General features: G+C 72.4%; 51 protein-coding genes and 3 pseudogenes (1 of these 54 only partly in view). 28 read left to right on the top strand and 26 right to left on the bottom strand.

Annotated elements, in window-relative coordinates:
- On the top strand, positions 1-597 hold the 3' portion of the coding sequence (locus tag ACFU3E_RS17960; RefSeq protein ID WP_384158499.1) for an ABC transporter permease. The gene continues 387 nt to the left of window position 1, outside the view; 597 of the gene's 984 nt are visible here — the last part of the coding sequence; its start codon lies beyond the left edge, outside the window; it ends in the stop codon at positions 595-597.
- 30 nt (positions 598-627) lie between these two features.
- Positions 628-2,325 (top strand): amidohydrolase, encoded by a 1,698-nt coding sequence (locus ACFU3E_RS17955; protein ID WP_384158496.1) that lies wholly within the window; start codon positions 628-630, stop codon positions 2,323-2,325.
- A 7-nt stretch (positions 2,326-2,332) separates the two neighbouring features.
- Here ACFU3E_RS17955 and ACFU3E_RS17950 read toward each other — a convergent pair whose 3' ends face one another.
- From ACFU3E_RS17950 to ACFU3E_RS17940, 3 genes are read right to left on the bottom strand one after another with little or no spacing between them, the layout of a single operon-like run.
- A complete protein-coding gene (locus ACFU3E_RS17950; protein WP_384158493.1) occupies positions 2,333-3,214 on the bottom strand; it encodes a metal ABC transporter permease in 882 nt (293 codons plus the stop codon).
- A complete protein-coding gene (locus ACFU3E_RS17945; protein ID WP_384158490.1) occupies positions 3,211-4,059 on the bottom strand; it encodes a metal ABC transporter ATP-binding protein in 849 nt (282 codons plus the stop codon). The genes ACFU3E_RS17950 and ACFU3E_RS17945 overlap by 4 nt, the downstream gene beginning before the upstream one ends.
- On the bottom strand, positions 4,056-4,976 hold the full coding sequence (locus tag ACFU3E_RS17940; RefSeq protein WP_384158487.1) for a metal ABC transporter solute-binding protein, Zn/Mn family: 921 nt from the start codon (positions 4,974-4,976) through the stop codon (positions 4,056-4,058). The genes ACFU3E_RS17945 and ACFU3E_RS17940 overlap by 4 nt, the downstream gene beginning before the upstream one ends.
- A gap of 185 nt (positions 4,977-5,161) precedes the next feature.
- On the opposite strand from ACFU3E_RS17940, the gene ACFU3E_RS17935 reads away from it, so the two are divergent.
- From ACFU3E_RS17935 to ACFU3E_RS17925, 3 genes are read left to right on the top strand one after another with little or no spacing between them, the layout of a single operon-like run.
- The gene (locus tag ACFU3E_RS17935; RefSeq protein WP_384158484.1) at positions 5,162-5,842 is read left to right on the top strand and encodes a transcriptional regulator; all 681 of its coding nucleotides are present in this window, start codon (positions 5,162-5,164) and stop codon (positions 5,840-5,842) included.
- Positions 5,839-6,837 carry a pyridoxal-phosphate dependent enzyme gene (locus ACFU3E_RS17930; protein WP_384158481.1) on the top strand — a complete coding sequence of 333 codons (999 nt, stop codon included), beginning with the start codon at positions 5,839-5,841 and terminating at the stop codon, positions 6,835-6,837. The genes ACFU3E_RS17935 and ACFU3E_RS17930 overlap by 4 nt, the downstream gene beginning before the upstream one ends.
- Before the next feature lie 43 nt (positions 6,838-6,880).
- Complete coding sequence (locus ACFU3E_RS17925; RefSeq protein ID WP_384158478.1) at positions 6,881-7,240, top strand: cupin domain-containing protein; 360 nt, start codon at positions 6,881-6,883, stop codon at positions 7,238-7,240.
- 31 nt (positions 7,241-7,271) lie between these two features.
- On the opposite strand, the gene ACFU3E_RS17920 is transcribed toward ACFU3E_RS17925, so the two are convergent.
- Complete coding sequence (locus ACFU3E_RS17920) at positions 7,272-8,249, bottom strand: NAD(P)-dependent alcohol dehydrogenase (RefSeq protein WP_384158475.1); 978 nt, start codon at positions 8,247-8,249, stop codon at positions 7,272-7,274.
- A gap of 191 nt (positions 8,250-8,440) precedes the next feature.
- Here ACFU3E_RS17920 and ACFU3E_RS17915 point away from each other — a divergent pair, with 191 nt between their 5' ends.
- Entirely contained in the window at positions 8,441-9,145 is a 705-nt protein-coding gene (locus tag ACFU3E_RS17915; RefSeq protein WP_384158472.1) for an SDR family oxidoreductase, read from the top strand.
- Here ACFU3E_RS17915 and ACFU3E_RS17910 read toward each other — a convergent pair whose 3' ends face one another.
- Both ACFU3E_RS17910 and ACFU3E_RS17905 read right to left on the bottom strand, forming a co-directional pair.
- Entirely contained in the window at positions 9,146-10,504 is a 1,359-nt protein-coding gene (locus ACFU3E_RS17910; protein WP_384158470.1) for a VWA domain-containing protein, read from the bottom strand.
- A pseudogene (locus tag ACFU3E_RS17905) lies at positions 10,501-11,046 on the bottom strand (AAA family ATPase); the annotation flags it as partial. The gene ACFU3E_RS17910 and the pseudogene ACFU3E_RS17905, both read right to left, overlap by 4 nt.
- Positions 11,047-11,048: 2 nt before the next feature.
- Here ACFU3E_RS17905 and ACFU3E_RS17900 point away from each other — a divergent pair.
- A pseudogene (locus ACFU3E_RS17900) lies at positions 11,049-11,210 on the top strand (TetR family transcriptional regulator); the annotation flags it as partial.
- Positions 11,211-11,272: 62 nt separating this feature from the next.
- Here the strand turns inward: ACFU3E_RS17900 and ACFU3E_RS17895 are convergent.
- From ACFU3E_RS17895 to rhaI, 6 genes are all read right to left on the bottom strand, one after another.
- A complete protein-coding gene (locus ACFU3E_RS17895; RefSeq protein WP_384158467.1) occupies positions 11,273-11,920 on the bottom strand; it encodes a lactate utilization protein C in 648 nt (215 codons plus the stop codon).
- Positions 11,917-13,395 carry a LutB/LldF family L-lactate oxidation iron-sulfur protein gene (locus ACFU3E_RS17890; protein ID WP_384158464.1) on the bottom strand — a complete coding sequence of 493 codons (1,479 nt, stop codon included), beginning with the start codon at positions 13,393-13,395 and terminating at the stop codon, positions 11,917-11,919. The genes ACFU3E_RS17895 and ACFU3E_RS17890 overlap by 4 nt, the downstream gene beginning before the upstream one ends.
- A complete protein-coding gene (locus tag ACFU3E_RS17885) occupies positions 13,392-14,147 on the bottom strand; it encodes a (Fe-S)-binding protein (protein WP_384158461.1) in 756 nt (251 codons plus the stop codon). Before ACFU3E_RS17885 ends, ACFU3E_RS17890 begins: the two co-directional genes overlap by 4 nt.
- Before the next feature lie 70 nt (positions 14,148-14,217).
- Positions 14,218-15,666: a rhamnulokinase family protein gene (locus tag ACFU3E_RS17880; RefSeq protein WP_384158458.1), complete on the bottom strand. Its 1,449-nt coding sequence runs from the start codon at positions 15,664-15,666 to the stop codon at positions 14,218-14,220.
- A complete protein-coding gene (locus tag ACFU3E_RS17875; protein WP_384158455.1) occupies positions 15,663-17,702 on the bottom strand; it encodes a bifunctional aldolase/short-chain dehydrogenase in 2,040 nt (679 codons plus the stop codon). Before ACFU3E_RS17875 ends, ACFU3E_RS17880 begins: the two co-directional genes overlap by 4 nt.
- 104 nt (positions 17,703-17,806) lie before the next feature.
- Positions 17,807-18,967 carry an L-rhamnose isomerase gene (gene rhaI, locus ACFU3E_RS17870; protein WP_384158452.1) on the bottom strand — a complete coding sequence of 387 codons (1,161 nt, stop codon included), beginning with the start codon at positions 18,965-18,967 and terminating at the stop codon, positions 17,807-17,809.
- A gap of 261 nt (positions 18,968-19,228) precedes the next feature.
- Between rhaI and ACFU3E_RS17865 the strand changes: the two genes are divergently transcribed.
- The 11 genes from ACFU3E_RS17865 (at position 19,229) to ACFU3E_RS17815 (ending at position 30,951) form a co-directional block, all read left to right on the top strand.
- Complete coding sequence (locus ACFU3E_RS17865; RefSeq protein ID WP_384158449.1) at positions 19,229-20,746, top strand: sugar ABC transporter ATP-binding protein; 1,518 nt, start codon at positions 19,229-19,231, stop codon at positions 20,744-20,746.
- The gene (locus ACFU3E_RS17860) at positions 20,743-21,783 is read left to right on the top strand and encodes an ABC transporter permease (protein ID WP_384158446.1); all 1,041 of its coding nucleotides are present in this window, start codon (positions 20,743-20,745) and stop codon (positions 21,781-21,783) included. Before ACFU3E_RS17865 ends, ACFU3E_RS17860 begins: the two co-directional genes overlap by 4 nt.
- On the top strand, positions 21,776-22,786 hold the full coding sequence (locus tag ACFU3E_RS17855) for an ABC transporter permease (protein ID WP_384158443.1): 1,011 nt from the start codon (positions 21,776-21,778) through the stop codon (positions 22,784-22,786). Before ACFU3E_RS17860 ends, ACFU3E_RS17855 begins: the two co-directional genes overlap by 8 nt.
- A gap of 30 nt (positions 22,787-22,816) precedes the next feature.
- Positions 22,817-23,899, top strand: a complete 1,083-nt coding sequence (gene rhaS / locus ACFU3E_RS17850; protein ID WP_384158440.1) for a rhamnose ABC transporter substrate-binding protein — start codon at positions 22,817-22,819, stop codon at positions 23,897-23,899.
- A gap of 51 nt (positions 23,900-23,950) precedes the next feature.
- Positions 23,951-24,271 carry an L-rhamnose mutarotase gene (locus ACFU3E_RS17845; RefSeq protein ID WP_384158437.1) on the top strand — a complete coding sequence of 107 codons (321 nt, stop codon included), beginning with the start codon at positions 23,951-23,953 and terminating at the stop codon, positions 24,269-24,271.
- Between the two features lie 126 nt (positions 24,272-24,397).
- On the top strand, positions 24,398-25,828 hold the full coding sequence (locus ACFU3E_RS17840; RefSeq protein ID WP_384158434.1) for a BNR repeat-containing protein: 1,431 nt from the start codon (positions 24,398-24,400) through the stop codon (positions 25,826-25,828).
- Positions 25,829-25,911: 83 nt separating this feature from the next.
- Positions 25,912-26,937, top strand: coding sequence for a LacI family DNA-binding transcriptional regulator (locus ACFU3E_RS17835; RefSeq protein WP_384158431.1), 1,026 nt, complete (start codon positions 25,912-25,914; stop codon positions 26,935-26,937).
- Between the two features lie 108 nt (positions 26,938-27,045).
- A complete protein-coding gene (locus tag ACFU3E_RS17830) occupies positions 27,046-28,347 on the top strand; it encodes an alpha/beta fold hydrolase (RefSeq protein ID WP_384158427.1) in 1,302 nt (433 codons plus the stop codon).
- 62 nt (positions 28,348-28,409) lie between these two features.
- Positions 28,410-29,144 carry a PIG-L deacetylase family protein gene (locus ACFU3E_RS17825; protein ID WP_384158425.1) on the top strand — a complete coding sequence of 245 codons (735 nt, stop codon included), beginning with the start codon at positions 28,410-28,412 and terminating at the stop codon, positions 29,142-29,144.
- Positions 29,145-29,166: 22 nt separating this feature from the next.
- Complete coding sequence (gene sigJ, locus ACFU3E_RS17820) at positions 29,167-30,078, top strand: RNA polymerase sigma factor SigJ (RefSeq protein WP_384158422.1); 912 nt, start codon at positions 29,167-29,169, stop codon at positions 30,076-30,078.
- A gap of 42 nt (positions 30,079-30,120) precedes the next feature.
- Positions 30,121-30,951, top strand: a complete 831-nt coding sequence (locus tag ACFU3E_RS17815; RefSeq protein WP_384158419.1) for a pentapeptide repeat-containing protein — start codon at positions 30,121-30,123, stop codon at positions 30,949-30,951.
- Here the strand turns inward: ACFU3E_RS17815 and ACFU3E_RS17810 are convergent.
- Positions 30,913-32,409, bottom strand: a complete 1,497-nt coding sequence (locus ACFU3E_RS17810) for a cytochrome P450 (RefSeq protein ID WP_384158417.1) — start codon at positions 32,407-32,409, stop codon at positions 30,913-30,915. The two genes, ACFU3E_RS17815 and ACFU3E_RS17810, sit on opposite strands and share 39 nt — an antisense overlap.
- A gap of 108 nt (positions 32,410-32,517) precedes the next feature.
- Between ACFU3E_RS17810 and ACFU3E_RS17805 the strand changes: the two genes are divergently transcribed.
- Positions 32,518-33,126: a TetR/AcrR family transcriptional regulator gene (locus ACFU3E_RS17805; protein ID WP_384158414.1), complete on the top strand. Its 609-nt coding sequence runs from the start codon at positions 32,518-32,520 to the stop codon at positions 33,124-33,126.
- 85 nt (positions 33,127-33,211) lie between these two features.
- Complete coding sequence (locus ACFU3E_RS17800) at positions 33,212-33,940, top strand: DUF2470 domain-containing protein (protein ID WP_384158412.1); 729 nt, start codon at positions 33,212-33,214, stop codon at positions 33,938-33,940.
- Here ACFU3E_RS17800 and ACFU3E_RS17795 read toward each other — a convergent pair.
- The 5 genes from ACFU3E_RS17795 to ACFU3E_RS17775 all read right to left on the bottom strand — a co-directional run bounded on the left by ACFU3E_RS17795 (position 33,908) and on the right by ACFU3E_RS17775 (position 38,976).
- On the bottom strand, positions 33,908-35,101 hold the full coding sequence (locus ACFU3E_RS17795) for a lactonase family protein (RefSeq protein ID WP_384158562.1): 1,194 nt from the start codon (positions 35,099-35,101) through the stop codon (positions 33,908-33,910). The two genes, ACFU3E_RS17800 and ACFU3E_RS17795, sit on opposite strands and share 33 nt — an antisense overlap.
- A gap of 115 nt (positions 35,102-35,216) precedes the next feature.
- Positions 35,217-36,344 carry a hypothetical protein gene (locus tag ACFU3E_RS17790; protein ID WP_384158409.1) on the bottom strand — a complete coding sequence of 376 codons (1,128 nt, stop codon included), beginning with the start codon at positions 36,342-36,344 and terminating at the stop codon, positions 35,217-35,219.
- 46 nt (positions 36,345-36,390) lie between these two features.
- Positions 36,391-37,644, bottom strand: coding sequence for an aromatic acid exporter family protein (locus ACFU3E_RS17785; RefSeq protein WP_384158406.1), 1,254 nt, complete (start codon positions 37,642-37,644; stop codon positions 36,391-36,393).
- 87 nt (positions 37,645-37,731) lie between these two features.
- On the bottom strand, positions 37,732-38,226 hold the full coding sequence (locus ACFU3E_RS17780) for an FBP domain-containing protein (protein WP_384158403.1): 495 nt from the start codon (positions 38,224-38,226) through the stop codon (positions 37,732-37,734).
- Positions 38,227-38,328: 102 nt separating this feature from the next.
- The gene (locus tag ACFU3E_RS17775) at positions 38,329-38,976 is read right to left on the bottom strand and encodes a PAS domain S-box protein (RefSeq protein WP_384158400.1); all 648 of its coding nucleotides are present in this window, start codon (positions 38,974-38,976) and stop codon (positions 38,329-38,331) included.
- A 152-nt stretch (positions 38,977-39,128) separates the two neighbouring features.
- Between ACFU3E_RS17775 and ACFU3E_RS17770 the strand changes: the two genes are divergently transcribed.
- From ACFU3E_RS17770 to ACFU3E_RS17755, 4 genes and pseudogenes are all read left to right on the top strand, one after another.
- Positions 39,129-42,317 (top strand): cytochrome P450, encoded by a 3,189-nt coding sequence (locus tag ACFU3E_RS17770; RefSeq protein ID WP_384158397.1) that lies wholly within the window; start codon positions 39,129-39,131, stop codon positions 42,315-42,317.
- 30 nt (positions 42,318-42,347) lie between these two features.
- Positions 42,348-43,310 carry a phosphotransferase family protein gene (locus ACFU3E_RS17765; protein WP_384158393.1) on the top strand — a complete coding sequence of 321 codons (963 nt, stop codon included), beginning with the start codon at positions 42,348-42,350 and terminating at the stop codon, positions 43,308-43,310.
- A gap of 82 nt (positions 43,311-43,392) precedes the next feature.
- Positions 43,393-43,560, top strand: a pseudogene (locus ACFU3E_RS17760) (sugar kinase); the annotation flags it as partial.
- Positions 43,561-43,621: 61 nt separating this feature from the next.
- Positions 43,622-43,915: a hypothetical protein gene (locus ACFU3E_RS17755; protein WP_384158390.1), complete on the top strand. Its 294-nt coding sequence runs from the start codon at positions 43,622-43,624 to the stop codon at positions 43,913-43,915.
- Between the two features lie 87 nt (positions 43,916-44,002).
- Here ACFU3E_RS17755 and ACFU3E_RS17750 read toward each other — a convergent pair whose 3' ends face one another.
- The 4 genes from ACFU3E_RS17750 to ACFU3E_RS17735 form a co-directional block, all read right to left on the bottom strand.
- Positions 44,003-45,031: an SDR family oxidoreductase gene (locus ACFU3E_RS17750; protein ID WP_384158387.1), complete on the bottom strand. Its 1,029-nt coding sequence runs from the start codon at positions 45,029-45,031 to the stop codon at positions 44,003-44,005.
- A 209-nt stretch (positions 45,032-45,240) separates the two neighbouring features.
- Complete coding sequence (locus ACFU3E_RS17745) at positions 45,241-46,539, bottom strand: aromatic acid exporter family protein (RefSeq protein WP_384158559.1); 1,299 nt, start codon at positions 46,537-46,539, stop codon at positions 45,241-45,243.
- A gap of 49 nt (positions 46,540-46,588) precedes the next feature.
- Positions 46,589-47,254, bottom strand: coding sequence for an HAD family hydrolase (locus ACFU3E_RS17740; RefSeq protein WP_384158384.1), 666 nt, complete (start codon positions 47,252-47,254; stop codon positions 46,589-46,591).
- A gap of 39 nt (positions 47,255-47,293) precedes the next feature.
- Positions 47,294-48,334 (bottom strand): PHP domain-containing protein, encoded by a 1,041-nt coding sequence (locus tag ACFU3E_RS17735; protein ID WP_384158381.1) that lies wholly within the window; start codon positions 48,332-48,334, stop codon positions 47,294-47,296.
- Positions 48,335-48,456: 122 nt separating this feature from the next.
- Here ACFU3E_RS17735 and ACFU3E_RS17730 point away from each other — a divergent pair, with 122 nt between their 5' ends.
- A complete protein-coding gene (locus tag ACFU3E_RS17730) occupies positions 48,457-49,266 on the top strand; it encodes an SDR family oxidoreductase (protein ID WP_384158378.1) in 810 nt (269 codons plus the stop codon).
- A gap of 66 nt (positions 49,267-49,332) precedes the next feature.
- Positions 49,333-49,569, top strand: a complete 237-nt coding sequence (locus ACFU3E_RS17725) for a hypothetical protein (RefSeq protein WP_384158375.1) — start codon at positions 49,333-49,335, stop codon at positions 49,567-49,569.
- A gap of 29 nt (positions 49,570-49,598) precedes the next feature.
- Here the strand turns inward: ACFU3E_RS17725 and ACFU3E_RS17720 are convergent, their stop codons facing one another.
- The 4 genes from ACFU3E_RS17720 to ACFU3E_RS17705 form a co-directional block, all read right to left on the bottom strand.
- The gene (locus ACFU3E_RS17720) at positions 49,599-50,144 is read right to left on the bottom strand and encodes a VanZ family protein (RefSeq protein ID WP_384158372.1); all 546 of its coding nucleotides are present in this window, start codon (positions 50,142-50,144) and stop codon (positions 49,599-49,601) included.
- 306 nt (positions 50,145-50,450) lie between these two features.
- Positions 50,451-51,113, bottom strand: a complete 663-nt coding sequence (locus ACFU3E_RS17715; protein WP_384158369.1) for a DUF4230 domain-containing protein — start codon at positions 51,111-51,113, stop codon at positions 50,451-50,453.
- 105 nt (positions 51,114-51,218) lie between these two features.
- Complete coding sequence (locus tag ACFU3E_RS17710) at positions 51,219-51,596, bottom strand: anti-sigma factor antagonist (RefSeq protein WP_384158366.1); 378 nt, start codon at positions 51,594-51,596, stop codon at positions 51,219-51,221.
- Between the two features lie 205 nt (positions 51,597-51,801).
- Complete coding sequence (locus ACFU3E_RS17705) at positions 51,802-52,239, bottom strand: MarR family transcriptional regulator (RefSeq protein WP_361932965.1); 438 nt, start codon at positions 52,237-52,239, stop codon at positions 51,802-51,804.
- Between the two features lie 103 nt (positions 52,240-52,342).
- Here ACFU3E_RS17705 and ACFU3E_RS17700 point away from each other — a divergent pair, with 103 nt between their 5' ends.
- The gene (locus ACFU3E_RS17700; RefSeq protein ID WP_384158362.1) at positions 52,343-53,797 is read left to right on the top strand and encodes an aldehyde dehydrogenase family protein; all 1,455 of its coding nucleotides are present in this window, start codon (positions 52,343-52,345) and stop codon (positions 53,795-53,797) included.
- A gap of 23 nt (positions 53,798-53,820) precedes the next feature.
- Positions 53,821-54,927 carry an NAD(P)-dependent alcohol dehydrogenase gene (locus ACFU3E_RS17695; RefSeq protein ID WP_384158359.1) on the top strand — a complete coding sequence of 369 codons (1,107 nt, stop codon included), beginning with the start codon at positions 53,821-53,823 and terminating at the stop codon, positions 54,925-54,927.
- Positions 54,928-55,559 lie beyond the last annotated feature (632 nt).

The following is a 55,559-nucleotide window of genomic DNA, read 5'->3' as shown; positions in this document are numbered from 1 at the left end:
CTCTCCGCGTTCATCGTCACCCTCGGCATGCTGACCGCCGTACGCGGTCTGGCACAGCAGTTGTTCCCGTTGCCGCTGAGCGGCTTCGGCTCCGGGTTCGCCTGGATCGGAGGGGCCCGCATAGCGGGGATCGCCGCACCGGTCGTGATCGCGGGGCTCGTGCTGACCGCGGGCGCCCTGTTCCTGGCGGTCACGCCCGCCGGACGGCACGTCTTCGCCATCGGCGTCAACCGGGAGGCCGCCCACCTCTCCGGCATCCACGTCCGCCGCACCCCGTTCGCGCTGTTCGTCGCCACCGGCGTCGCCGCCGCCCTGGCCGGGGCCATCAAGGCGTCGGTGCTGGACAGCGTGGTGGCCGGCACCTCCGGCGCCGGGTTCGAACTGACCGTGCTCACCGCGGTGCTGCTCGGCGGTGTCGCTCTCACCGGCGGCTCCGGCTCCATCCTCGGCGTCCTGCTGGGCGTGCTCTTCCTCGGCGGCCTGCAGAACGGCCTGACCCTGCTGAACGTGCCGACGTTCTGGCAGCAGATGGCCCAGGGCACCGCGCTGGTGGCCGGCGCGGCCCTGGCCTACTTCGCACCCCGCACCGGGCGCTGACCCGCCCTCCTCCCCGAAATGAGGTCATCCGTGAGCGACACCGCTCCCACCCTCGTCCTGACCGGTGGTCAGGTCCTCACCGTCGACGCCGGGTTCACCGTCGCCGAGGGCGTGGCCGTGCGCGGCAGGGACATCCTGGCCGTCGGCAGCGACGCGGAGATGCGCGCCCTGGCCGGGCCCGGCACCCGGATCGTCGAGCTGGGCGGCCGGACCGTGCTGCCCGGCATCAACGACTCACATCTGCACGGGGCCGCCTACGGCATGACGAAGCCTCCCTTCGCCATCGACGTCGGCCACCCGGCGGTGGGTTCCATCGCCGACATCGCCGCGGCGGTGGGCCGGGCAGCCGGGGAGGCACCCGCCGGTGCGTGGATCATCGGCCTGGGCTGGGACCCCGGCTACCTCGCCGAGTGCCTGGCCGACCCGGGCCGCTTCCCGCACCGGCGGGATCTGGACGCGGTCGCCCCGGACCACCCGGTCTGCCTGACCGACTTCTCCTCGCACATGGTGTGGGCCAACTCCGAGGCCCTGCGCCGCTGCGGCGTCGACGCGGACACCCCGGCCCCGCCCGGCGGTGTCATCGACCACGACCCCGACGGCCGGCCCACCGGCATCCTGCGGGAGGCCGCCGGGCGGCTCGTCCAGGCCGCACTCCCCGCCCCCACCCCCGCCCAGCGCCGTCAGGCCATCCAGGGCGTGATCCGCGAACTGCACTCCCGGGGCATCACCAGCTACACCGAGCCGGGCCTCGGCCCCGGCGGCGCCGACACCCTCTTCGGCGGCCTGAGCACCGACAACTGGACCGCCTACGCCGAACTCGCCGCGAGCGGTGACCTCCAGGCCCGGGTCAGCGTCCTGCTCCTGCCCGCGCCCATGGGCGGCTCGGCCGACGACGTCCGCGAGGGCCTGGCCCAGCTGCGCCGTCCAGAGTCGGCCGACCCCCGGCTGCTGCGGGCCATCGGCGTCAAGATCTTCGCCGACGGTGTGCCGCCCAACCGCACGGCGTGGATGAGCGAGCCGTACCCGGAGGGCGGCCACGGCGCCCTGTGCGTGCACGGCGATTCGCCCGCGCTCCAGGTGCACGAGCTGCGCGAGATGATCCGGCTCGCCCACGAGGCCGGCTTCCAGCTCGGCGTGCACGTCACCGGCGACCGGGCCATCGACCTCGTGGTGGACGCCTTCGTCGCCGCGAACACGGCCGTACCCCGCCCCGACGCCCGCCACTACGTCATCCACGGCGACTTCATCAGCCCCGGCAGCCTGGCGAGGCTCGCCGCGCACGGCTACGGCGTCAACATGAACCCCGCCATCAAGTGGACCATCTCCGACCTGATGGACGAGGTCGTGGGCCCCGAACGCTCCGCCTACCAGTGGCCGGTGCGCTCCGCGCTGGACGCCGGGGTACGGGTCTGCGCCAGTTCCGACGCTCCCATCACCGAGCCCGACTGGCGCCAGGGCGTGGCCTCGATGATGCTGCGCGAGTCCAAGGCCAGCGGCCGCCCCAGCGGCCCCGAGCAGTGCGTACCCCTCGCCGACGCCCTGCGCGCCTACACGGCCACCCCGGCCTGGCAGGACTTCGCCGACGACTGGAAGGGCACCGTCGAACCGGGCAGGGCGGCCGACCTGTGCGTCCTGGACCGGCCGCTGCTGGACCTCGACCCGCACGAGATCACGGACGTGCGGGTGGACCTCACGGTCTTCGACGGGCGGGTGGTCTTCGAACGGTGAGGCACGGTCAGGCCGCCCGCGGTGCCGTCCGCCGCAGATCCCACCGCCGGTTCCGGTACCGGCCGGCCAGCCGGCACACCGCGTAGATCGTGAACGAGATCGTCGTGACGTAGGGGCTGATGGGGATGCTGCTGCCCAGGGCGAGCAGGATGCCGCCCTCGATCGAGGCCACGGCGAACACGACGCTCAGAAGGGGCAGCAGCACCGGCGACGCGGCGACACGGGCGGCCGCCGCGGCCGGCGTGACGACCAGGGAGAGCACCAGCAGCGCGCCGACGATCTGCACCGACAGGGCGACCGCGAGCCCGAGCACCAGCATGAACGCCAAGGACAGCCCCCGGACCGGCACCCCGCGGGCCTCCGCCACGTCCGGGTCGGTGCTGGCGAAGGCGAGCGGACGCCACATGACCGCGAGGGCCACCAGCACCAGCGCGGACGTACCGAGCAGCCACGACATCTGCGGGGTGTCCACGGCGACGATCTGCCCGGTCAGCAGCCCGAACTTGTTGGCCGCCCGGCCCTTGTACAGGGCGAGGAAGAGCACGCCGAGTCCCAGGCCGAACGGCATGATGATGCCGATCACCGAGTTGCGGTCCCGGGCCCGCGTCCCCAGCACACCGATGGCGCCGGCCGCGAGAAGCGAACCGGCGATCGAGCCCGCCACGATGTTCGCCCCCAGCAGCAGAGCGGCCGAGGCGCCCGCGAAGGACAGCTCGCTGATGCCGTGCACCGCGAACGGCAGGTCCCGCATCAGCACGAACACCCCGGCCAGCCCGCCCACGAGCCCGAGTGCCACACCGGCGATGAGGGAGTTGCGGACCAGGGACAGGAGCGCGCCGTAGTCGGTGAAGTCGAAGATCTGGTGCCAGATCCCGTCGGCGAGCGTCATGCGCGCACTCCGTCCGTCTCGTCAACCCGCTCGGGATGGTGCGGCGGGGCGGCCGTCTCGTCGGGTGCTCCGGCGACCATCACCCGGCCCCGCACGCGGACCACATCGACCCGCGTGCCGTAGAGCCGGGACAGCGATTCGGAGGTCAGCACCTCGTCGGGGGTGCCGATCCGGTGGCCGCCGCGGGCCAGGTACAGCACCCGGTCGACCAGGCCGAGCACCGGGTTGATCTCGTGCGTCACGAACACCACCGCCGTGCCGTGGGAGCGGCGCCGGGCGTCGATCATCTCGGTGACGGCCCGCTGGTGGTGGAGATCGAGCGACAGCAGCGGCTCGTCGCACAGCAGGATGCGCGGATCGGTCGCGAGAGCCTGCCCGATGCGCACGCGCTGCCGTTCGCCGCCGGACAGCATCCCGAGCGGGACGTCGGCGTAGGCCGTGGCCCCGACCGACTCGAGGATCTCGTCCACCCGGCGGCGGATCCCGGCTTCGCGCAGCCGTGGGCCGAATCGGTGCCCGTCGATGCCGAAGCGCACCAGGTCCCGGGCGCGCAGCATGGCCTGCGCGGACAGCGCCGCCTGCTGCGGTACGTAGCCGATGTGCCGGGCGGCCTCGCGCGCCGGCCGGCCGAGGACCGTCAGCGTCCCGGCGGACAGCGGCCGGCGGCCCAGCAGCGCCCGCACGAAACTGGTCTTGCCGGCCCCGTTCGGGCCCAGCACGGCCAGGAACTCCCCGGGCGCCACGTCGAGGTCGAGTCCACTCCACACCTCGCGGTCGCCGTAGGACAGGGCCGCTTCGCGCAGGCTGACGGCTGGTGCCGCGTCCGGCCGGGGTGCCGGGGTCACGTGGCCAGCGCGCCCGCGAGCGCGTCCACGTTGGCGGTCATCCAGCCGAGGTAGTCCTTGCCCTTCGGCAGGGTCTCGGTGACGGGCACGACGGGGATGCCGGCGGCCTTGGCCGCCGCTTCGGCCTTCTCCGTCTGCGGGCCGGAGGTCTGCTCGTTGTAGACGAGTGCCTCGACCTTCCTGCCGCTGAACAGCGCCAGGTTCTCCTGGAGGACGCGCGGGGAGACGTCGTCGCCCTCCTCGATGGCCTCGCTGAACGCCGGGGGCGTCTTGTCGACCAGGCCGCTCGCCTCGGTCATGTACAGCGGCACGGGCTCGGTGATCGCCACTCCCTCGCCGCCGTGCTCCTTCTTGATCCGCGCCTCTTTCGCCTCCAGCGGCGCGAGCTTCGCCTTGAAGGCGGCGGCGTTCTTCCTGAAGGCGGCCGCGTGACCCGGGTCGGCCTGCGCGAGGGCCGCGGATATCCGGTCGGCGAGCTTGGCGACGGTGGGGAAGTCGTACCAGACATGCTCGTTGAGCTCCCCGCCCTCGGGCGCGGCCTTGCCGGACACCTCGACCGCGTTGATCACCGCGGCGGAGTCGTCGTGTCCGCTCTTCAGCATGCGGTCGACGAAGTCGTCGTAGCCACCGCCGTTCTCGACGACGACCTTCGCCCTGGACAGGGCCAGCTGGTTCTGCGGGGCGGCCTCGTAGGAGTGCGGGTCCTGGTCGGGGTCGCTGATGAGCGAGGTGACGTCGACTCTGTCGCCGCCCACCCGCCGGACGATGTCGCCGTAGACGTTCGTGGAGGCCACCACCGCCACACGGTCCGACGTGTTCGTGCCGTCGGCGGAGTCCGGCGAGCTGCCGCAGCCCGCGAGCAGGGCCAGTGACGCGCTGGTCAGCAGCGCCAGGCGGCGGGACGTGGACAGGGACATGGTTCCTCCAGGACGGATGCACGGGGGTACTGGCAGCCGCCACGCTAGATGGGAATGAATGTCAAGTGCGGGTTCCGGCCGAAGTCATGTGAAAACCATTGCCAAGTGTTGAGGATGTCCTGGACTGACTATCCAAGAGCTGGACATGTGGTCTAAAGTGAAGGGGTGAAGTGAGAGGAGACGGGATGGCACCAGAGCTGGACGCCGAACGGAACGCGATCCTCGCCGCGCTGACGCCGGTCGTCGACGGGATCGCCGCGACCTTCGGACCGGTCTGTGAGGTCGTGCTGCACGACTACCGGAACCCGGAGAAGTCGGTGGTCGCCGTGGCCGGTTCCGTGACCGGGCGCTCGGTGGGCGGGGCGATGAGCGAGATCGGCATGCGCGTCCTCGCGGGCGGTGACGGGGCCGCCGACGAACTCAACTACGTCACCCGCACCCGGAACGGCACGCTGGTGAAGTCCTCCACGATGGTGCTCCGGGACTCCGAAGGAGCCGTCTTCGGCGCCCTCTGCGTCAACGTCGACGTCGGCGCCGTCGACCAGGTGCACCGGCTGCTCGGCGCGCTGGCCGGGTCCGGCGCCGCCGCGGTGGAGCTGCCGACCACCACCTTCGGCAACGACATCGACTCCGTGGTCGACGCCCTCGTCGACGCCCACCAGTCGAAACAGCGGGGGAGCTGGGCGGAACTGGACCGCGCGGAACGCCTGGAGCTGTTCGGCGGACTGGACACCCGTGGCGTCTTCGCCGTACGCGGAGCCGTCGAGCAGGTCGCCGCCCGGCTCGGCATCTCCCGCGCCTCCGCCTACAACTACCTGTCCCGTGCCAGGGCCGCCCACGACACTGCCAACGGAGGATCCGCGTGACGACCACCACCCCGCCGGTCACCCTCGACGACGTCCGGGACGCCGCAGCCCGCCTCGAGGGCGTCGCCCACCGCACGCCCGTGCTGCGCTCCCGCACGCTCGACGCGCTCGTCGGCGCCGAGGTCCACCTCAAGTGCGAGAACTTCCAGCGTGTGGGTGCCTTCAAGTTCCGCGGCGCCTACAACGCCGCCTCCCGGCTCACCCCTGAGCAGCTGTCCCGCGGCATCGCCGCCTACTCCTCCGGCAACCACGCGCAGGCCGTCGCCCTGGCCGCGCGTGAGCTCGGCACCACCGCGGTGATCGTCATGCCCGAGGACGCCCCGCCGTCGAAGCGGGCGGCCACCGCCGGCTACGGCGCCGAGATCGTCACGTACGACCGCTACACCGGCGACCGCGTCGCCATCGCCGAGGCCCTGGCCGCCGAGCGGGGCCTGACGGTCATCCCGCCCTACGAGCACCCGCACGTCATCGCGGGGCAGGGCACGGCCGCTCTCGAACTCCTCGAGGAAGCGGGGGAACTGGGGGCTCTGCTGACGCCGGTCGGCGGCGGCGGGCTCATGGCCGGCAGCGCCACGGCGGCCAAGGGCCTGCACCCGGGCATCCGGATGATCGGTGTCGAGCCGGAGGCCGGGGACGACACCAGGCGCTCCCTGGCGGCGGGGCGGCGCGTCAGCATCCCCGTCCCGCACACGATCGCCGACGGCCAGGCCCTGCACACGCCCGGCGAGCTGACCTTCTCGATGAACCGCGCACTCCTCGACGACGTCGTCCTGGTCTCCGACGGCGAGATCCGGGACGCGATGCGGTTCGCCTTCGAACGCCTGAAGATCGTCATCGAGCCCAGCGGCGCCACTCCGCTGGCCGCCCTGCTCACCGGCCGCGCGGGCCCTCTCCCGGGGCGCGTCGGCGTGATCATCTCCGGCGGCAACATCGACGCCGAGCGCTTCGCGGGGCTCTGCGGCCCCGCCGCCCCCGGAATGGCGTCGCCCGCTTGACGGACGGACGATGGAAGGACATCCCTCACCGAGGAGGAGCGTCATGCTTGAAGTGAAGACGCTCGACAAGCCGGACGAGCGGCGCGACTACCCCCGGGGCCACATGGAAGCCGTCCACATGACGGGACTGGACTTCGCCGTGGCGGCGTTCGAACCCGGCTGGCGCTGGTCCGAGTCCGTGGCTCCGATCGCCGGTACCGACAGTTGCCGGATCCACCACAACGGCTACGTCGTATCGGGCCGTATGCACCTCCGCATGGACGACGGCGCGGAAAGCGAGGTGGGGCCCGGTGACGTGTTCGTCTGCTCGCCCGGGCACGACGCCTGGGTCGTGGGCGACGAGCCGTGCGTGGTGTACGACTTCGCGGGCGGCATGGCCAAGGAGTACGCCAAGAAGGACTAGCTTGATCTTTGACCTGCGCGCCGGTGGCGCGTCACACGGTGACGACCACCTTCGCCCGCGCGTGTTCCACCTCCAGGTACCGGATCGCCTCGGCCGCCTCGTCGAGCGGATACGTCCGCTCGACGACCGGGGAGATCTTCCCGGCCTCGGCCAGTTCCCGCAGCGCCGCCAGGTTCGCCTTGTTCTGCCGTGCTGAGATCTCCAGCAGCCGCTGGCCCCGTGCGAAGGGCGCCACGACCTGCCGCTTGAGGAAGAGTCCCATCGGTCCCACGACGCTGCCGCCCTCGTACACGCCTCCGCCGGACAGGGCGAGGACCCCGGTGGGGGAGAGGACGCGCCGGAGCGCCCCGAGCGGGTGGTTGCCGACCAGGTCCAGTACGACGTCGTACCGCCGCCCGCCCCGGGTGAAGTCCTCCCGCGTGTAGTCGATGACGTGGTCCGCGCCGAGTGAGCGGACCAGGTCCGCGTTCCGCGTGCTGCACACGGCCGTCACCTCCGCGCCGTACGCCTTGCCGAGCTGCACGGCGAACGTGCCCACTCCGCCCGACGCCCCGTTCACCAGGACCGCCTGGCCCGGCCGCACCCGGGCGACGTCCCGCAGGCCGATGAGGGCGGTGTTCCCCGCCAGAGGCATGGCCGCGGCCTCCTCGAAGGTGAGGTTGGCGGGCTTGGGGCCCACCTCGGCGTCCCGCGCGCAGACGTACTCGGCGAAGGTGCCGTCGGCCTCCCCGTACACCTCGTCCCCGGGCTCGAGTCCCGTGACGCCGGCGCCCAGCGCCTCGACCCGGCCCGCGAAGTCCCGGCCCCGCACCGGCGTCCTGGGCCGGCGCAGCCCCATCGTGCCGCGGCCGATCAGCGGGTCACCGCGCATGAAGTGCCAGTCGTAGGCGTTGACCGAGGCCGCGTGCACCCGCACCAGCACCTCACCGGCGCCCGGCGCCGGTCTGTCGACGTCCCTGAACTCCAGCGTGTCCGCCGAGCCGTACCGGTCCTGCACCACTGCCTTCATGGGACCCCCCTCCGCTCACGGCGAGCGTAGGGAACCCTCCTCGCCCGGGGCATCGGGGACGAACCCTGATTCATCCCGGGTTCGCGTGTCCCGGAACGGCCCTCTCCTTGCCCATGGAAACCGATCGGTTTACACTTCCCGTCATGAGAAACCGATCGGTTTCCATGATGAGAAACGTGAAGGAGACTCCCATGACCGCCATCGAAGGTTCCGTCGCCCTGGTCACCGGCGGCAGCCGGGGCATCGGCCGCGCCCTGGTCGCGGCCCTGTACGAGCGGGGCGCGACGAAGGTGTACGCCACCGCCCGCGACCCGCGCACCGTGACGCACCCCGACGCCGTGCCGCTCGCCCTGGAGGTGACCGACCCCGCGTCCGTCGCCGCGGCCGCCGAGCAGGCGCAGGACGTCACCCTGCTGATCAACAACGCCGGTACCTCGGTGAACGCGAGCTTCCTCGACTCACCCGTCGAGGACGTGCGCCGCGAGTTCGAGACGAACTTCTACGGGCCGCTCCTGGTGACCCGGGCCTTCGTCCCCGTCATCGAGCGCAACGGCGGCGGCCACATCCTCAACGTCCACTCCGTACTGTCCTGGATCGGCCTCGCCGGCTCCTACAGTGCGTCCAAAGCCGCCTTCTGGTCGCAGACCAACTCGCTGCGCCTCGATCTGAAGCCGCGCGGCATCGACGTCACCGGCCTCCATGTCGGCTACGTGGACACGGACATGACCGCCGGAGTCGACGCCCCCAAGTCCACGGCCGAGAGTGTCGCGGCCCAGGCCCTCGACGGCATCACGTCCGGTGCCTACGAGGTCCTGGCCGACGACATCACGCGGCAGGTCAAGGCCGGGCTGGCGGCCGACCCGGCCGCCCTCTACCCGCAGCTCACCGCCGCCTGATCACACCGGCAGCAGCCGCGCCACCAGTGCGCTCAACTGCCGGGCGTTGCGGCACTCGTGCATCTCGACCAGCTCGGCGTAGGCGGGCGCGACGGAGTCGCCCGTGCCCCAGCGGGAGCGCTGCTCGGGGTTCAGCCAGTGGACCCGGCGCGCCCGTGCTGCGATCTGCCGTACGGCCCGCAGGTTCGGGTCGCTCCGGTTCGTACAGGCGTCACCGAGGACGAACACGGTCGTGCGCGAACCGACCGCGTCCGCGTGGCGCTCCGCGAACTCGCCCAGCGCCATGCCGTAGTCGCTGCCGCCGTGATGGCCCGTGACCGCCGCCTCCGTCTGGATGCGGGAGCCCAGCCCTTCCGGGTCGGCCCTGCCGTGCTCCAGCAGCCCGGTCACCTCGTCGATCCGGTTGACGAAGGCGAACACGCGCACCTTGCTGAACTGGTCGTGCACCGCCTGCACCAGCAGCATCGTGAAGTCCGAGAAGCCGGAGACCGACCCCGACACATCGCACAGCAGCACCAGTTCGGGGCGGGCGGGACGCCGCCTGCGCAGCACCGGCTTCATCGGCACTCCGCCCGTCGACAGCGAACCGCGCAGGGTCCGCCGCAGATCGATCGTGCCCCGGGAGGTGCGCCGGCGCCGGGCCGCCAGCCGGGTCGCGAGCTTGCGGGCCAGTGGCTGAACCGTCCTGCGCAGCTCGGCCAGCCGGTCCTTCCCGGCGAACAGGAAGTCGACCCGGTCGGCGGTCGGGGCCACCGCCCGCCGGGCGATCTCGTCCCGGTCGCGCCGCTCGGCGACCCGCCGCCGCGCCTCCGCGGCCACCAGGGCGCGGAAGGTGTCGATGCGCCGCCGGATCTCGTCCTCCAGCAGCCGGTCCGTGAATCCCGCACTCCCGTCCCGCCCCCGGACGTCGTCGCGCACCCGGGCCAGCAACGTCTGCGGCCGCAGCCGTTCGAGCGCCTGGTACGACGACCAGCCGTCCGACTCCGGCGAGGAACCGTAGCCACCGAAACCGTCGACCGCCTCGGCCGCCAGCCGGCCCAGCATCCCCTGGTCGTCGGCCGCCAGGGCGTCGGCCAGCCGGTCCCGCAGGTCCTCCCGCCCCGCCGCCCGCTGCTCCGGGCCGCCGGCTCCGCGCGGGAAGTAGAGGTCGAAGACCGGGTCGAACACCTGCCGTTGCCCGGGCCCGTGCAGCAGCGTCGCCGCGAGCCCCTCGCGCAGCAGTTCCCGGTCCGCGAGGCCGAGTTCCCCGACCGCCCGCGCCGCGTCGACGCTCTCGCCGGTACCGATCCGCACGCCGTGCGCGCGCAGGGCCCCGACCAGGGACGTCAGCCGCTCGGTGACGCCCGCCGGCGTCGTCACAGGGTGTCCAGGTCGAGCTTGGCGGACGCCTTGAGGACGTCGTCCTGGTGCTTGAGGAGCACTCCGAGCGTGGCCCGCACGACCGTCTCGTCCAGCGAGCCGGCGCCGAGTGCGAGCAGGGTGTGCGCCCAGGCGACGGTCTCGGCGACCGACGGCACCTTGCGCAGGTCCATCGCCCGCAGCGCGCCCACGACCCGGACGACCGAGCGTGCCAGCGCCTCGTCGAGGCCCGGCACCTTCAGCCGTACGATCCTGCGCTCCAGCTCCTCCTCCGGGAACCCGATGTGGAGGAAGAGGCAGCGGCGGCGCAGCGCCTCGGACAGCTCCCGGCTCGCGTTGGAGGTGAGGACGACGAAGGGGCGGCGCGCCGCCGTGATGGTGCCGAGCTCGGGGACGGTCACCTGGAAGTCGCTGAGCACCTCCAGCAGCAGGCCCTCCACCTCGACGTCGGCCTTGTCCGTCTCGTCGATCAGCAGCACCTTCGGGTCGTCACCCCGGATGGCGGTCAGCAGGGGCCGCGTGAGCAGGAACTCCTCGCTGAAGTCGCGAGGGCGTCTCCCTCGGTGTCGAGACGCTGTGCCGGAGCGCCGGGGTCTCGAAGCGGTCCATGTACCAGCTCTTCGCGAGCAAGGGCGAGGTCCTCGCGGCGAGCCTGAACCGGCGGCTCCCGGTGTACGAGGAGCGGCTGGCGCCCGGCCCGCGGGAGGCGGTGCCCTGCGCGTCGACGGCGGTTACGTCGAGATCCTGCCCTGAGCCGACGATCGCCCGTCAGACGCCGCCCACCAGGATCACCTCCAGCGTGCGCGGACCGTGCACCCCCTCGACCCGGTCCAGCTCGATGTCACTGGTCGCCGACGGCCCGGAGATGAACGTCAACGGGCGCGCCGGGTCGAGGCGTTCGAGTCCCTGAGGCACGGAGGAGACCACCTGGTCCGGCACCCGTACGACGCAGATGTGGTGGTCGGGGACGAGGGTGATGCGGCGACGGCCCTGGTCGGGTGAGCCGTCCAGCACGATGGTGCCGGTCTCGGCGATCGCGACCGCACAGGCAGTCACCACACTGTCCACCAGGTCGAGTTCACCCGGAGTGCTCTCGGCCCGGTCCGCCACCCGTGGGACACCGGTCGCCGCCAGCCACCCCTCGTCCAGCCCGGGCGGCACCAGCACCGAAGCCGCACCGCGCTGCTCCAGCAGCCCCGCGATCAGGCCGGCCAGCCCGCCGCTGTCCGTGCGGTGCACGATCGCCCGGTAGTCCGCCAGGTTCCCGGCGAGCAGTTCCACCGTCTCCGGGACACTCCGCTCCCCGTGCTCGCGCACATAGTCACGCGGCACCGCCTGCTCGTACGGCGCGTCGTCCCGTGGTACGTCCGTCAGTGCGCGCCGCACCCGCCCCAGGATCCGTTCCCTGCTGTTCACTCGTCCCCGTCCTTCCCGCCGCGCGTGCGCTGCCACCAGTCCCGGAACGGCTCGGCGGGCACCGGCGGCAGGTCCCGGGTCCCGCTCCAGGCCCGGCCGGGCCCGGGCAGCGTACGGGGATGGAAGCGGCGCGTCCGCGAGGCGGCGCGCTGGCCGGTGCGCAGCGCGCCCGGGTGCGTGAACGCCCAGCGGGCCGCGCGCATCGCCGCCCGCTCGGCGGCATGCCCCTTCGCGGGCCGCAGCACCACCTTGTTGCCCTCCCGCGTGACCTCGCCGCCTTCCACGACGCGCTCCCGCAGATGCACCAGCACCTCGGGGATGTCGATGGCGACCGGGCACACCTCGTAACACGCCCCGCACAGCGACGATGCGTACGGCAGTGACGCGTCGATCTCGCTGCCTGTGCCCCGCAGTTGGGGACTGAGGATCGCGCCGATCGGCCCCGGGTACACCGAGCCGTAGGCGTGGCCGCCGGCCCGCTCGTACACCGGGCACACGTTGAGGCAGGCCGAGCAGCGGATGCAGCGCAGCGCCTGCCGGCCGACCTCGTCGGCGAGGGTGTCGGTGCGGCCGTTGTCCAGCAGCACCAGGTGGAAGGTGCCCGGGCCGTCCTGGTCGGTCGTGCCGGTCCACGTCGACGTGTAGGGGTTCATGCGCTCGGCCGTGGAGGAGCGGGGGAGGGTCTGCAGGAACACCTCCAGGTCCCGCCACGTCGGCACGATCTTCTCGATGCCGACGACCGAGATCAGCGTCTCGGGCAGCGTCAGACACATCCGGCCGTTGCCCTCGGACTCCACGACGACCAGGGTCCCCGTCTCGGCGACCATGAAGTTGGCGCCGGAGATGCCGACCTTGGCCCGCAGGAACTTCTCCCGCAGGTGCAGCCGGGCGGCCTCGGCGAGTTCGGCCGGTGTGTCGGTCAGGCCCTCGGGCGCGGGGCGGCCCCACTCGCTCATCTCCCGGGCGAAGATGTCCCGGATCTCGCCCCGGTTGCGGTGGATGGCGGGGACGAGGATGTGCGAGGGCCGGTCCTTGCCCAACTGCACGATCAGCTCGGCGAGATCGGTCTCGTAGGCGTGGATGCCCTCGGCCTCCAGCGCCTCGTTGAGCCCGATCTCCTGCGTGGCCATCGACTTGACCTTGACGACCTCGGACTCGCCGGTCATCTTCACGAGCTGGGTGACGATCTCGTTGGCCTCGTCCGCGTCGGCGGCCCAGTGCACGACGCCCCCCGCGGCCGTGACCGACTGCTCCAACTGCACGAGGTAGCGGTCGAGATGGCGCAGCGTGTGGTCCTTGATCCGCTTGCCCGCCTCGCGCAGCTCGGCCCAGTCGGACACCTCCGTGACGGCGTTGGCCCGCTTGGCGCGGATGGTGTGTGTGGCGTGCCGCAGATTGCCGCGCAGGGTCGCGTTGCCCACGGCCTCCCGTGCGGCCTCCGGAAACGCCGGCATGCCGAGATACGTCCCGCTCATACGGCCGGTTCCTCCTCCGTGCTCGCCAGGATCTCCGCGATGTGCACCGGCCGCATGCCGGTCCGCAGCCGGGCCATCGTCCCGCCGATGTGCATCAGGCAGGAGTTGTCGGCCGCGCACAGCACCTCGGCGCCCGTCGACTCGGCGTTGCGCACCTTGTCGGCTCCCATGGCCGCCGAGACGTCGGCGTTCTTCAGCGCGAAGGTGCCGCCGAAGCCGCAGCACTCGTCCGCCCCCGGCAGTTCGACGAGCTCCAGCCCCTTCACGGCCTGCAGCAGCCGCCGCGGCCGCTCGCCGAGTCCGAGTCCGCGCAGCCCGTGGCAGGTCGGGTGGTAGGTCACCTTGTGCGGGTAGGACGCCCCGACGTCCGTCACGCCCAGTACGTCGACCAGGAACTCCGTGAGCTCGTACGTCTTGGGCACCACCGGCGCCAGCGTGGCCGCGAGGGCGTCGCCACGCCCCTCGGCCCGGGCCCGCTCACCCATCCGCGGATACAGTTCCCGCACCATCGCCCCGCACGACCCGGACGGTGTCACGATCGCGTCGTACTCGCCGAAGACATCGGAGAAATGCCGGGCGAGCGGCTCGGCCTCATGGCGGTATCCGGTGTTGTAGTGGGCCTGCCCGCAGCAGGTCTGCGCCATCGGGAAGTCCACGTCGATGCCCAGCCTGGTCAGCAGTTTCACCACGGCTCGCCCGGTGTCCGGATAGAGCGTGTCGTTGACACAGGTCAGGAACAGGGCGACACGCATCGCGGCTCCTAGTGGTCGATCATCGGATGAGTGCAGCGTAGTGCGGGGACAAGGCGCGGGGGAGGCCCCGTCACTGCCCGGCGAGCCGGGCCTGCGCGGCGTGCCACCGCTCGGTCCCGCCCCGGGGCTCGTACCGGGTGAGCGGCTGCGTGTTCACGAGCAGCCGCCGCATCCCGGCCAGGTCACCGACCAGTCCGTGCGCCCGCGCCTGCACGAGCACGTTCCCCAGCGCAGCGGCCTCGGTGGGCCCGGCCACCACGGGCAGCCCGCAGGCGTCGGCGGTGAGCTGGCACAGCAGGGCGTTGCGCGTGCCGCCCCCGACCACATGCACGACGTCGACCGCGTGCCCGGCGAGCCGCTGGGCGTCCGCGACGGCCTTCCGGTGTGCGAGGGCCAGGGAGTCGAGGATGCAGCGCGTCACCTCGGCCGGCGACGCGGGTACGGGCTGCCCCGAGGACCGGCACGCCTCGGCGATCCGCTCCGGCATCCGTCCCGGCGCGAGGAACGCCGCGTCGCCCGCGTCCACGACCGACCGCAGCGCCTCCACCTTGGACGCCTCCAGCAGCAACGCGCCGAGATCCGGGTCGCCCCAGGTCCGTACGCACTCCTGGAGCAGCCAGAGTCCCATGATGTTCCGCAGGTAGCGGACCGTGCCGTCCAGTCCCAGCTCGTTGGTGAAGTTGGCCGCCCGGCTCTCCTCGGTCAGCACCGGCGCGTCCAGCTCCAGCCCGGCCAGGGACCAGGTGCCGGTGCAGATGTACGCGAACCGCTCACCCGACGCGGGGACGGCGGCGACCGCCGAGGCGGTGTCGTGGGACCCGACGGCCGTCACCGGCACGGGACCGGCGAGCCCGGTCTCCTCCAGCACCTCGCCGCGCAGCAGCCCCGCCGGATCGCCGGGCTGCCTCAGCGGTGCGAACAGGCCCAGGTCGATGCCGAGCCGGGAGGCGATGTCGTACGACCAGTCGCGCGTCCGGGGGTCGATCAGCTGGGTCGTGGACGCGTTGGTCAGCTCCGTGCCCTGCTCGCCGGTCAGCCAGTACGTCAGCAGGTCCGGCACCAGCAACAGCCGCCGGGCCTGGGCGAGCTGGGCCGTGGAACGGGCGGCGGTGAGCTGGTACAGGGTGTTGAACGGCGCGTACTGCAACCCGGTCGCGGCGTACAGCTCACCGGCGGGCACGGACGCCCACACCTTCTCCGCGACACCCTCCGTCCGGGAGTCCCGGTAGTGCACGGGATTGCCGAGCAGCGCCCCGTCCGCATCCAGCAGCCCGTAGTCGACGGCCCAGCTGTCGATGCCGACGGAGTCGACCTGCCCGGCCGCCTTCAGCCCCTCCAGCACGCCCGCGTACAGCCCGAGCACGTCCCAGCGCAGCCCCTCGGGCACCCGCACCGGCCGGTTCGGGAAGCGGTGGGCCTCGCTGAGCTCCAGGGAGTCCGGGCCGACGCGGCCGACCATGACGCGCCCGCTGGACGCGCCGAGGTCGACCGCGGCGTACGACTTCACGACCGCGCTCATCGCAGGAAGGCGGCCGCGACGCCGGCGTCGACCGGGATGTGCAGACCGGTCGTGTGGGTGAGCTCCCCGCCGGTCAGCGCGAACACCGCATTGGCGACATGCTCCGGGAGCACCTCGCGCTTGAGGATGGTCCGCTGGGCGTAGAACTCACCCAGCTTCTCCTCCTCCACCCCGTACACGGCGGCCCGCTTGGCACCCCACCCGCCGGCGAAGATCCCCGACCCGCGCACGACGCCGTCCGGGTTGATCCCGTTGACCCGGATGCCGTGCTCGCCCAGCTCGGCGGCGAGCAGCCGCACCTGGTGCGCCTGGTCGGCCTTGGTGGCGGAGTAGGCGATGTTGTTGGGGCCGGCGAACACGGCGTTCTTTGAAGCGATGTAGACGATGTCACCGCCCAGCTCCTGGGCGATCATCACCCGGGCCGCTTCCCGCGACACGAGGAACGAGCCGCGCGCCATGATGTCGTGCTGGAGGTCCCAGTCCCCGGCGGAGGTCTCCAGCAGCGGCTTGGAGACCGAGATGCCCGCGTTGTTGACGACGAGATCCACCCCGCCGAAGGCCAGCACGGCCGCCCGGAACGCCTCGGCGATCTGCTCCTCGGACGTGACGTCCACCGTCACCGCGACGGCCTTGTCCGGCCCGCCCAGTTCCTCGGCGACGGCCTCGGCGTTCTCCGCGTTGAGATCGGCGACGACCACGCACGCCCCCTCGGCCACGAGCCGGTGCGCGATGGCCTTCCCGATCCCGCTCCCGGCACCCGTCACCAGCGCCACCCGGGTCGCCAGCGCCTTGGGCTTCGGCATCCGCTGGAGCTTGGCCTCTTCCAGCGCCCAGTACTCGATCCGGAACTTCTCGGACTCCTCGATCGGCGCGTAGGCGGACACCGCCTCGGCGCCCCGCATGACGTTGATGGCGTTGACGTAGAACTCGCCGGCGACCCGGGCGGTCTGTTTGTCCTTGCCGAAGGAGAACATGCCCACCCCCGGCACCAGCACGATCGCCGGGTCGGCGCCGCGCATGGCGGGGGAATCGGGCAGGGCGTGCCGCTGGTAGTAGGCGGCGTACTCCTCGCGGTACCCGGCGTGCAGCTCCTTCAGCCGGGCGATCGCCTCGTCGAGCGGAGCGCTCGGCGGCAGGTCCAGCACCAGCGGCCGCACCTTGGTCCGCAGGAAGTGGTCCGGGCAGGAGGTCCCGAGCGCGGCCAGCCGCGGGTGCTCCGCGCTCGCGAGGAAGCCGAGCACGACCTCGGAGTCGTCGAAGTGCCCGACCTGGGGCCGGTCCTGCGAGGCGACGGCCCGGACGTACGGGGCGAGCGCGGCGGCCCGCTCCCGCCGCTCACCGGCACTCAGCGGGGCGTACCCCTCGATCACCGGCCCGAAGGGCTCGGCCTTCCCCCGCTCGGCGAGGAACTGCTCGGCGGTCCGGATGATGTGCAGCGAGTTCCGCTCGCACTCCTCGGACGTGTCGCCCCAGGCGGTGATCCCGTGCCCGCCGAGAACGCACCCGACGGCCTGCGGATTGGCCTGCTTCACGGCGGCGATGTCCAGCCCCAGCTGGAACCCCGGACGCCGCCACGGCACCCACACCACGCTGTCCCCGAAGCACTCGGTGGTCAGCTTCTCCCCGTCGGCGGCACAGGCGAGCGCGATCCCCGAGTCCGGGTGCAGATGATCGACGTGCGCGGCCTCGACCAGCCCGTGCATGGCGGTGTCGATGGACGGGGCGGCCCCGCCCTTGCCGTGCAGGCAGTAGTCGAACGCGGCGACCATCTCGTCCTCGCGCTCGACCCCCGGATACACGTCGACGAGCGCCCGCATCCGGTCCAGCCGCAGCACGGCCAGCCCGGCCTCGGTCAGCGTTCCGAGGTCACCGCCGGACCCCTTGACCCACATCAGCTCGACGTCCCCGCCGGTGACGGGGTCGGTCTCGGTGCCCTTGGCGGAGGCGTTGCCGCCGGCGTAGTTGGTGTTGCGGGGGTCGGAGCCGAGCCGATGCGACCGGGCCAGCAGGGCGGCAGCTTCGGGATGGGTAGCCATGAACAGTTCCTTTGCGACGGAGGGTGTATTTCAGGGGCGCGGGGACCTGCGCGACCAGCCACAACCGGCCCGCAGCCCGAAATCAAACAGAGGCCGGCAGACGCTCACGCCCCCCAACCGGCCTGCTGCCCGCCGACCCGCTCAGCGACGATCCGCTCGCCCCACCCGGACCGCCGGTACGCCGCGATGGGGTCGGGGTCCAGCCCCATCTCCTCCCGCACCTCCCGCAGCAACGGCCGCACATCCGTGTTGTACGCGTCCATCAGCACGGCATTGGCCTCCAGCACATCACCGCTGCGCTGTGCCGCGCCCAACGCGTCACCATCGACCAGCAGCGCCTTCGCCGTGGCCTCCTGCACGTTCATCACCGACCGGATGATCGCCGGGATCTTCGCCTCGATGTTGTGGCACTGGTCGAGCATGAACGCGACCTCGGGTGAGAACCCACCGCCCCGCACGACCTCGTACATGATCCGGAACAACTGGAACGGGTCGGCGGCCCCGACCATCAGGTCGTCGTCCGCGTAGAACCGCGAGTTGAAGTCGAATCCTCCGAGCTTCTTCTCGCGCAGCAGCGTCGCCACGATGAACTCGATGTTGGTCCCCGGCGCGTGATGCCCCGTGTCGACGACGACCTGCGCCTTCGGTCCGAGCTTCAGGCAGTGCGCGTAGGCGGTGCCCCAGTCCGGTACGTCCGTCGTGTAGAACGCCGGCTCGAAGAACTTGTACTCCAGCAGCATCCGCTGCCCGTCCCCGAGCCGTTCGTAGACCTCGGCCAGCCCCTCGGCCAGCCGGTCCTGCCGCCCCCGGATGTCGTCCTGCCCGGGATAGTTCGTCCCGTCGGCGAACCACAGCTTCAGATCCGCCGAGCCCGTCGCATCCATGATGTCGACGCACTCCAGCAGATGGTCGACGGCCTTCCGCCGCACGGAAGCCTCCGGATGGCAGATGCTCCCGAGCCTGTAGTCGTCGTCCTGGAAGGTGTTGGAGTTGATCGCCCCGAGCTTCACCCCGCGCTGGTCGGCGTGCTTGGCCAGGGCCGCGTAGTCGTCGACCTTGTCCCACGGGATGTGCAGGGCCACCGTCGGCGCGACTCCGGTGAACTCGTGCACCTTCGCCGCGTCGTCCAGCTTCTCGAACGGGGTGCGCGGCACGCCCTGCTGCGCGAACACCTTGAACCGTGTGCCCGAGTTCCCGTACGCCCACGACGGCGTCTCGACGGCCTGTGTCTTGAGAGCGGCCTTCGCCGCGGCGAGCTCGGTCACGTCAGACTCCTGTGACATCGGGTCGTAACGACCACTGAATGAAACGATTCAGGACGCGAAGCTATGGGCCCCCCGAAGGGGTGTCAAGCCCTCCGGTCCAGACGGTTTCCCGTGACCCACGCGTGACCTTCTGTCCTCGAAACTTTTTCGACCGGAACCCATTGACGTGACATGCGCGGCCCGCCTAACGTCCCGGCAACCCAGTTGAAACCTTTCACGACGCCGAGAGGGCCGACCCGCCGGCGTCGTCGAGGAGCCCTCATGACCCACCCGTCCACCACGGGTCCGGCCCCGGTTCTCGCGCTGAGGGACGTCTCCAAGTCCTTCGGGGCGGTCCGCGCACTGCGGGACGTCTCCCTGGAGCTGTTCCCCGGGGAGGTGCACGCACTCGCCGGTGAGAACGGTGCCGGCAAGTCCACCCTCATCAAGACGCTCGCCGGGGTGCACCGCCCGGACGCCGGCCAGGTGCTGCTCGACGGTGCGCCCGTCGCCTTCCACGGACCCGGCGACGCCCGTGACGCCGGCATCGCCGTCATCTACCAGGAGCCCACGCTCTTCCCCGACCTGTCGATCGCCGAGAACATCTACATGGGCCGCCAGCCGCGCCGCGCCCTCGGCCGGATCGACCACCGGGCCACCCACAACGCGACCGCCGCCCTCATGCAGCGCCTCGGTGTCGAACTCGACCCCGACCGGCCCGCCCGCGGCCTGTCCATCGCCGACCAGCAGATCGTCGAGATCGCCAAGGCCCTCTCCTTCGACGCCCGCGTCCTGATCATGGACGAGCCGACCGCCGCGCTCACCGGCAGCGAGGTCGCCCGCCTCTTCGGCGTCGTCCGCACCCTTCGCGAGCAGGGCGCCGCCGTGCTGTTCATCTCCCACCGGCTGGAGGAGATCTTCGAGATCTGCCGGCGGGTCACCACCCTGCGCGACGGCGCCTGGATCGCCAGTGAGCCGCTGGACGGCATGACCGAGGACGACCTCGTGCGCCGCATGGTCGGGCGCGACCTCGACGAGCTCTACCCCAAGCAGGACGTGCAGCCGGGCGAGGTCGCCCTGAGCGTGCGCCGGCTGACCCGCGAGGGCGTCTTCACCGATGTCTCCTTCGACGTCCGGCACGGCGAGATCGTCGGCCTGGCCGGACTCGTCGGCGCCGGGCGCACCGAGGTCGCCCGGGCCCTGTTCGGCATCGACCGCTGGGACGCCGGCGAGGTCTCCGTCCACGGCAAGGCCCTGGTCAACGGCGCGCCGTCCGCCGCCATGGCCGCCGGACTCGCCCTGGTCCCCGAGGACCGGCGCGCCCAGGGCCTGGTGATGGACATGTCCATCGAGCGGAACATCGGGCTCACCGGCCTGCGCACGACCGTCAGGGCCGGGCTGGTGGACCGGGGCGCCGAGCGCAGCCGTTCCCTCGACTGGGCCGTCAAGCTCCAGGTCAAGTACGCCCGGATCGCCGACACCGTCAACACGCTCTCCGGCGGCAACCAGCAGAAGGTCGTGCTCGCCAAGTGGCTCGCCACCGGTCCCAAGGTGCTGATCGTCGACGAGCCGACCCGGGGGATCGACGTCGGCACCAAGGCCGAGGTGCACCGGCTGCTGTCGCAACTGACCGCCGACGGGGTGGCCGTTCTGATGATCTCCTCCGACCTGCCCGAGATCCTCGGCATGGCCGACCGCGTGCTGGTGATGCACGAGGGCCGCCTCACCGCAGAGATCCCACGCTCCGACGCCACCGAGGAAACCGTGATGGCCGCAGCCACCGGGAGGGCCGCCGCATGACGGTCGTCACTCCGCAAGAAGCCCCCGTGGCCGATGCGCCCACGTCGAGCGGCACCCGCCTGGTCGACCGTGTCTTCAAGATGCGCGAACTCGCCATCCTGCTCGTCTTCCTGGTGATGATCGGCGTCACCCAGGCCGGCAACAGCGCGTTCCTGTCCGAGCAGGGCATCAAGGACCTGCTGCTGAACGCGACCATCCTGGTGCTCGTCGCCACCGGCCAGTCCCTCGTCGTCATCACCCGCAATGTCGACCTGTCCGTCGGCTCCACGCTCGGCATCAGCGCCTTCGCCGCCGGCCTCTACCTCCAGGACGGCGGCAACCCGGTCGTCGCGATCGCCCTGGCGGTGCTGCTCGGCATCGGCTTCGGACTGCTCAACGGACTGCTCGTCAGCCTCGGCCAGGTGCCCGCGCTCGTCGTCACCCTCGGCACGCTCTACATCATCCGCGGCATCGACTCCATCTGGGTCGGCTCCCGCCAGATCACCGCGGCCGATCTGCCCGGCGGATTCGTCGACTTCGGCTCCGGCGGCATCTCGGCGGTGCCGTACCTTGCGCTGATCGCGCTGGCGGTCCTCATCGCCACCGCCTACTACCTCAAGCACTTCGCCAGCGGCCGCGAGCTGTACGCGCTCGGCTCCAACCCCGAGGCAGCCCGACTCGCCGGCATCCCCGTCCGCAAGCGGATCCTCGCCGCGTACACCTTCTGCGGCGCCCTCGCCGGACTCGCCGGCGCGATGTACCTCGCCCGGTTCGGCAACGTCGACTCCGGCACCGGCTACGGCTACGAACTGACCGTCGTCAGCGCGGTGGTGGTCGGCGGCGTGGTCTTCACCGGCGGCTCCGGCAGTGTCTACGGCGCGGCCCTCGGAGCGCTGCTGCTGACCTCCGTCAACAGTGTGCTGCCCGCCCTCGGCGTCAGCTCCGTCTGGGTGCTCGCGATCAACGGCATCCTGCTCATCCTCGCCATCGCGGTCGACCGGGTCGTCGCGCTGCGCGTGGCCTCCGCCCTGAAGAAGAGGAACGCCCGCCATGGCTGACATCTCCCTGAGCCGAGGGGTCCGCTGGTCCGCCGTGAAAAGGTGGGACACCGCGGTCGGCGCCCTGCTCGTCGTGGTCCTGCTGTTCTCCTTCGGGTTCGTCGACGGGTTCGGCAACGCGCTCAACCTGTCGTTCCTGATCGGCAACACGCTGCCGATCGCGCTGATCGCCCTGCCGATGACGCTGCTGGTCGTCTCCGGGGAGATCGACCTGTCGGTAGCGTCCACGGCGGGTCTGTCCGGTGCCGTGATGGGCGCCCTGTGGAACCAGGGCATGGCCATCGAGACGATCATCCCGATCTGCCTGCTCCTCGGTGTGGTGTGCGGGCTGGTCAACGGCCTGCTGGTGACCAGGCTGGGGCTGCCGTCCCTCGCCGTGACCATCGGCACCCTCGCCGCCTACCGGGGCATCGCGCAGATCGTGCTCGGGTCCGACGCGGTGACCGATTTCCCGGCCCCGTACCTGGACTTCGCGGCCGGGCGCATCGGCGACACCTTCATCCCCTACGCCTTCCTGCCGTTCCTCGTCCTGCTCGCCATCGCCGTGGTCGCGCTGCACGCCACACCGTTCGGGAGGTCGCTGTTCGCGATCGGCGCGAGTGAGGAGGCCGCCCGCTTCGCCGGCGTCCGGGTCAAGCGGCAGAAGCTGATCCTGTTCACCCTGACCGGCCTGATGGCCTCCCTGACCGGCATCTTCTGGGCGCTGCACTACGCCAGCGCCCGCTACGACAACGCCACCGGCCTCGAACTGTCCGTCGTGGCCGCCGTACTGCTCGGCGGAATCGACTTCGACGGCGGCAAGGGCACGCTGGGCGGCGCGATCGCCGGGGTGTTCCTCCTCGGCGCGCTGCAGAACGTGATGAGCCTGCAGGACGTGTCCGCCCAGTCCCAGATCGTCGTCACCGGGGTCCTGCTCGTTCTGTCCGTGCTCGGCCCCCGGGTCGTACGGCAGATCTCCACAGCGCGGGCGGGCCGCAGAGCCGCCTCGACTCCCACCTCGTAACCCAGCCCTTCCTCGTAAAGGACCATCGCCATGCGCAAGTCAACCCTCCGCCGCAGCTGCGCGGCTCTCGCCACCGCCACCTCCCTCGCGCTCGCGCTCACCGCCTGCGGCGGCACCACCAAGAAGGACGTCGCCGACGAGGGCGCTTCCGCCGCCACCGCCGGCAAGGCCGACCCGAACGCCGAACTGAAGAAGGGGCTCACCGTCGGGTTCCTGCCCAAGCAGGTCAACAACCCCTACTTCACCAGCGCCGACAAGGGCGGCGAGAAGGCGCTGAAGGAGCTGGGTTCCAGCTACAAGGAGGTCGGCCCGTCCAGCGCGACCGACACCGCCGGGCAGGTCTCCTACGTCAACACCCTCACCCAGCAGCAGGTCGACGCGATGGCCGTGTCCGCGCAGGACCCCGGTGCGCTGTGCACCGCCCTCAAGCAGGCCATGAAGAACGACATCAAGGTCGTCACCTACGACTCCGACACCACGCCCGACTGCCGCAACGCCTTCGTCTCGCAGGCCTCCGCCGAGGACCTGGGCCGTACCGAGGTGCAGCTGCTCGCCAAGCAGATCGGCTACAAGGGCGAGATCGCGATCCTGTCCGCCGCGCAGACCGCGACGAACCAGAACACCTGGATCGACTTCATGAAGGACGAGCTGAAGAAGCCCGAGTACAAGAACATGAAGCTGGTGAAGACCGCGTACGGCAACGACGACGCCCAGCAGTCCTTCCAGCAGACCCAGGGCCTGCTCCAGGAGTACCCGAACCTGAAGGGGATCATCTCCCCGACCACCGTCGGCATCAAGGCCGCCGCCCAGTACCTGTCGGGTTCCAAGTACAAGGGCAAGGTCAAGCTGACCGGTCTCGGAACCCCGAACGACATGCGCAAGTACGTCAAGAACGGCACCGTCGAGGCGTTCGAGCTGTGGGACCCGGCCAAGCTCGGCGAGCTGGCCGCCCGGACCGCCGTCGCCCTGTCCTCCGGGCAGATCACCGGCAAGGAGGGCGAGACGTTCAAGGCCGGCTCCATGGGTGAGTACACCATCGGCAAGGACGGCGTGATCAGCCTGGGGAAGCCGACCGTGTTCGATGCGAAGAACATCGACCAGTTCAACTTCTGACCGGTATGTAATCGCGTTCCGATCGCCTTCTGATCAGAGAAAGGACTGTTGATGCAGCGCGTGTGCTTCCTGCTGAAGGTCCGGGCGGACCGTCTCGCCGAGTACCGAGAGCGGCACGCCGCGGTATGGCCCGAGATGCTCCAGGCGCTCTCGGAGACCGGCTGGCACAACTACTCGCTCTTCCTGCGCGAGGACGGACTGCTCGTCGGTTACCTGGAGACCGAGGACTTCGCCGCCGCCCAGGCCGGAATGGAAGCCACCGACGTCAATGCCCGCTGGCAGGCGGAGATGGCGCCGTTCTTCGAGTCGCTGGACGGCGCCCGGCCCGACGAGGCCATGAAGCCGCTCACCGAGGTGTTCCACCTCGCCTGATCCCCCCGGCGCGGGGGACACCTCGATTCGCGCCACCCCCGGAGCTTCGCGCGTTCCCCCGGCCTGAGGCACATCCCGCTGGACCCCCACCCTTCCCCACCTCACACGACAACGGAGTCCCCTGAGATGAAGAGACGCACACTGCTGGGCGCCGCCCTCGCCGGTGCCGTGGTGACCCCCGCCCTCGGCTCCGGCACCGCCCGGGCCGCGGACCCGGGCCCCTCGGTCACCCCGACCGGCGGCACCCTGCTCGACTCCCAGGCCATCTTCTTCGTCTCCTACGACGGCCTGGTCAACAACAACGCGTTCCAGAAGAACGGCCTGCTGACCTACAAGGGCTACCAGTACGCCGTGTGGTACACCGCCGACCGCAACGCCGTCGTCGGCCGCCGCAAGTTCCCCTCGAGCACCTGGCAGACCGTCAAGGTCGGCCACACCCTGCGGTACAACGACTCCCACAACGTCATCTCCATGGGCATCTCCGAGGTCGACGGCCGGCTGCACCTCAACATGGACTCCCACAGCGACGGCTTCACCTACGTCAAGTCGGTGGCCGGCCTCATGGACAACCCGGACGGGATGAGCTGGACCGCGAGCCGCTTCGGCGCTCCCCAGTCCACCCTCGACGGGCTCGCGCTCACCTCGCAGTTCACCTACCCGCAGTTCATCTCGACACCGGAGGGCAAGCTCCAGCTCAGCTACCGCGTGGCCGTCTCCGGCAACGGCCGCAACGCGCTGGCGGAGTACGACGGCACGTCCTGGAGGAACCTCGGCGAGTGGAGCAGCTCCACCGGCACCTACAGCAGCGAGCACGGCTCCTCGACGGCCCGCAACATGTACCTGCACGGCATCGACTACGACAGGAACGGCCGCCTGCACTCCTTCTTCACCTGGCGCGAGCAGAACGGCGCCGTGATGTGCAACAGGGGCGGCATCACCAACCACGACACCGGCTACGTCTACTCGGACGACCGCGGCCGTACCTGGCGCAACAACGCGGGCACCGTCGTCGGCACCACCGGCACCTCCGACCGGGTCTCCGTCACCGACGCCGGCCTGGTCGTGGACCCGCTCAACCCGGACCACTCGCTGATGAACCAGGAGGCCCAGTTCACCGACTCGGCCGGTCTGCCGCACGCCATCATCAGCTACGTCCCCGGCCGCTTCGGCCAGTGCACGACGAACTACGTCGCCAACCGCACCGCCAACGGCCGTGCCTTCCACGTCCGCAAGAACTCCTCCGGCGCCTGGCAGAAGACCGAGATACCGGTGCCGCTCAACTCCAGCCAGCGCACCAAGCTCATCCTCGACAAGTACGACAACGCGTACGCGATCTTCCCCTTCTGCCGGATCGCCGGAGCCTCCAAGGCGTCCGGGTACACCGACTGGACGGTCCTGTACGACGGCGTCGCCGCCGGGCTGAACGCCTTCGGCGAGGTCGTGATCGACGAGATGCGGATCGCGCAGGACAACTTCCTGTCGGTCATGTACCAGGAGAAGTCCAGCGGTACCACGCCCTCGGCGCTCCGCTCGCTGAACTTCCGGCTGCCCGCCTGACCACGACCGCCCGGGGCGGCGTGCCGGTAGTGTGATGCCGCCCCGGCCGCCGCCCCCCGTCTCCCTCTGGAGGTCCCTGCCCGATGGCCCAGTCGGTGGGTATCAAGGACGTCGCCCGCGTCGCCGGAGTCTCCGTCGGCACGGTCTCGAACGTGATCAACCGCCCGGATACGGTCGCCACCGAGACCCGGGCCCGCGTGCTGTCCGCGATAGACCGGCTCGGCTACGTCCGCAGCGAGTCGGCGCGCCAGCTGCGCGCCGGCCGCAGCCGCATCATGGGGCTGCTCGTCCTCGACATGGGCAACCCCTTCTTCGTCGACGTGGCGCGCGGCGCCGAGCGCGCCGCCCGCCGGGCCGGACTCGGCGTGATGGTCTGCAACAGCGCCCAGAACCCGGGCGAGGAGGCCGAGTACCTGTCGCTCTTCGCCGAGCAGCGGGTACGGGGCGTGCTCCTCACCCCCGCCGACGCGACCGGCCGCAACATCGAGGCGTTCCGGCGGCACGGCATCCCGTTCGTCCTGGTCGACCGGGTCGCCGAGGGCACCACCGAGTGCTCGGTCTCCGTCGACGACGTGGCGGGCGGCGCCCTCGCGGTACGCCACCTCGTCGACGCCGGGCACCGCTCCCTCGCCTACGTCAGCGGCCCGCCGGGCCTCAACCAGGTACGCGACCGCCGTATCGGCGCCCTCGAAGCGCTCGCCGAGGCCGGGCTCGGCCCCGACGCGCTGCGCGAGCTGCCCACCGAGCGGCTGGACGTCGCCGCCGGGCGGGACGCAGGGGCCCGGCTGCTCGGCCTCGCCGACCGGCCCACCGCCGTGTTCTGCGCCAACGACCTGCTCGCCCTCGGCGTCCTGCAGGCCATGTACGCGGCCGGTGTCGGCGTCCCCGACGACCTCGCCATCGTCGGCTACGACGACATCGAGTTCGCCGCCGCGGCGGCCGTCCCGCTCACCTCGGTGCGGCAGCCCGCCGTCACCATGGGCGCCATGGCCGCCGACCTGCTCCTGGAGGAGACGGAGGAGGACGGCGCGGCCCGGCCGCACGAGCACCGCAGGGTCGTCCTCCAGCCCGAGCTGGTGGTCCGCCGCTCCAGTCTGTCCGCGCGCTGAGCCTGAACGGCCGTTCAGCAAGGTTTCATGATCGAAGGGCTCACCCGTCGACGATTGCTGTGATGAACTGGGACGCGGTCCGAAAGTCCGTCCGTCCCGGGAGCCCTGTTGACCATCAGCTACCGCCAGCCCGGAGTCGTCCTCACCGACCGCCGCTTCACCGTCCCCCTCGACCACGACCGTCCCGAGGGCGAGACGATCGAGCTGTACGCCCGCGAGGTCGTCGCGAGCGACAAGGCGCACCAGGACCTGCCGTGGCTGCTCTACCTCCAGGGCGGGCCCGGCTTCGGCGCGGACCGGTCGGTCGGCAGGCCCGGCTGGCTCGGCAGGGCCCTGAAGGAGTACCGCGTCCTGCTCCTCGACCAGCGCGGCACCGGCCACAGCACACCCGCCAACCGCCAGACCCTCCCGCTGCGCGGCGGGCCGGCCGAGCAGGCCCACTACCTCACGCGCTTCCGCGCCGACTCGATCGTCCGCGACGGCGAGGCCATCCGCGCCGAGGTCACCGGCGGCGCCCCCTGGACCGTCCTCGGCCAGAGCTTCGGCGGCTTCTGCGCCACCAGCTACCTGTCCCTCGCCCCCGAGGGCCTGGCCACCGCCGTGATCACCGGCGGGCTGCCCTCCCTGGACGCGCACGCCGACGACGTCTACCGGGCCGCCTTCCCGCGCATCGAACGCAAGGTCACCGCCCACTACGTTCGCTACCCGCAGGACGCCGAACGCGCCCGCCGCATCGCCGACCACCTGCTCACGCACGACGTGGTCCTGCCGAACGGCTACCGGCTCACCGTCGAGGCGTTCCAGTCCCTCGGTATCGTCCTCGGCACCGGCGACGGCACCCACCGCCTGCACTACCTCCTGGAGAACGCCTTCGTCCGCACCCCGCAGGGCTTCACGCTCTCCGACGCGTTCCAGGAGCAGGTGCAGGCCATGCTGTCCTACGCCCGCCACCCGCTGTACGCCCTGATCCACGAGTCGATCTACGGCCAGGACGCCCGGCCCACCGCCTGGTCGGCCGAGCGGGTCCGCGCCGAGTTCCCGCAGTTCGACGCCGCCAAGGCCCTCGCGGGTGACGAGCCCCTGCTGTTCACGGGAGAATCGATTCATCCGTGGATGTTCGACTGCGACCCGGCCCTGCGCCCGCTGCGCGAGACCGCCGACCTGCTCGCCGCCCGCACCGACTGGACCCCCCTGTACGACCCGGCCCGCCTCGCCGCCAACGAGGTACCGGTCGTGGCGGCCGTCTACCACGACGACATGTACGTCGACACGGCCCACTCCCTGCGCACCGCCCGCACCATCCGCGGCTTGCGCACCTGGATCACGGACGAGTTCGAGCACGACGGCATCCGCACCGGCGGCCCCCGCGTCCTCGACCGGCTGCTCGCGCTCGTGCGGGACGAGGCGTGATGCCGAGGCCTATGCCGTGCCGTGTGCCCGGTGCTGCCGGTGGCGCGGAATAGTCTGCGGACATGACGACCACTCGACTGCAGCCCATGCCCGGCGACTGGAGGCGTGCCCTCGCGGTCGTGGCGCACCCGGACGACCTCGAGTACGGCTGCTCAGCGGCGGTCGCGGCCTGGACCGACGAGGGCCGCGAGGTCGCCTACGTGCTCGCGACCCGGGGCGAGGCGGGCATCGACACGATCGAACCCGAGCGGTGCGGGCCGCTGCGGGAGCGGGAGCAGCGGGCGAGCGCGGCGGTGGTCGGCGTCTCGGAGGTGGAGTTCCTCGACCACAGGGACGGGGTCGTCGAGTACGGCACCGGCCTGCGCCGCGACATCGCCGCCGCGATCCGCCGGCACCGGCCCGAGCTGGTCATCACGCTCAACCACCGCGACACCTGGGGCGGCGTCGCCTGGAACACCCCGGACCACGTGGCCGTCGGCCGGGCCACGCTCGACGCGGCCGGCGACGCCGGCAACCGGTGGATCTTCCCCGAGCTCGTCGAGCAGGGCCTCGACCCCTGGGACGGGGTGCGCTGGGTAGCCGTCGCGGGTTCCAGCAGCCCCACCCACGCCGTCGACGCGACAGCCGGCCTGGAGCGCGCGGTGGCCTCGCTGCTGGAACACCGCAGCTACATCGAGGTGTTGACCGACGAGGATCCGGAGACCTACGTCCGCCGCTTCCTGACCGGGCACGCCGAGGCCATGGGAGAGCGGTTCGGGGGCAGGCCGGCGGTGGCGTTCGAGCTCTTCGGCAGATGACCGGCAGACGACGGGGGAGACCATGACACGCAGCGAGGAACTGGCTGACCGGTTCGAGGAGCACCGCGGCCATCTGAAGGCGGTGGCCTACCGCATGCTCGGATCGCTCTCCGAGGCGGAGGACGCCGTCCAGGAGGCATGGCTGAAGCTCGGCCGCACCGACGCGGACGACATCCGGAACCTCGGCGGCTGGCTCACCACGGTGACCGGCCGGGTCTGCCTGGACCTGCTGCGCTCGCGCGCCGCTCGCCGCGAGGAGCCGATGGGCGACACCCAGGACACCGTGCGGGCCTTCGTCCCGGACCCCGTGCTGCGGCCCCTTGCGCACCTCGACCCGGCGGAGGAGGTGCTCCAGGCCGACTCCGTGGGCCTGGCCCTGCTCGTCGTGCTGGAGAACCTGGCACCCGACGAGCGGCTCACCTTCGTGCTGCACGACATGTTCGCCGTGCCGTTCGACGACATCGCGCCGATCGTGGAGCGCAGCCCGGTCGCGACCCGTCAGCTGGCGAGCCGCGCCCGGCGCCGGGTGCGCGGCGCCACGCCGTCCGCCGAGCCGGACCTCGGCCGGCAGAAGCAGGTGCTCGACGCCTTCCTGGCCGCCTCGCGCGGCGGTGACTTCGAGGCGCTGCTCGAACTGCTGCACCCGGACGTGGTGCTGCGGGCCGACTCGGGAGCGCTCGTGCGGGGCGCGGCCGTGTCCAAGGTCGTCCAGGGTGCGAAGACGGTGGCGGAGCAGGCGCTCCTGTTCGCCCGGTACGCGCAGGCCGCTCAGCTGGTGCTGGTCAACGGCTCGGTCGGGGTGGTCGACGCGTCCGGGGGCCGCGTCCGGTCGGTCATGGGCGTCACGATCGCCGACGGCCGGATCACCGGCATGTACATCCTGGCCGACCCTCAGCGGCTGGAGCGCCTGGAGGCACCCGGGCCGGCGGTGTGACGGGAACTCACCCATCGGGTTCCGTTCCGTATGCTGAACGGCATGCGAGATCACCAGGCTGAGCAGGCGGAACTGCGCGGCGACTGCGAGCGGTGCTTCGGGCTGTGCTGCGTCGCCCTGCCCTTCGCCGCCTCGGCCGACTTCGCGGTCGACAAGGCCGCCGGCACGCCCTGCCGCAACCTCCAGGACGACCACCGCTGCGGCATCCACGCCAGGCTGCGGCAGAAGGGGTTCTCCGGCTGCACGGTCTACGACTGCTTCGGCGCCGGGCAGCAGGTCTCGCAGATCACCTTCGGCGGGCAGGACTGGCGGAGCGGGCCGCCGGAGCGCGCCCGGCACATGTTCGACGTGTTCCCGGTGGTCCGGCAGCTTCACGAACTGCTGTGGTACCTGACCGAGGCGCTCACCCTGCCCGCGGCCCGCCCCGTACACGCCGAGCTGCGCAAGATCCTGGAGAAGACCGAGGAGCTGACCCGCGGGACACCGGAGGAGCTCGCCGGACTGGACGTGGCGGCCCATCGCCAGGAGGTCAACGTCCTGCTGCTGAGGACGAGCGAGCTGGCCAGGGCCGGCGCCAAGGGCCGCAGGAAGGACCGCCGGGGTGCGGACCTCATGGGCGCCCGGCTCGGGGGCGCCGACCTGCGCGGTGCCAGTCTCCGCGGCGCCTACCTCATCGCCGCCGACCTGACCGGCGCGGACCTGAGGGGAGCCGACCTGATCGGTGCCGACCTGCGCGACGCGGACCTCACGGACGCCGACCTGACCGGGGCGTTCTTCCTCACCCAGCCGCAGCTGAACGCGGCCCGGGGGAGTGCCGGGACCCGGCTGCCCGGGTCAGTCACCCGCCCCGGGCACTGGACAGCGCAGCTCTGAGGCCGGCTCCCGCACCGCGGTGCGGCGCTCCGGGCGCAGTCGCAGGCCCTCCGGCATCAGCGTCAGCCGTTCCGTCACGCGCAGCCGGTAGGCCGGGTCGGCCCGCAGCTCGTAGCGCCGCAGCAGCAGCCCGAGCACCAGCGTGGCCTCGTGCAGCGCGAACTGGCGCCCGATGCACGCCCGAGCCCCTGTCCCGAACGGCTTGAAGGTGTGCGGGGGCCGGGACCGTGCGGCCTGCGCGTCGAAGCGGTCGGGGTCGAACCGCTCGGCGTCCGCGCCCCACACCTCAGGATCCCGGTGCAGCATCGGCGTCAGCACCAGCGCCCACGCCCCGCGCCGCATGGGGTGCTCCCCGGCCAGCACCGTGTCCGCCCGGGCCTCCCGGGAGAACGCGGGCGCGGTGGGCCACAGCCGCAGCGACTCGTCCAGCACCCGGCGGACGTAGCGCAGCCTGGCCACCTGCTCGTAGGCCGGTTCCGCCGCGTCCGCCCACACCCGGTCCACCTCGGCGCGGGCCCGCGCGGCGATCTCGGGGTGGCGAGCGAGGTAGTGCAGGGCGAAGGAGAGCGCGCCCGAGGTCGTCTCGTGCCCGGCGACGAGGAACGTGATGACCTGACGGCGGACGTTCCGCGGTGCCAGCCGTTCCCCGGTGTCGGGGTGGGCCGTCTCCAGCATGCGGTCGAGCAGGTCCCCGTCGCCGCTTCCGGTGGCGCGCCGGGCCCGGACCAGTTCGTCGACCGTGTGGTTGAGGTGGGCGATGTCGGCCGCGTTGCGGCGGCTCGCGCTCCGCAGCAGCAGCGGAGCCAGCGGGAAGGGCACGGTGTTGAGCCGCTGCGCGTAGGTCAGCGTGCCCACCATCGCGGTCACGAAGGGATGCGGCCGGGACCGCTCGAACGAACCGAAGTCGTGCCCGAAGCCGGTGCGCGCGATCGTCTCCAGTGTCAGCTTGGTCATGTCGCCGGGCACGTCCACCGTCCGGCCCGCCTCCGCCGCCCGGTCCCAGTGCTCCGTCAGACGCCGCGCGACGGACAGCATCATCGGGTGGTAGCCGGCCATGGCCTCGCGGCTGAACCCCGGGGCGAGCACGTCGTGGGCCAGCTGCCAGTTCGGCTCGTGGTTGTACGCCGTGAACAGGCCGTCCCCGGCGACCGGCCGCAGATTGGCCACGCCGAGCCCCACGTGCTTGGCGAACCGCGACTCGTCCGCGAGGTCGGCCGCGTGCCGGGCACCCCAGACGAACACGAACTCCTTGCCGAACGCCTTCCGCCGGAACACCGGCCCCAGTCGGCGGGCGTAGCGCAGGGAGTCCTGCAACGGAGTGCGCCGGTTCACGCCCAGCACGTCACCGAGCAGCGGGATCCGGCGCGGCGGATGCGGGATGCGGTCCAGCTCCGGCCAGCCCAGCTCGGCACTCCGGAACCCCTTGGGCTCCCCGGTCCGTGTCGGCGCCTGGGTCATGACGCGATCTCCCTTGATCCGGCGGCGGGTTCGCATGTGTTGTACGTGGGTTCAATAGCGCGTTCAGTCTGGTCCGGTTGTTGAACCGACGTCAAGTAAAGTGCGGGCATGGCCGCGAACCAGGGCGGGCGCACGCGCCGCCGGCTCAGCACCGAGGAGCGCCGGGAGCAGCTCCTGTCGGTCGGGGCGCGGCTGTTCTCGGAGAGTCCCTACGACGACGTGTGGATCGAGCAGGTCGCCGAGATCGCCGGGGTGTCCCGCGGGCTGCTGTACCACTACTTCCCGACCAAGCGGGACTTCTTCGCGGCGGTCGTCGAGCGCGAGAGCGAGCGCATGCTGCGCATGACGGCGGCGGTGCCCGGCCTCCCGGTCCGCGAGCAGCTCGCCGCGGGGCTCGAGACGTTCCTGGAGTACGTCCAGGCCCACGCGCACGGCTACCGCGCCTTCCATCGCGCCGACGCGGCCGGGGACCAGGCGGTGCGCCGGGTCTACCAGCGGGCCCTGGCCGCGCAGGAGCGGCAGATCCTCACCGCGCTCGCCGCGGACCCCGAATTCGGCCCGGCCTTCGAGGAGCGGCCGGAGGTCCGGCTGGCCGTGCGCGGCTGGCTGGCGTTCACCACGGCCGTCTGCCTGGAGTGGCTGCGCGGCACGGAGCTGAGCCGGGAACAGGTGCGCGAGCTGTGCGCGCGTGCCCTGCTGGGTGTCCTCACGCCCTGAAAGGTCTCACAAAGATCACGTGACGTGGTTGGCGTGCACCCCGATCTTCGGTAAGTTAGGTGAGGCTTACCTAAGGAGGTCTGGGATGGGTGACGACAGCCACAGCTGGACGGCGGCTCCCGCCGCGGCGGAGCGGGCGCGCTCGGTGCTCGCCGCCGCGTGGTCCTGCTCCGTGACCGCGGAGGGCACACGGGAGGAACTGGTCGGCGCGCACAGCGTGGGCGAGGACGGCCGGGTGCTCGTGGACGTGCCCGAGGACAGCGCCCTGCTCGCGGCCGCGATCTGCGCGCCCCGCGGCGAGCCGTCCGCGGTGCTGGAGTTCGCCGACGTCGCGCCCGTCCCGGTCCGCAACCGGATCCGCTCCCGGCTGTGGCTCGCGGGCTGGTTCGCCGTCGACGGGGAGAGGCTCGTCTTCACACCCACCCGCGTGGTGCTGCGGCAGTCGTCCGGCTCCGTGGTCGTGGACCTCGACGAGTTCGCCTCCGCCGTCCCCGACCCACTCACCATGGCCGAGGCCCGGCTGCTGACCCACCTGGCCGACTGCCACGCCGACGCCGTCGAGCGGCTCACCCGGCTCGTCGACTCCGACAGCCTGCACGGCGCCGTCCGCGTCCAGCCGCTCGCCGTCGACCGGCACGGACTGACACTGCGCATCGAACGCGCCCGCGCCCACGGCGACGTACGCCTCGCGTTCCACGCGCCCGCCGACGACGTCGCGCAGCTCACCGAGCGCATGCACATCCTGCTCAGCCAGGCCACCGCCGCCTCGTGCCCGCGGGCCCTACAGCGGCAGCGCACAGACGGCGACGGGTGAGGGGAACGATTCGCCTGCGCGCCGCAGTCCGCCGCCGGCCTCGTCCACGTGGAAGACGGTGACGGTGGAGGACTTCTGGTTCGCCGCGAACAGCAGCGTGCCGTCCGGCGAGAAGGCGATCTGCCGTGGGAAGTCCCCACCCACCGGCACCGTGCCGAGCAGCCTGAGCCGGGCACCGTCCTCCTCGACGGCGTAGCGGGTGAGGCTGTTGTGGCCGCGGTTGGCGAGATAGGCGTAGCGGCCGTCGGCGGTCACCAGGATCTGCGCCGGGTAGCTCGTGCCCGGACCCGTGCCGGTGGCCTGCGCCTCGCCGACGGTCACACGGCCGGAGGCCGGGTCGTACGAGCAGACCGCCACCGTGTTGTCGACCTCGTTGGCGAGATACGCGAACCGGCCGCCCGGGTGGAACGTGAGATGGCGCGGCCCCGCGCCCGGCCGGGTCTGCGCCTGCGCGACCTCGGAGAGCGTGCCCGCCTTCTCGTCCAGCCGGTACGTGTAGACGGTGTCCGTCCCCAGATCGACGGCGAGCACATGGCCCCCGTCCGGGCTCGTCACGAACTGGTGGGCGTGCGGGCCCTCCTGGCCGGGGCCGGGCGGGGGACTGGAGTGCCGGACGAGTCCGGTGCGCTCGCCGAGGGCGCCCGAGGCGTCGATCGGATGCACGGCCACGCTGCCCGAGCCGTAGTTCGCGCTGAGCAGCCAGCGCCCGCCCGGATGCACCGACAGATGACAGGGGCCCGCGCCGCCGGTGCTCCGGCTGCCCAGCACCTTCCGGTCGGCCAGGCGGACGGCGGTCACCGCGCCGTCCTCGCGCTCGTCCACCGCGTACAGGGTGCGGCGGTCCGGGTGGATCGCGAGATACGACGGGTCGCCGACGCCGGTGATCGTGCCGGTGCCGGTGATCCGGCCCGTCGCCGTGTCGTACGTGGCCAGGCCGATGCCCTTGCCGCCGCCCTCGACGGACGTGTAAGTGCCGAGATAGAGCGGGCGGGGCCCGGAGGGGCGCCGGGCCCCGCGCGGCGGACTCGCGCTCGCCTCGGGCGCCGTGGTCGGAGTCGTCGCCGGCGCGGGCGCGTTGTCGCAGGACGGCAGCGCCGCCGCGGCGACCCCGCCCGTCAGCGCGCCGACGAACCGGCGCCTGCTCCAGCCACCACTGTCCATGTCGCCCCTCAGGTCGTCACTCGTCTCCGTCGTGACAGCCACCTTGGCGTTTCCCGGCCTCTGGGTGCAACAACGGCAGCGGGCGTCGCGCGCGACGCGACGTGCCCCGGGCCGGCTACCAGTCCCCGTCCCCGACCGGCTTGCCCGGTGTGTCCTTGAGCTGCCGTGTCTGCCCGGGCGTGGGCGGCTGCCAGGGCTCGTGGTCGTCGCCGAGCCAGTCGCCGACCGGCTTCACTGACCCGAGCGTGTCCGTGGGGGCCAGATCCTGCGCGTCCTCGTCGTAGTAGTCGAACCAGGGCAGGCCCGCGCGGGTGTACGCCGCCCGGTCCACCGGCGACGGCGGTGCGGCCTCGCCGGTGATGCGGCGCCACTCCGGCGGCGTCACCAGGTGCACGAAGACCCGGCCCGCGGGCTGCTCGGACCAGGCCGTGAGCGGCCGCTCGTCCTGGTAGACCTCCTGCCGCATGGAGCCGCCGACGCCCAGGCCCATCGCGGCGGCCGCGCGGGGCGCGCTCGCAGGAGCGCCCGCGGCGGCCGGTGCTGCAGCCGCCCCGGAGGCGGCCGGGGGAGAGCCGGGCGCGGGCGGGGCCGCGAAGGGCATCGGGGCGCCGAAACCGCCTCCCGCGGCGGCGGGACCGCCCGGCATCGCGGCGCCGTCACCACTCGGCGGGGCCATCGACCGCGTCCGCTCCGTCCGCTGCCGCTCCTCCTCACACCACCGCGCCAGCTCCCGGTCGTTCAGCGCGAAGGACTGCAGCTGTACGCCGCCCCACACCTCCTCGCCCGTGACCTGCCCCTCGACGGTGGCGCCCAAGCCGAGCGGCACGGCCACGAACTGCCGGACCGTGCCCGTGCCGGAGTTGATGCCGTCCAGCCAGGGCTGGCGGGGGAGCACCACGTAGTTCTGCGGGCCGCGTGCCAGGCTGTCGCTCCAGGGCCGGCCCGAGACCGCGCACACCTTGCCGACGCCGACCTGGAGCGCGGCCGGCTCCGAGGTGCCCGCGAAGCTCAGCCACATCGCCTCGCGCAGATACACCGGCAGCATCACACCGCCGCGCGCCCGCCACTCCTCGGGAACCCTGTCGCCGTAGTCGGCGACCCGCCGCACCGGGAACTCGCCGAGGCCCGGCGGCAGCGGATGAGTTCCCGTCTCCGGCAGGCGCAGGGTGCGGATGAACCGCACGGCGACCCCGCCCGGCAGCCGCAGTGTGTTCCCGTCGATCCGCACGGTCGTGTCGGCCATCGGCCCGCTCCTCGCCTCAGGTGCCGGCCCCGTGCCGGCGTTCCCCTCAGCGAGAACGCCCGTCGAACCCCGCGCGGTTCCGCCACAGCTGCTCCGTGACGCCCAGCCGCTCCCGCATGCGAGTCAGACGGGGCATCCGGGCGCGTTGCTCGCGCGACACGCGGTCCAGTTCCTCGAACAGCCGCCGCGTGCGGTGCTCGGTGTCGAGTTCGTCGAGGATGCGGTTGACCTCCGTCAGGACGGCTCCCGGAAGCTGCCAGTGCGCCGGGTCGCGTTCGGCCTCCTCGCGCAGCAGCAGGGCCAGCTTGTCGCGGGTGCCCGCCGCGGTGCGCAGTTCCGCGGCGAGGCGCTCCTCCGCCGACTCGGCGCTCGCGCTGAGGTGGGTGGTGACCAGCACGGCGAAGCTCACCACGGCGTCGGCGATCTCGGACAGCAGCTGCTCCAGGGCGGCGCCCGTCTCGGCGTCGAACAGCGGCTCGGGCTCGCGCTTTTTCGCGAGGTCGGTGAGGGAGCGGGCGAGCACGCGCAGGACGACCGTGCAGATCTCCAGCGTGTCCAGGCCGGTGCGCATCACGACCCGGTGCAGCACGCTGTCCTGCACGCGCGGGTTGAGCCGCAGACTGTCCTCGGCCTGCCGGAGGGCCGCGTCCACGTCGACGATGTCGTGGTCCAGGCGGCGCGCCTCGTGCAGCTGCTTCACCGCCCGCTCCACGGGCGTGCCGCCCGCGGCCTCCTCGCCCATGCGCAGCATCAGCTGCCGCAGCCGGCGCGCCAGGCCCTCGATGGACTCGCCGGCCTCCTCCACCCAGACCGGCGGAGCCAGCAGCAGGTTGCAGGCGAGCCCGACGACCGCGCCGATCAGCGTCTCCACCACCCGGGCCCAGGCGGTGTCCCCGACGGTGGTGACGCCGAGGACGAGCATCGCGCTGATCGCGACCTCGGGTACGTACTCCTCCACCCGGACCAGTCGTCCCACGGCCAGCGAGGCCACGAGGAGCAGTGCGAGACTCCACCAGGTCAGTCCCACCAGCAGGCTGAACGCGATGGCCACGATCACGCCGGTCACCACGGCGTTCACCCGGCGGAAGCCGTTGGTGAGCGTGGCGTACAGCGTCACCTGGACGACCAGGAGCGCCGTCAGGGGAGCGGTGAGGGGCGCCGCCTCGGGGCTCAGCCGCAGCGCGATGACGTACGCGATCGTCGCCGCGGTCGCGGACCGCAGCGTCTGGACGACGACGGGATCACGACGTTTCCTCACGATCCGCCCGGCGTGCGCCGTCCACTCACGTACCTCTCGCATCCTCGGGCTGTTCCCCTTCCCCGGGCGTATCGAACGCGTCCATGAAGGACGTTAGTGCCGGGGGAAAAAGCGGGCGACCGAGAGCGGTCAGGCGTACACCTTGTCGAGGAACGCGGCCAGATGCCCCGTGGTCCGCCCGATCTGCTCCTCCAGGGTGAGGCTCTCCTCGAACCGTGCCCCGGTCTCCAGCGCCTTCTTCCCGCGTACGTACAGGGAGCAGGCGAGGTCGGTGCACATGTACGCCCCGACGGTGTTGCCCTCGCGCCCGGCCGCCCCCGCCTTCCGGGCGGTCATCAGCGAGACCCCGCCCCGCGGGTGCGTCGTCAGGCACAGCGAACACATGCTGCGGTGCAGGAACCCGCGCTGCGCGGCCTGGAACCGCATCGCCACGCCGACGAGCCGCCCTGCCCGCTCGGTCACCAGATAGCTCCGGTCCGGCGCCCCCGGATCCCGCCACCCGAGGAAGTCGAGATCGTCCCAGGGGCGCTCGCCGAGGTCCCGGGGCACGGCCAGACGCTTGGCCTCGCCCTTCGAGCAGTTGACAAAGGAGTTGCGGATGTCCTGCTCGGTGAGCGGCTTCATGGAGGGCTCCTCTGGAGTGGTCGTCGCGAAACCTAGGGGCCCTAGGTTGTGGGGGCCAGGCCAGGTTAGACACCCGCGACGCACGGGGCGACCGTATTTCCGTCACGCCTCGTCGCCCGAGACGCCCGGCGGCCACACCCCGGGGGTCAGCACCCCCAGTGCATAGGCCCGGGCCACCAGTTCCGTGCGGTTGGACGCGCCCCAGCGGGACGACAGGCGGCGCAGGTGGTAGGTCACGCCGTCCGCGGTGAGGGACGTCTCGCGGGCTGCCCGGGCCGTGGTGGCGCCGGCGGCCAGAAGCGCCAGGATGCGGGCCTCCGCCGGGGTGGCATGGGCCTGTCCGGCGGGTGCGGTGGGGGAGGGGGCGCGTTCGGCGTCCACCCGGAGCATCACCAGCAGGGCCGGGGTGTCCTCCACCGTGTCGCTGACCGGATCCGCCGTCAGTTCCCCGCAGCGCTCCACGCCGCCGGGGGTCTGCCAGCGCACCGACACCTGGTAGCGGGAGCGGTGGCGCAGGCGCAGGGCCTCGGCGATGCGCTCCACCTGCGTGGCCTCCCGCGGGCTGAACAGGTCCAGCACGTCACGGCCGCGCAGCTGCCCCGGCGTCCTGCCGCATTCCGCGGCCATCGCCGGATTGGCCAGCAGCACCGCCCCGTACACGTCGCACACCGCGACCGGCATCGCGACCCGGTCGAACAGGAGCAGGGCGCGGTTGCGCCACGTCACAGCCTCCTGCCGGGCCAGGTCCACGAGCCTCTCCTGCCATGCCGGGCCGCTCTCACGCAAGAGCGGCGCATCTGCTTGCACTACACAATCATGTAGGGCCACGGCGCGGCCTCCCGGGCCCGGTGGATCACGCTGGAGCGCAGTACTTCCGTACCGCGAAAGGCAGTTGCCGCGTCATGCCCCCCACCGGACAGACTCCCCTGACCGCCGACACCCTCCCCGGCGTCCCCGTCGCCGACATCTCCGCCACCGGACCCGGCGGTGCGCCCGTCCAGCAGGCCATGGACCTGATGCGCGAGCACGGCCCCGCGTTCGTGCGGCGGCTGTACGGGCGGGACACCCTGTTCGTGGGCGACCTGGACCTCGTGGCCGACCTCGCGGACGAGCAGCGGTTCGCCAAGCACATCGGGCCCGGCCTCGAGAACGTCCGCGAGTTCGCCGCCGACGGCCTGTTCACCGCCTACAACGACGAGCCCAACTGGGCGAAGGCGCACGACATCCTGATGCCCGCCTTCGCGCTGGGCTCGATGCGCACCTACCACCCCGTGATGCTGAAGGTGGCCCGCCGGCTCATCGCGTCCTGGGACCGCGACGCCCGCGCCGGGCAGCCGGTGAACGTCCCCGACGACATGACCCGCATGACGCTCGACACCATCGGACTCGCCGGCTTCGGCTACGACTTCGGCTCCTTCGAGCGGGCCGAGCCGCACCCCTTCGTCGAGTCGATGGTCCGCTGCCTGGAATGGAGCATGACCCGCCTGGCGCGCGTCCCGGGCCAGGACCACTCGGCGCAGGACGCGGCCTTCCGGGACGACTCCGCCTACCTCGCCCGGGTCGTCGACGACGTCATCGCCGCCCGCACCGGCACCGACCAGAGCGACGCCGACGACCTCCTGGGCCTGATGCTCACCGCCGAGCACCCGGCCGACGGCACCACACTCGACACCGCCAACATCCGCAACCAGGTCATCACGTTCCTGATCGCCGGCCATGAGACCACCTCCGGCGCCATGTCCTTCGCGCTGTACTACCTCGCCAAGCACCCCACCGCGCTGACGCTGGTGCAGCGCGAGGTCGACGAGCTGTGGGGCGGCCAGGCCGACCCCGAGCCGACGTACGACGAGGTCGGCAGGCTGACCTACACCCGACAGGTCCTCAACGAGGCCCTCCGGCTCTGGCCCACGGCCGCCGTCTTCTCCCGGCAGGCCCGCCAGGACACCCTGCTCGGCGGCCGCATCCCGCTGCGCGCCGGGCAGTCCGCCCTGGTCCTCACGCCGATGCTGCACCGGCAGCCCGTGTGGGGCGACAACCCCGAGCTGTTCGATCCCTCCCGCTTCACGCCCGAGGCGGAAGCCCAGCGGCCGGTGCACGCCTTCAAGCCGTTCGGCACCGGCGAACGTGCCTGCATCGGACGCCAGTTCGCACTGCACGAGGCGACCATGCTGCTGGCCATGCTCGTCCACCGCTACCGGCTGCGCGACCACGCCGACTACCGGCTCACCGTCAAGGAGACCCTCACCCTCAAGCCCGAGGGCTTCACCCTCGCGCTCGCCCCCCGCACCTCCGCCGACCGGGTCCACACGCCGCTGCCCGGAGCCGCCCCGGCCCAGGACACCGAGTCGGCCGAACCGCACGGCCTGCCCGCCCGCGTCCGCCCCGGCACCGCCGCCCTCGTCCTGCACGGCAGCAACTACGGCACCTGCCGCGACTTCGCCGCCCAGCTCGCCGACGAGGCCGCCGCGATCGGCTGCGACACCGAGGTGGCACCCCTTGACGCCTACGCGGACGGCCTTCCCACCGACCGGCCCGTCGTCATCACCGCCGCCTCCTACAACGGCCGCCCCACCGACGACGCCACCGCCTTCGCCGCCCGGCTGGAGGAGACCCACGACCTGTCCGGCGTGACGTACGCCGTCCTCGGCGTCGGCGACCGCAACTGGGCCGCCACCTACCAGCACGTCCCCACCCGCATTGACGAGCGACTCGCCGAGTCCGGCGCCGCCCGGCTGCTGGAGCGCGCCGCCGCCGACGCCTCCGGCGACCTCACCGGCACCGTCCGCACCTTCACCACGGCGCTGCGCCATGCCCTGCTCGAGCGCTACGGCGACCCGGACGCCACAGCCCCGGCCGCCGGGCCCGCGACCTACGAGGTCCGCGCCCTGACCGGCGGTCCGCTGGACGCCCTCGCCGAACGGCACGGTCTCGTCCCCATGCGCGTCACCGAGGCCCGCGACCTCACCGCGCCCGGCTACCCGCGCCGCAAGCGGTTCCTCCGCGTCGCGCTGCCGGACGGCGTCACCTACCGCACGGCCGACCACCTCACCGTGCTCCCCGCCAACGCCCCCGGCCTCGTCACCCGCGCCGCCACCGTGCTCGGCGTCGACCTCGGCACCGTCCTGGACATCCGCGCCACCCGCCCGCGCCGCGACGGCATCGCCGTGGACCGGCCCGTGACGGTACGGCAGCTGCTCACTCACCATGTGGAGTTGCAGGAGCGGCCGAGCGCCGGGCAGCTGGCCGCGCTCGCCGCCGCCAACCCGTGCCCGCCGGAGCGCACGGCCCTGGCCGCCCTCACCGACGACCCGCGCACCCTCGTGGAGGTCATCGAGGACCATCCCGCACTGCGCGGCGCCCTGGACTGGCCGCAGCTCCTCGACCTCCTGACCCCGCTGCGCCCGCGCCACTACTCCATCTCCTCCTCGCCCGCGGTCGACCCCGGCCACGTGGACCTGATGGTGTCGCTGCTTCAGGCCCCCGCCCGCTCCGGCAGGGGCGTCCACCGGGGCACCGGCTCCGGCCACCTCGCCACCGTCGAGCCCGGCGACACCGTGTACGCACGCGTACAGCCCTGCCGGGAGGCCTTCCGCATCGACGTCAGCGCCGGCTCGGCACCGGTCGTCATGGTCGCGGCGGGCACCGGCCTCGCCCCGTTCCGCGGCACCATCGCCGACCGCACGGCGGCGCTCGCGGCCGGCACCGCACTCGCCCCGGCCCTCTGCTACTTCGGCTGTGACGCCCCCGACGCCGACTTCCTGCACGCCGGGGAACTGCGCGCCGCCGAGACCGCCGGTGCCGTCTCGCTCCGCCCCGCCTTCAGCGAGACCCCCGAGGGCGAGGTGCGGTTCGTGCAGCACCGGATCGCGGCCGAGGCGGAAGAGGTCTGGGCCCTGCTGGACGCCGGAGCGCGGGTGTACGTCTGCGGAGACGGTTCCCGCATGGCGCCCGGGGTGCGGGAGGCGTTCCGTACGCTGTTCCGCAAGCACGCGCAGGCCGCCGACGCCGCCGACGAGGCCGCCGCCGAGCAGTGGCTCGACGGCCTGATCGCGGACGGGCGTTACGTCGAGGACGTGTACGCGGCAGGCTGACCGCAACGGCAGGGGAGGGGTGGACACACGGTGACGGACTCCTGGGAACGGGCCCGGCACATCCTGGAGGCGGCGGGCCTGGACCCCGGCAGCCTTGCCCACCTCGCCCCGCTGACCGGCGGTACGTACAACACCGTCGAGGAACTGGGCCTCACCGACGGCAGCCGCTACGTGCTGAAGGTCCCGCCCGCCCCGGCCGTCCCCGGTCTGCGGCACGAGAAGCGGCTGCTCGTCTCCGAGGCCGAGTTCTACCGCTCGGCCGCCCGGGCCGGGGTCCCCGCGCCGCGGGAGGTGTCCGCGGGGGAGGGCTTCCTGCTGATGACGGCCGTCCCGGGCGACCCGTGGGACGGCACGCTCACCGACACGGAACAGACCACCCTGCGCACGGAGCTGGGGCGCCAGGTGGCCCGCCTGCACGGCGTGACCGGCCCCGGCTACGGCTATCCCTCCGGCGCCCTCGGCCCGCTCGTCCCCGACTGGCGGACCGCGTTCACGACGATGCTCGACGCCGTCCTCGACGACGCCCGGCGCTACGGGGCCCGGCTGCCCCGCCCCGTCGACGCGGTGGCCCGTACCGCCGCGTCCGCGTACGGCGCCCTCGACGAGGTCACCGGAGCCTGTCTCGTCCACTTCGACCTGTGGCGGGGCAACATCCTCGTCGACCGCTCGGGCGGACGGTCCCGCATCGGCGGCCTCATCGACGGGGAGCGCATGTTCTGGGGCGACCCCCTCGCCGACTTCGTCTCCCTGGCGCTGCTCGGCGACATCAGGAAGGACGAGGAGTTCCTGGCGGGCTACGGGGAGGCCGGTGGCCGGGTTCGCTTCGACACCCCGGCCCGCCTGCGGCTCGCCCTGTACCGCGCCTACCTGTACCTGATCATGCTCACCGAGACGGTTCCCCGCGGGGCCGGTGAGGAGCAGCAGCGGTGGGTGCAGGAGAGGGTCGCCCCGGAGCTCGTCGCGGCCCTGGACGAGATCGAGCGTGCTTCCTGACGGCCCTGGCCGTGCGCGGTCAGCTCACATCGTGGCCGGGACGGCGTCCCACTGGAGGCCCTGCTCCGCGCCGGCTCCCGGCAAAGTGACCGTCGACCTGGGACGGCTCGGGTCCGGCGTGGTCGCAGCCGGTGCCGCGATCCAGCCGCTCGCCGACTTCCTCGCACGCGGCGGACGGCGCCCCGACCCGGCACCGGAGTACCCGCTCCCCGCCTGGCGCACGGCACTTCAGGAGCGGTCACCGCGCTGAGGTTTCGCCGATCACCGCGGAGGTACTCGCGTGGCGCCCGGACCACAGAAGGGAGCACGCCGTGACCGACCACCGCCTCGAAGGACCCGGCGAGAACGGTGAGCCCATCCCGCGGGACATGCCGGACCAGCAGGCCGACGACGGCGAGGACCCGTGGGAGGTCGCCCCGCGCTTCACGGGCACCGGCGAGGACAACGAACCCAAGGGCGACGACAGGCCCGAAAGCGACGACGAGACCGACGAGCCCGCCGGTGACGTCCCCGACACCGACGAAGCGGGGACGGGACGGCAGGGAGCACCGCACTCGGGAACGGTTCACCCCGAGCACCCGGTGCCGGACGAGCCCTCCGCCTGAGGAGGGCATCCCACCGAGGGCCGCAGCCGGCTGTGGGGGCCGGCTGCGGCCCTCGGACATGTCCCGGGACGCCGCCGGCCGCCCGGATCAGCCCACCTTGCGTCCCCGCAGCGGCTCCGTCCGCGCCCCCGCCCCCTGCCGGAGGCCCAGCAGGAACTCCTCCAGCACGTCGGGCGCCGCGAGCTCCGGCCGCCAGCCGAGTTCCACACGCGCACGCGTGCAGTCCATCAGCGGCAGTCGCAGCACTGCGTCGAACAGGTGGGGGGAGGCGGGCAGCAGATGCAGGCCCCAGGCGGCGGCGACCGCCGACCGGGCCGCGCCGCGCGGCAGCCGTACCGGCCGCGCGTCGAACATCTCGCCCAGCAGCCGCGCGTCGACCGGAGGATCGGCCGCCAGGTTGAAGGCGCCCCGGACATCGGAGCGCAGCGCCAGCCGGTACGCGTTCGCCGCGTCGTCCGTGTGCAGCGCCTGTACGCGCAGCCCCGGGATGTCGGGCAGGAAGGGCAGCAGCTCCGGGCGGGCCAGCGGGCCGGGCAGGAAGCGGCCTCCGAAGATGCGGCGCTGCTCGCTCGCGGACTCCCGCTGGAACAGGAAGGCGGGCCGCATCCGCACCACCCGCGTCCCCGGGCGGTCGCGCTCGAACGTGTCCAGAGCCCGCTCCAGATAGGCCTTCTCCCGGCAGTACGCGGCATCCGGCCAGCCGTGCGTCGGCCAGGACTCGTCCACCGCCTCGTCCTTCGGGCCGGGCGAGTACGCGCCGACCGACGAGGCGTGCACCAGCGTCGGCACTCCTGCCTCCGCCACCGCCTCGAAGACCCGCATACTGCCGAGCACGTTGGTGCGCCAGGTCGCGGCCGGGTCGTGCGTCGGCTGGAACGCCCACGCCAGATGGACCACCGCGTCCGCGTCCGTGAATCGCTTCGCCAGGCCGGGCCGCTCGGAGGCCAGATCGACGGCGGCCCAGTCCGTCTTCGGCGGTGACCAGTCGGGGATCCGCCGGGCCAGGCCCAGGACGGAGGCGACTCCCGGGTCCTGTGAGAGGAGGCGCACCACGCTGGTGCCCACGTTGCCGGTGGCGCCCGTGACGACGACCCGCATACCTGCTCGGCTGCTCACCTCGTGCTCCTCTCGGCCGCGTGGTTCCGCGAGCGGTGACCGAGTACCCGGGTGGCGTGGATTGCACGCGGGCAGAGGGAAGCCCCGGCCGGACGGGGGAATCACGGCCGGGGCGGCTCAGGGGCGGATCCTGACTGGACCCGCACCTTGTTCAACGGGCAACCACCGTGGGGCGTTCCGCGCCCGGAACACCCGCCCGGTGAGGTGTGTCACTGCTCCCGGTCGCCCGGGACGGTCTCGACCCAGAGGTTCTCCGCCTGGAGCAGCAGCGTGCCCAGGACCGCAGTGTGGGCAGCTCCCTCCCCGGCGTGCCTGCGCAGCTTGTCCTGCAACTCCTCGTGCAGGTCCTGCATCGCCTTCTCGGTCCCCTCGTCCGGCCGGGCGAACACGCTGCCGTCGAGCAGACTGTCGGCCTCCGCGCACAGGGCGTCCCCGATCAGCTCCAGCAGACGCGCGTACGAGCGCAGGGCCGGGCCCTCGGGCGGGGCGGGCGACCGTTTGTCGTCCACGGACACCGCGAGCGCCCGGGTCAGCGTGGTGACGTGCCCGGTGACCCGGCCGAGCCGCTCGTCCTCGTCCACCGCCGGCAGGGCACCCCCGTGCGGCACGCGGTGCAGGGCGCGCAGCGGGGCGTAGGTCAGGCGCAGGCTCTCCTGGCTCCACCGGCGCGCCGAGCGGAGTGCCTTCAGGCGGTGGTCCAGCCGGGCCGCGGCACCGACCCAGCCGGAGGCGGTCTGCGCGTCCCACTCGCCCTCGCGCAGATCGGCCGCGACGGTGTGCAGCACGTCCCCCGCCTCCCGGGCGAGCGCCGCCAGGTTCTCCCGTACGTCCCGCAGATGGATCGGCGGCAGAACGAGTGCGTTGACGGCGACGCCGATGACGGCGCCGATCGCGGCCTGCTCCACCCGGTGCCCGACGGCGGACAGGCTCACCATGCCCGAGGAGATGGTGAACAGGGCCGTGGTCGCCGCGTAGATGCCCTGGTCCCCGAAGCGGGGCCAGTTCGCGAGCAGCATCAGCACCGGCACGGACAGGGCGAGCGCGCCCGTCGTGTTGTCGGTGATCGCCTGCGCCCCCGAGGCGACCAGGGTGCCGACGCAGATCGCCCCGAACTGCCGCGCCCCCTGCACCAGGGAGCTGAAGACCGTGGCCTGCACCAGCACCAGCGCCACCCAGGGCGCCATCAGCGCCAGCGGGTCGCCCATCCAGACGCCCCCCACCAGCCAGGCGAGCACCGCCGCCCCGGCTGCCTTGAGCGACTGGACGACCAGATCCCGCTCCCGCCCGGGCCCGCGCCACGCCGCGCGCACGGCGTTCCAGGCGCTCCGTGTGTCGCGCCGCAGGACCTCGGCCGGCCGTACGGGGCGCTTCCCCTGCTCCAGGTCGCGTATCCGCCCCTGAGCCGTCGCTGCTCCCTGGAGCCGCCCACCCGAGGCCGCCCCGGTGTCTCTGTCGTCGTCCCTCCGCCGGCGGAGGGCTCCCGCCGTCCGCCGCACCGCACTCGTCATACGCGTCATGCGCTGCGGGTATCCCCGTGACCGGGGGTTTCACGTCGTTTCACGCCAGCGGACCGTCTCCGAGGGCGGACAGGAGGTGCGCGGGGTCGGCGTAGACCGCGTCCGCGCCGGCCTCCTCCAGATCGGCGCGCGGGATGCCGCCGCACAGGACACCCACACAGCGCACCCCTGCCGAGCTGCCCGCGCGCATGTCCCACACGGTGTCGCCGACGAACACCGCCCGCTCCGCCGGCACCCCGGCCAGCTCCAGGGCGTGCTCGACCGGCTCGGGGGCGGGCTTGCCCTCGTCGACGTCGTCGGCACTGGCCGTGGCGGCGATGGCCTCGTCCGCGTCGATGGCCCGGCGCAGCGCGCTCAGCTCCGCGCCGCCCGCCGAGGTGGCCAGCACCACCGTCCAGCCGTCCCGGTGCAGCCGCCGCAGCAGTGCCCCGGCCCCGGGCAGGGCGGGCAGCCGGTCGAAGTACTGCCCGTACAGCGCCTTGTGCCCGGCGCTGATCTCGGCGTCCTGACCGGTGTCCCGGTCGTCGCCCAGGAGATGGGCGATCAGGTCGGCCGACGGCAGGCCGACGGCCCGGTGAACGGCGTGCATCGGCACCTGATGGCCCGCCTGCCGGAAGGCCTCCCACCACGTCACGACATGCAGATGGTTGGTGTCGGCCAGCGTGCCGTCGACGTCGAACACGGCCGCCCGTCCCGCGCTTCCCATGAGTGCAGTCCCTTCCTCTCCGGCCGCGCGGGTACCACGTCAGCCGCTCACCACGCCGGACGGCACCCGCCGCTCACGCGTCCAGGCCAACAGCTCGTCGAGGGACCACGTGGTCACCACCCGCTCGGGCGGCACCCCGCACTCCTCCGCCCGTGCGCACCCGTTGATCTGCCAGTCCAGCTGCCCCGGCGCGTGCGCGTCGGTGTCGATGGAGAACAGCACCCCCGCGTCCACGGCCCGGCGCAGCAGCCGCCGCGGCGGGTCCAGCCGCTCCGGCCTGCTGTTGATCTCCAGGGCCGTGCCCGTCTCCGCGAGCGCCTCGAACACCACGTCCGCGTCGAACTCCGACTCCGGCCGCCCCCGGCCGGTCACCAGACGCCCCGTGCAGTGCCCGAGCACGTCCGCGTGCGGATCGCGTACGGCGGTCACCATCCGCCGGGTCATCGACCGGGCGTCCATGCGCAGCTTGGAGTGCACCGACACCACCACCACGTCGAGCCGGTCCAGCAGCTCCGGCTCCTGGTCGAGCGAACCGTCCTCGAGGATGTCGCACTCGATGCCGGTCAGCAGCCGGAACGGCGCCCAGGTCTCGTTCAGCTCCGCCACCACCTCCAGCTGCTCCCGCAGCCGTTCGGGCGACAGCCCGCGCGCCACCGTCAGCCGGGGCGAGTGATCGGTCAGCGCCGCCCACTCATGGCCCAGCGCCGCCGCTGCCCGGCCCATCTCCTCGATCGGGCTGCCGCCGTCCGACCAGTCCGAGTGCAGATGGCAGTCCCCGCGCAGCAGCGCCCGCAGCTTCTCCCCGCCCCTTACGGCCGGCCGTTCCTGCGCCTCGCCCTCCAGCTTCGACAGATAGCCGGGCACCTGACCGGCCAGCGCCTCCCGCACCACCTGCGCGGTCTTCGGGCCGACCCCCTTGAGCTTCTCCAGCGAGCCGTCCGCCGCCCGCCGGCGCACCTCGTCCCCGCCCAGGTCCTTCAGCACGCGGGCCGCCGTGCGGAAGGCGCGCACGCGGTAAGTCGGTGCCAGGGACCGCTCCAGCAGGAAGGCGATCCGGTCCAGTGCCTCGACGGGGTCCATCGCCACCTCCACCTCAAGGGTTCCCCAGCGCCCGGCGGGCCGCACGACGGGCGGGCGGTTTGCCCGGTACCCCGCCGGGTACTGCGATGCCTCGTCCCGACCCGTCGACGAGGAGGCCCGTCATGTCCGCCCCCAGTGCGTCACCCAGCAAGGTCGCCGTGATCACCGGCGCCGACTCCGGCATCGGCCGGGCCACCGCCGTACACCTGGCGCAGGCGGGCATGGACGTCGGCATCACCTATCACAGCGACCGCAAGGGCGCGCAGGAGACGGCCGACGAGGTGCGCTCGCACGGACAGCGGGCCGAGGTCGCCCGGATGGACCTCACCCGGCTGCCCGACGCCGCCGACACCGTCGACGACCTGTGCGAGCGGCTCGGCCGCATCGACGTACTGGTCAACAACGCCGGGACCGGCACCATGACGCCCTTCCTCGACCTGGAGCTGCCCGACGTGCGCGAGGTCCTCGACGTCGATCTCGTCGGGCCGTTCCTGTGCGGGCAGAAGGCGGCCCGGCACATGATCGGGCACGGTGAGGGGGGCCGGATCGTCAACGTCACGTCCGTCCACGAGCACGAGCCGCGGGTGGGTGCCGCCCCCTACTGCGCCGCCAAGGGCGGTCTCGGGCTGCTCACGCAGGTCATGGCGCTGGAACTGGCCGAGCACCGCATCACCGTCAACGCCGTCGCCCCGGGCGAGATCTCCACGCCCATGACCGGGCAGGAGGACACCGACCCGCACACCCAGAGCCGCCCGGGCATCCCCCTCGGCCGGCCCGGCGACGCGCGCGAGGTCGCCGCCGTCGTCGCCTTCCTCGCGGGCCCGGACGCCTCGTACGTCACCGGCGCGTCCTGGAGCGTCGACGGCGGCATGCTCCGGATGGGCCCGCAGGCAGGTTCCCACCTGACCGGCCACGACTGGCGCCGCCCCTGAGCGGCCGGCCGATCCGTCCGGTGCACTGACCCCGCGCCACGGCCGGTCGCGTTCTACGCTCGATGCATGACCGAAAGCGCGAGCCCGTACATGTCCCACCCGCGGATCATGGTGCTCGGGGTGCAACCGGGCACACCGCCGTTCCGGATCGTGGAGATCGACGGCCAGGTGGTCGGAGAGGCCCGGGCCGTCACCGACGTGCTGGCGGCGGCTGCCGCGTTCGGCATCACCGTGCACGACATGGATGATCCGGACGTGGTCCGCTGGGTGGGCGGAGACAAGTTCACCTGGACCGTGCACTGAGGTCCGCCGCGCCCTGAAGCAATGTTCGCCTAGGCCTTGCCGGCCGACGGCTCCTTGCCCGTCCGGCCCGTGCGGGGCCTGCGCGCGTGGACGGCCCTGCTGAGGCGGCGCCCCAGGAGCAGGTATCCGATGAGGGCGCCCGTCGTGTTGAGGATGACGTCGTCGACGTCGAAGGCGCGGCCCGTGACCAGGGCGCCCTGCGCGAACTCCACCAGGAGCATCACGGTCGCGGTCAGGAGCAGCACGCGCAGGATGCCGCGGGTGCGGGGGGCGACCACGGGCACGAGGACGCCGAAGGGGATGCCCAGCAGGATGTTGCCGCCGATCTGCTTGAAGGCGTCCCGCAGTTCGGGCTGGTCGAGGTAGGCCTTCAGGGAACTGCCCGGCTGCAGATTGCTGTGGGTCAGCGCCTCCGAGGCGGGCGAGGGCTGCAGGGTCAGCCGGGCCAGTACCACGGCGAAGGCGACCATGAACGTGAACGCGCACAGCATCGCCAGCAGCCGGACGGGCCACGGGAGCGGGCGCCGCTCGCTCCCGGACCCGGCGTTCCGGGGACGTGAGGCTGCACTGGCCATGGGGGTCCTCCAGTCTTCAACTTCCCTGCGTGACAAGGTGGTTACCCCCGGGCGGGCCGACAATGCCGTGGGGGGTCGTTCCCGGCCACGGTCCCCGGCGGCATCGCCGGGGATCGCTCCCACCCTCGGCTTCCCCGCCTTCCGCCGGAACACTCCCGGCACTCGTCCTCGCGGCCGTGGACCCGGGCCGGGCGCTGCCGCTGAGGCGCCCGCGATCCGGGCACGTCGGGGGCTACGCCACGTGGCTTCTGGTGGGCACCACGCTGCCGGGCGCATCGGCCCGGCCCTGTGGTCCTCGGCAGCCGATCAGCTCCCGTACGAGACACGCACCTCCTTGAAGCCCAGGGAGCGCAACAGGCCTTCGAGCATGCCGGTGGTGTTCGACTCGGCGCGGGCGGTCAGCTCGCTCTCCCGCGCCGCGTCGCCGATGTGCCGTACCGCGAGCTTCTGTACGGCCTGCTCGCCGTTGGGGTTGTCCGAGAAGAGGTCACCGAGGCGGTCGAAGAGACCGCGCTGCTTGGAGACCGCGTAGGAGCGGTCGGGGTCGAGGGCGGGCTTGCCCAGCTGCGCGTGGGGCAGCCGGAGCGTGGCGGACGTGCGGTCGCCGTTGACCTTCACGTCGTTCTCGCCGACCTTGCCCAGGTCGACATAGGCGTCTACGGTGCCGGCGCCGACGTACAGGGTGCGGGTGCCGCGGATGGCGTCGGGCAGCAGCTTGGCGTCCTTCTCCAGGTCCACGACGACCTGGAAGTTGCCGGAGGCGGCGTCGTAACGGCTGATGTCCTGGACGGACTTCAGCAGCGCGGGGCCGGACCGGTCGTGGGTGTCGGTGCCGAACAGGTCCTTCAGGCCCGGCAGCACACTCAGCCGGAGCCCGGCGAAGAACACGACCAGCACCAGTACGAGCGCGGCCACCACCTTCGCCCAGCCGGGCATGCGCCTGGGGAGGCGCTTGACGGGAGTCGTCATGCGACGGCCCTCCTTCCTACTGTCCGGATGCCCGCCACATCCCCTGTCAGACCGCCTGGTTGAGGATGGAACGGCCTCGGCCGAAGCACGCAGGGCGCACACCGGTCACGGGCGGGACGTCGCTTCGGGCTGCTCCAGCGCGGCGTCCAGCGTCGGCTGCGGAGGGAGCAGCCGGGACAGACCGGTGATCCGCAGGACGCGCAGCGTCAGTGGGTCCGCGCAGACGAGGAGCACATATCCACGCCGGTCCAGCACCCGGGTGCGGGCGCGGTACAGCAGCCGGAGTCCGGAGCAGTCGAAGAAGTCGATCCCACTGAGGTCGATCACGATCCGGGCGGCGGGGCGCCTCGTCTCCCGGTCCAGGTGCGGGGCGATCTCCGCGGCCGCGGCGAGATCGATCTCGCCGCGGAACTCCAGCACCGTGTGCCCCCGTTCCTGGCGGACGCGCAGATGCCGGGTGAGCGGTGCAGGTTCCTGCCGCACGACGAGATCGCCTCCAGCCTGCTCCGTGCGTGGGGAGGGGCCACGGCCTCAACGCCGTTCCCCGCTCTGCAAGTTACCCCCCAACGAGTGAATTTGAGCATGTTCGATTGACATATGTCTTTGAATTCTGGCCGAGTTGGCCGAGGTTCACGCCGGGGCGTGCGCGGGTGTGACTCCGGGGGTGCGTCGCGAAGGCCCGGCCGGCCTACGACAGGGCGTGCCAGGCCCTGGTGAGCGCCTGGCGGAACTGCTCGGTCTGGTGCGCGGTGAGGTCGCGCACCATCCGCTCCTCCAGCTCCCGGACGGGCCCGGCGTGCCGGGCGAGCAGCTCGCGGCCTGAGTCGGTGAGCAGGATCAGCAGCTCCCGGCGGTTGCGGGGGTTGCGCTCCCGGCGCACCAGCCCGCGGCCCTCCAGGGAACGGACCAGGTCCGCGATGGACTGGGCGGTGACGAAGGAGTCGCGCGCCAGCTGGGCCGCGGACAGTCCGTCGTGCCGCTCCAGCACGGTCAGCGCCGTGTACTGAAGAGCGGTGATCCCGGAGGGCCTGACCAGCTCGTCCAGATGGGAGCGCACGACGAGCTCCACCTGCTTGACCATGTAGAGCAGGGAGGGGGGCGCCTTGGTCACCTGTGTGTCGAGCATGAGGGCAGGCTAAACCATTGACAGGAAACCTGTCTGTAAAGAGACTGCGCACAGACAGGAATCCTGTTTGTTGAAAGCTTGGCGACGACGCTGAGGAGTGGCGATGACCACCTTCGAGAGCACACCCGGGCAGTTGTTCATCGGGGGCCGATGGCAGGAGGCCGCCGACGGGACGCGCACCGACGTGATCGACCCCTCCCGGGGCACGGTGGTCACCACTGTCGCCGAGGCGGGCCCCGCCGACGTCGACGCGGCCGTACGCGCCGCCCGAGAGGCCTTCGACGACGGTGCCTGGTCCGGCCTGAGCGGCCGTGAGCGTGGCCGGGTGCTGCTCCGCGTCGCCCAGCTGATCCGGGAGAACGCCGACGAGCTCGCCGCGCTGGAGAGCCTCGACGTCGGCAAGCCGATCACGCTGTGCGGCGCGGTCGACGTCACCAACGCGGCCAACGACTACGAGTACTACGCCCATCTCGCCCAGAGCCAGGACGGCGCGCTGCGCGACCTCCCCATGAACGCCCTCGCCTACACCAAGCGCGAGCCCCTCGGCGTGGTCGCCGCGATCACCCCCTTCAACTTCCCGCTGATCCTGGCCGGTTCGAAGCTCGCCCCCGCACTGGCGGCCGGCAACACCGTCGTCCACAAGCCCGCCGACGAGACCCCGCTGAGCGCCCTGTACATGGCCCGGCTGCTCCAGGAGGCGGGCGTCCCCGACGGCGTGGTCAACGTCGTCACCGGCAGCGGCCCGGTGGCGGGCGAGGCGCTGCTGCGGCACCGCGGCGTCGACAAGGTCGCCTTCACCGGCTCCACGGCGATCGGCCGGCACGTGGCGAGCGTCGCCGGCGAGGGGCTCAAGCCCGTCACCATGGAACTCGGCGGGAACGCCGCCCACATCGTCTTCGAGGACGCCGACCTGGAGAAGGCGGTCGGCGCCGTCATCAAGGGCTTCGTCTTCAACACCGGCCAGTTCTGCATGGGCGGCCCGCGCCTGCTGGTGGCCCGCTCGGTGTATCCGACGCTGCTCGGCATCCTCGCCGAGGCCGTGCCCGGTGTGCCGGTGGGCGACCCCCGTGACCCGGAGACGGTCATCGGCCCGATGGCGGCCGAGAAGCACCTGAAGAAGGTCGAGGAGTACGTCGCCCTGGCCCGTATGGAGGGCGCCCGCATCGTCTGCGGCGGCGAGCGGCCCGACCTCGGCGGCGGCTACTACTACCGGCCCACCGTCATCGCCGACCTGGCGAACGACTCCCGGGTGATCCAGGAGGAGATCTTCGGCCCGGTCCTCACCGTGCAGCCCTTCGACGACGAGGACGAGGCCGTCGCGCTCGCCAACTCCACGCCGTACGGCCTCGCCGCGGGCGTGCAGACCAATCACCTCGCCCGCGCCCACCGGGTCGCCGACCGGCTCCAGGCCGGCATCGTCTGGGTCAACGACTGGGCGATGCTCGACCCCGCGGTGCCCTTCGGCGGGGTGAAGGACTCCGGCCACGGCCGCGAGTACGGGCCCGAAGCCCTCGCGGGTTACACCAAGGTCAAGTCCGTCGTCGTCTCGCTCGACTGAGACACCGTCAAGGAGCCATCGCGATGCCCACCACCACCCGTGCCGCCGTCGTCGAGTCCGGCGGCGCGCCCTTCACCCTCTCCGACGTCGTCCTCGACGCACCCGGCCCCCACGAGGCGCTGGTCCGCATGGTCGCCACCGGCCTGTGCCACACCGACCTCGGGGTCGCGAGCGGCGGACTGCCCTTCCCGCTGCCCGGTGTCCTCGGCCACGAGGGCGCCGGTGTCGTCGAGGCCGTCGGCTCCGCCGTCACCGGCGTCGCGCGGGGCGACCACGTCCTGCTCTCCTTCACCTCCTGCGGCGACTGCCGCAACTGCCGTGGCGGGCACCCCGCGTACTGTGCGACCTGGCTGCCGCTGAACCTGATCGGCGGCAGCCGGGCCGACGGGACGAGCACCATCAGCCGGGGCGGCGAGGCCCTGGGCGGCCATTTCTTCGGCCAGTCCTCCTTCGCCGAGCTGGCCCTGGCCGACGAGCGCAGCCTCGTCAAGGTCGACCCGGACGTGCCGCTGGAGTCGATCGCCCCGCTGGGCTGCGGCGTACAGACCGGTGTGGGTGCCGTGTGGAACGTCCTGAAGCCGGAGACCGGTGGCACGGTCGTCGTCCTGGGCGCCGGAGCGGTCGGCCTGTCGGCCGTGATGGCGGCGGCCCTCACCCCGGCCACCAGGATCGTCGCCGTCGACCGGGTCGCCGAACGTCTGGCGCTGGCCGAGGAACTGGGTGCCACTCACACCGTCGACACCAGCGGGACGGATCTCGCGCCGGCCCTCGCCGAGATCACCGGCGGGCAGGGCGCGGACGGGGTCGTCGAGACCACGGGCAACGTCGGCGTCCTGCGGCAGGGCGTCGACGCGCTCGCCACCCGCGGCACCCTGGTCGTCGTCGGCGCCCCGCCCTTCGGCACGGAGGTCGGCCTGGACGTCAACGGCCTCCTCGGCGGCAAGCGCATCGTCGGCCTCACCCTCGGCGACAGCGAGACCCAGACCATGATCCCGGCCCTGGTCCGCCTGGTGAAGGACGGCCGGCTCCCGCTGCACCGCCTGATCAGCACGTATCCCTTCGGGGACATCGACCGGGCGGTCCAGGACATGAGGTCGGGCAAGACGATCAAGCCGGTCCTGACGTTCTGAGGCGTTCGGCAGGGGGCGTTCGGCAGGGGGCGGGCGGTGGTGCGGGCTCGCCGGGAGACGGGCGAACGGGCGAAACGGGCAGGGGAGGAGACGGCCCCACGGGCAGCACCCCACGGACCGCCCGCGCACCGGGCACTGCGCGGCGGCCGCCTGCACATCCGGCACCGTGCAGGGCCGCTTGCGCATCCGGCACCGCGCGGCGGACGCCTGCACGTCCGGCACGGCGCGGCGGCCGCGTGCGCACCCCGCACCGTGCGGTGGGCGCCAGCCCGTCCGGAACCGTGCAGGGCCGCTTGCGCATCCGGCACCGTGCGGCGGACGCCCGCGCACCCCGCACCGTGCGGCCATCGCCCGCGCACCGGGCGCTGTGCGGCGGCCGCGTGCGCACCAGGCATCGGGCATCGGTCACCGTGCGGCGGACGCCTGCACGTCCGGCACGGCACGGCATGGCACGGCGGCCGCGTGCGCACCCCGCACCGTGCGGTGGGCGCCAGCCCGTCCGGCACCGTGCAGGGCCGCTTGCTCATCCGGCACCGTGCGGCGGACGCCCGCGCACCCCGCACCGTGCGGCGGCCGTGTGCGCACCAGGCATCGGGCATCGGTCACCGTGCGGCGGACGCCTGCACGTCCGG

The sequence above is a fragment of the Streptomyces sp. NPDC057424 genome (genome assembly GCF_042803315.1).
In the GTDB taxonomy this organism is placed as follows: Bacteria; Actinomycetota; Actinomycetes; order Streptomycetales; family Streptomycetaceae; genus Streptomyces.
This window is presented reverse-complemented; position numbering and strand designations above follow the sequence as displayed.

Coding starts and splice junctions, on each gene's coding strand:
- ACFU3E_RS17745 (WP_384158559.1), bottom strand. CDS start 46,539: ATGACGAGTGCGGTGCGGCGGACGGCGGGAGCCCTCCGCCGGCGGAGG.
- ACFU3E_RS17810 (WP_384158417.1), bottom strand. CDS start 32,409: ATGACCCAGGCGCCGACACGGACCGGGGAGCCCAAGGGGTTCCGGAGT.
- ACFU3E_RS17715 (WP_384158369.1), bottom strand. CDS start 51,113: ATGACGACTCCCGTCAAGCGCCTCCCCAGGCGCATGCCCGGCTGGGCG.
- ACFU3E_RS17785 (WP_384158406.1), bottom strand. CDS start 37,644: ATGCGAGAGGTACGTGAGTGGACGGCGCACGCCGGGCGGATCGTGAGG.
- ACFU3E_RS17730 (WP_384158378.1), top strand. CDS start 48,457: ATGTCCGCCCCCAGTGCGTCACCCAGCAAGGTCGCCGTGATCACCGGC.
- ACFU3E_RS17770 (WP_384158397.1), top strand. CDS start 39,129: ATGCCCCCCACCGGACAGACTCCCCTGACCGCCGACACCCTCCCCGGC.
- ACFU3E_RS17795 (WP_384158562.1), bottom strand. CDS start 35,101: ATGGACAGTGGTGGCTGGAGCAGGCGCCGGTTCGTCGGCGCGCTGACG.
- ACFU3E_RS17935 (WP_384158484.1), top strand. CDS start 5,162: ATGGCACCAGAGCTGGACGCCGAACGGAACGCGATCCTCGCCGCGCTG.
- ACFU3E_RS17855 (WP_384158443.1), top strand. CDS start 21,776: ATGGCTGACATCTCCCTGAGCCGAGGGGTCCGCTGGTCCGCCGTGAAA.
- ACFU3E_RS17890 (WP_384158464.1), bottom strand. CDS start 13,395: ATGAGCGGGACGTATCTCGGCATGCCGGCGTTTCCGGAGGCCGCACGG.
- ACFU3E_RS17720 (WP_384158372.1), bottom strand. CDS start 50,144: ATGGCCAGTGCAGCCTCACGTCCCCGGAACGCCGGGTCCGGGAGCGAG.
- ACFU3E_RS17840 (WP_384158434.1), top strand. CDS start 24,398: ATGAAGAGACGCACACTGCTGGGCGCCGCCCTCGCCGGTGCCGTGGTG.
- ACFU3E_RS17845 (WP_384158437.1), top strand. CDS start 23,951: ATGCAGCGCGTGTGCTTCCTGCTGAAGGTCCGGGCGGACCGTCTCGCC.
- ACFU3E_RS17700 (WP_384158362.1), top strand. CDS start 52,343: ATGACCACCTTCGAGAGCACACCCGGGCAGTTGTTCATCGGGGGCCGA.
- ACFU3E_RS17800 (WP_384158412.1), top strand. CDS start 33,212: ATGGGTGACGACAGCCACAGCTGGACGGCGGCTCCCGCCGCGGCGGAG.
- sigJ (WP_384158422.1), top strand. CDS start 29,167: ATGACACGCAGCGAGGAACTGGCTGACCGGTTCGAGGAGCACCGCGGC.
- ACFU3E_RS17825 (WP_384158425.1), top strand. CDS start 28,410: ATGACGACCACTCGACTGCAGCCCATGCCCGGCGACTGGAGGCGTGCC.
- ACFU3E_RS17735 (WP_384158381.1), bottom strand. CDS start 48,334: ATGGACCCCGTCGAGGCACTGGACCGGATCGCCTTCCTGCTGGAGCGG.
- ACFU3E_RS17925 (WP_384158478.1), top strand. CDS start 6,881: ATGCTTGAAGTGAAGACGCTCGACAAGCCGGACGAGCGGCGCGACTAC.
- ACFU3E_RS17725 (WP_384158375.1), top strand. CDS start 49,333: ATGACCGAAAGCGCGAGCCCGTACATGTCCCACCCGCGGATCATGGTG.
- rhaS (WP_384158440.1), top strand. CDS start 22,817: ATGCGCAAGTCAACCCTCCGCCGCAGCTGCGCGGCTCTCGCCACCGCC.
- ACFU3E_RS17860 (WP_384158446.1), top strand. CDS start 20,743: ATGACGGTCGTCACTCCGCAAGAAGCCCCCGTGGCCGATGCGCCCACG.
- ACFU3E_RS17865 (WP_384158449.1), top strand. CDS start 19,229: ATGACCCACCCGTCCACCACGGGTCCGGCCCCGGTTCTCGCGCTGAGG.
- ACFU3E_RS17940 (WP_384158487.1), bottom strand. CDS start 4,976: ATGTCCCTGTCCACGTCCCGCCGCCTGGCGCTGCTGACCAGCGCGTCA.
- ACFU3E_RS17815 (WP_384158419.1), top strand. CDS start 30,121: ATGCGAGATCACCAGGCTGAGCAGGCGGAACTGCGCGGCGACTGCGAG.
- ACFU3E_RS17695 (WP_384158359.1), top strand. CDS start 53,821: ATGCCCACCACCACCCGTGCCGCCGTCGTCGAGTCCGGCGGCGCGCCC.
- ACFU3E_RS17885 (WP_384158461.1), bottom strand. CDS start 14,147: ATGCGTGTCGCCCTGTTCCTGACCTGTGTCAACGACACGCTCTATCCG.
- ACFU3E_RS17805 (WP_384158414.1), top strand. CDS start 32,518: ATGGCCGCGAACCAGGGCGGGCGCACGCGCCGCCGGCTCAGCACCGAG.
- ACFU3E_RS17875 (WP_384158455.1), bottom strand. CDS start 17,702: ATGGCTACCCATCCCGAAGCTGCCGCCCTGCTGGCCCGGTCGCATCGG.
- ACFU3E_RS17780 (WP_384158403.1), bottom strand. CDS start 38,226: ATGAAGCCGCTCACCGAGCAGGACATCCGCAACTCCTTTGTCAACTGC.
- ACFU3E_RS17915 (WP_384158472.1), top strand. CDS start 8,441: ATGACCGCCATCGAAGGTTCCGTCGCCCTGGTCACCGGCGGCAGCCGG.
- ACFU3E_RS17950 (WP_384158493.1), bottom strand. CDS start 3,214: ATGACGCTCGCCGACGGGATCTGGCACCAGATCTTCGACTTCACCGAC.
- ACFU3E_RS17880 (WP_384158458.1), bottom strand. CDS start 15,666: ATGAGCGCGGTCGTGAAGTCGTACGCCGCGGTCGACCTCGGCGCGTCC.
- ACFU3E_RS17740 (WP_384158384.1), bottom strand. CDS start 47,254: ATGGGAAGCGCGGGACGGGCGGCCGTGTTCGACGTCGACGGCACGCTG.
- ACFU3E_RS17705 (WP_361932965.1), bottom strand. CDS start 52,239: ATGCTCGACACACAGGTGACCAAGGCGCCCCCCTCCCTGCTCTACATG.
- ACFU3E_RS17835 (WP_384158431.1), top strand. CDS start 25,912: ATGGCCCAGTCGGTGGGTATCAAGGACGTCGCCCGCGTCGCCGGAGTC.
- ACFU3E_RS17790 (WP_384158409.1), bottom strand. CDS start 36,344: ATGGCCGACACGACCGTGCGGATCGACGGGAACACACTGCGGCTGCCG.
- ACFU3E_RS17920 (WP_384158475.1), bottom strand. CDS start 8,249: ATGAAGGCAGTGGTGCAGGACCGGTACGGCTCGGCGGACACGCTGGAG.